The following is a 55,991-nucleotide window of genomic DNA, read 5'->3' as shown; positions in this document are numbered from 1 at the left end:
CGAGAAAAAACAGATTGGAAAGCGGCAATTTGTGTCATCTAACCGATCCCCCTTGCACCTTGCCCCGCGATAGTTATAACCCACGACAATTTGCGATTTCGGGCGACTCCTCTGCTGATGCGGCTCGCCCCAACACCCGAGGTCTGCCATGCCCAAAAGAACCGACATCCAATCTATCATGATTATCGGGGCTGGCCCCATTGTTATTGGTCAGGCCTGCGAGTTCGACTATTCCGGCGCGCAAGCCTGTAAAGCACTTCGCGAAGAAGGCTACCGCGTGGTTTTGGTAAACTCGAACCCGGCAACGATCATGACAGACCCCGGCCTGGCGGACGCAACCTACATCGAACCGATCACTCCTGATGTGGTTGCTAAGATCATCGAGAAAGAACGCCCCGATGCGCTGTTACCAACTATGGGCGGTCAGACGGGATTGAACACGTCGCTCGCACTTGAGGAAATGGGCGTCCTTGAAAAGTTCGGCGTGGAAATGATTGGCGCGGACCGCAAAGCCATTGAGATGGCCGAAGACCGCAAACTGTTCCGCGAAGCCATGGACCGTCTTGGTATCGAAAACCCACGGGCGGCGATTGTGACCGCGCCGAAAAAAGACAACGGCGAAGATGACCTTGAAGAAGGTGTGCGTCTGGCGCTGGAAGAGTTGGAAGACATTGGCCTGCCCGCGATCATCCGCCCAGCGTTCACCATGGGAGGCACCGGGGGCGGTGTCGCCTATAACCGCGAAGATTACATGCACTTCTGCCGCACCGGGATGGATGCCAGTCCTGTGAACCAAATCCTCGTCGATGAAAGCCTGTTGGGCTGGAAAGAATTCGAAATGGAAGTGGTGCGCGACAAAGCGGACAACGCCATTATCGTCTGTTCCATCGAAAACGTTGATCCCATGGGCGTGCACACAGGCGATTCAATCACTGTGGCCCCTGCCCTGACTCTGACCGACAAAGAATACCAGATTATGCGTAACCATTCGATCGCGGTTCTGCGCGAGATTGGCGTGGAAACTGGTGGATCGAACGTGCAGTGGGCTGTGAATCCAGCGGACGGTCGCATGGTGGTGATCGAGATGAACCCACGGGTGTCACGCTCGTCCGCGCTGGCTTCTAAGGCCACAGGGTTCCCTATTGCCAAGATCGCTGCAAAACTGGCCGTGGGCTTTACGCTCGACGAGTTGGATAATGACATCACCAAGGTGACACCGGCATCTTTCGAGCCAACAATCGACTATGTGGTCACCAAAATTCCGAAATTTGCCTTTGAAAAATTCCCTGGATCGGAACCCTATCTGACCACGGCGATGAAATCCGTGGGCGAGGCCATGTCCATTGGTCGGACCATCCATGAGAGCTTGCAAAAAGCGCTGGCATCGATGGAATCAGGCCTGACTGGATTTGACGAGATCGAGATCGAAGGCGCACCAGGCAAAGCCGCCGTGATCAAGGCCATCAGTCAGACAACCCCAGACCGGATGCGCACTATTGCGCAAGCCATGCGTCATGGTCTGACCAATGAAGAAATCCACCACACCACCATGTTTGACCCGTGGTTCCTGGATCGAATCCGCGAGATTGTCGACACAGAAGCTTATGTGCGTGAAAACGGCCTACCATCAGATGAACGTGGTCTTCGCAAGCTGAAGATGATGGGCTTTACCGATGCCCGACTGGCCATTCTGACCGGCTACAGCGAACGTGACATTCGCAACAAGCGCGTGAACGCCGGCGTCACCGCAGTTTTCAAACGCATCGACACCTGTGCGGCCGAGTTCGAAGCGCAAACACCTTACATGTATTCGACCTACGAAGCCCCGATGATGGGCGACGTCGAATGCGAGGCCCGCCCAAGTGACAAGAAAAAGGTCGTTATCTTAGGCGGCGGTCCAAACCGGATTGGTCAGGGGATCGAGTTTGACTATTGCTGCTGCCACGCCTGCTATGCGCTGACGGACGCGGGTTACGAAACCATCATGGTCAACTGTAACCCCGAAACAGTTTCAACAGACTATGACACCTCGGATCGCTTGTATTTTGAACCGCTGACGTTCGAGCACGTGATGGAAATTCTCCGGGTTGAGCAAGAAAACGGTACCCTTCACGGCGTGATCGTACAATTCGGTGGGCAAACCCCGCTGAAGTTGGCTAACTCGCTTGAAGCTGAGGGCATTCCGATCCTTGGCACCACACCGGACGCGATTGATCTGGCCGAAGACCGCGAGCGGTTCCAGGCGCTGGTGAATGAGCTGAACCTGAAACAACCCCTGAACGGCATCGCCTCCACCGACACGCAAGCTCTTGAAATTGCATCTGATATTGGCTTCCCTCTGGTCATCCGCCCGTCCTATGTTCTGGGTGGTCGCGCGATGGAAATCGTGCGCGACATGGCACAGCTGGAACGCTATATCGCCGAGGCCGTGGTGGTCTCTGGTGACAGCCCCGTTCTCTTGGACAGCTACCTGTCCGGCGCGGTTGAGCTGGACGTGGATGCGCTTTGCGATGGCAAGAACGTGCATATCGCGGGCATCATGCAGCATATCGAAGAGGCGGGAGTACACTCGGGCGACAGCGCCTGTTCGTTACCACCCTACTCGCTGAGCGCAGACATGATTGATCGCATCAAGGCGCAGTCAGTCTCATTGGCGCTGGCGCTGAACGTGGTCGGCCTCATGAACGTACAATTCGCGATCAAGGACGACGAGATTTACCTGATTGAGGTGAACCCACGCGCCTCGCGGACCGTGCCATTTGTCGCCAAAGCCACGGACTCGGCCATTGCCGCTATCGCGGCCCGTCTGATGGCCGGTGAGCCATTGACAAACTTCCCCGCGCGCGCGCCCTATGAAGAAGGTGCCGACATTTCAACACCGCAACCAATCGCAGACCAGATGACGCTCGCAGATCCAATTATGCCGTGGTTCTCGGTCAAGGAAGCGGTCATGCCATTCGACCGCTTCCCCGGTGTGGACACCATTCTGGGCCCTGAAATGCGATCGACCGGAGAAGTCATGGGTTGGGACCGCTCGTTCGCGCGCGCCTTCCTCAAGGCACAGTTGGGCGCAGGGATGATCCTGCCCACGACAGGCAAAGCTTTCGTGTCGATCAAGGACGCCGACAAGACTGAACAGATGGTCGAAGCAGCCAATATCCTGATCGAACTGGGCTTTAGCATCGTGGCCACCATGGGCACGGCCACGTGGTTGACCGAAAAAGGTGTCGCCTGCGAGCGTGTGAACAAGGTCTATGAGGGACGCCCGAACATCGTGGACCGTTTGAAAAACGGAGATATCTCTTTGGTGATGAACACCACCGAAGGGGCACAGGCCGTAAACGACAGCCGCGAAATCCGCTCGGTCGCGTTGATGGACAAGATCCCTTATTTCACCACTGCCGCCGCCAGCCATGCCGCCGCTCGTGCGATGAAAGCGCGTGAAGAAGGTGAGATCGAAGTACGGTCGTTGCAGGGATAATTCACTCTGACAGGAAACTAATAAGAGCCCGGCTTTAGTCCGGGCTCTTATCGTGATCTCAGATCAATTCGCTTTCTGGTTCAACGTGAACCGCGACATGGGCTCCCGGCAGCGCTTCGGTGACTGCCTTTTCTATCCGATCACATATATCGTGGGCGGCCCCAACGGCCATATCTTTTGGCACAACCAAGTGCATTTCGACAAACACGACAGAAGCCGAGCGGCGCGCGCGCAGGTCATGCACCTGCAATGCTCCATCAGAAGAAGTGTCAACCGCCGACTGAATGGCCTGCAATTCGTCATCATTCACTGACGCATCCATCAGCCCGTCCACAGACTCAGACAAAACCTTCCACCCTTCCCGAAGAATGTTCAACGCCACCAGAATGGCGAGAATTGGGTCAAGAATGAGCCAGCCGGTCGCAAGGGCTAGAAACAGCCCAATGACAACCCCAGCAGAGGTCAGAACGTCTGTGAAAATATGCCTGGCACTGGCCACAAGTGCGGGAGAACGGTTGGCGCGACCGACGCGCAACAGCATCATCGCCCATGTTCCGTTCACAATGGCGGCGATCAAGTTGACAACGATCCCCAAGGTCGGCGTGTCCAACAGTGTGGGGTTGGGCAAAGCCGAGATCGCTTCGCGCATCACCAGAAAAGCCGCCAGCAGAATCATCGCCCCTTCGGCAACGGCGGAAAGGTATTCAGCTTTGCTGTGCCCAAACGGATGGCGGGCATCGGCGGGCTTGGCAGACAGGCGCACGGCGTAAAAGGCAATAATTGCCGCTACGATGTTCACAATGGATTCCAAAGCGTCCGACAACAGCGCCACGGACCCGGTCCATTGCCACGCCAAAAGTTTGAGAAAGAACACAATAATCGCCACCGGGATCGACCAAAGCGCAAATCTGTGTGGCATGGGGGCTCCGATACTCAAGAATACGTTCCACAGTGATACCCGCAAGCCCCGGTTTCTTCAAATTCCAACGGGGTTGAATGTTGTCTTCACGAAAAAATGCGGGGTTCTTGACCTAAGTCGGGTTTTCCTGCTTTGGGCCATGCTAAACGTGGCCCAAATATCATGGAGACACACATGAAAACCGTTGCGATCACCCTGGTCCTTTGCTTTGTGGCACCGATGGCCTTCGCCAAACCAACCACCTGCCGGTCGTGGCAAGGCATGGAAGTGCCTTATCTGGGGGATGTCACCCTTGAAACGCTCGGCGGAGCGCAACTTGATCGTGCCGGGCGGCCAATCATTCTGTTGAACCCTGACATGCTGAATACGTTTTCTCCACTCGCACGTGAGTTTTGGCTGGCCCATACCTGTGGCCATCATGCGTTAACGCCTCAGTACAATAACGAAGAAGAAGCTGACTGTTTCGCCATGCGCAGTCTGGGCAAAAAAAAGATCCGCGCGGATGAAAAGTGGGAATCTTTGTTCGAGGAATTGCATGCCCTGCCAAACGGATCTTGGCCCGAGCATCAGCCCGATACCGCGCGGATTGAGGCTTTGCGAAACTGCGAAGTCCCTGATTAACAAGGGGGCGGAAACCGCCCCCTTACTACATAAAGTGTTGTTATTATTACACTTTTTGCTGAGTGTACTTCTTCAACTCTTTGCGGGCAACTTGGCGGCGGTGCACGGCATCCGGACCATCAGCAAGACGCAGTGTCCGAACCTGCGTCCATGCAATCGCCAGCGGAGTGTCCTGCGACACTCCAGTTCCGCCGAACATCTGTACCGCCTCGTCAATCACCTCAAGCGCAATATTCGGGGCAATCACTTTGATCTGGCTGATCCACGGCGCCGCAGCGCGAGCATCGCCCTGATCCATAATCCACGCGGTCTTAAGGCACAAAAGCCGCGCTTGTTCGATCTTCATTCGGCAATTGGCAATGATGTCATAGTTCGCACCCAAGTGGGCAATCGGCTTGCCAAAGGCTTCGCGGTTCAGGGCACGTTTACACATTTGCTCAAGCGCGGATTCCGCCTGACCAATGGCGCGCATGCAGTGATGGATGCGACCAGGTCCAAGACGCCCCTGCGCGATCTCAAATCCTCGGCCTTCGCCCAGAAGGATGTTTTCCTTGGGCACGCGCACGCTTGTGAACCGGATATGCATGTGCCCGTGCGGCGCGTCATCGTGACCATAGACTTTCATTGGGCGCAGAATCTCAATCCCGGGTGTATCCGCAGGCACCACAATCATCGATTGGCGATTGTAGGTCGGGGTTTCGTCGCCACCGGTTTTCACCATCACGATGTACACTTTACAGCGCGGATCTCCTGCACCGGACGACCAGTATTTCTCGCCGCTCATGACGTACTCGTCACCGTCCAGCACACAAGGCATTTCAATGTTGGTGGCGTCCGAACTCGCCACGTCCGGTTCGGTCATCAAATAAGCCGAGCGAATATCACCGTTCAACAACGGTTTCAGCCATTTTTCTTTCAACGCGTCCGAGCTATAGCGCTCAAACACTTCCATGTTGCCTGTATCCGGCGCGGCACAGTTAAAGACCTCGGCACCCAGGGGTGTTTTGCCCATCTCTTCCGCGAAATAGGCATATTCCACGGTGGTCAGTCCAAAGCCTTTGTCGCTGTCGGTCAGCCAGAAATTCCACAACCCGCGCTCACGCGCCTTGGCCTTCAGCCCCTCAAGGATTTCGGCCTGACGCTCGGTGTAGGTCCAGCGGTCACCTTTATCGATCTCGTCGTGATACTCGTCTTCCAAAGGCATAATCTCATCATGGATCATCTCTTTGACCCGATCCAAAAGCTCTTCGTTCTCCGGGCGCAGTCCCAGTTCCATAGCTTTTCTCCTCATCCACAGTTTGAAATCAGCATGACCTACTACTCGGTATGTTGTCTATGCCGGGCACAGAAAGTGACGCAGGGTCGCTATCCTTCTGTACGACTTTGCCGCTATCTTTCGGGTTTGGATTTGATTTCAAAAACAGGCAGAAAAACCTGTGAAAAGTGCGATTGGGGTCTTGCGCCCATCTCCAACCCGCATTAATTAGCCCCTCAGAGTTGGGATGTGGCCTAGCGGTAGGGCAACTGTTTTTGGTACAGTAGATCGTAGGTTCGAATCCTACCATCCCAGCCAAATACTCCGTAAAATTGAGACGCTGACCGCCTTGAGGGCTATTGTGTGGCGTTTTCAGGAGGTTAGGTGTGTGTAATTCTCACAGAGACCAGGCCTGCTACGAGATTTAGCCCAAATATGGCCCCAGTCTCAGTTTGGAATTTCCGCGGTGACAGTTTGGAGATTCAGGTGTCTGGCTGACTTACAATTTGGCGAACTGTTCTTGTTGTTCTGCCCAGATGGCTGAAAAGCCCGTTTTGACCAAATAATCGGAAGTAAGCCCCATGGGCTGCTTGCCTATTGCGATGACATCCAGGCTTTCTGGCGCAAGCAAAGCGAGCTCGATGACAGCCTGGATTCGACGCTTTGAAGTGCCATCAGCGTCTGCAATCTCGGTGAAGGTTTTACCTTCTGTGATCATTGCCAACCAACTTTTAGCTTTGACAATGTTCTGGATCAGGGTCTTGTCAATCTCTACGGGCGCCACCCCGAGATGAAGTTTCAGCTCAACACCCCTGCGCCGCATCTGGAACGGCGCCTTGATCGTAAGCGCTTCAAAGACGATCTTATCCGCCGGAATCCCGAGGAGACTGACCAGAGCTTCCGCACCCAGGCGAACGCGCAATGATCCAGGTGCGAGATCAACCCGCTCAATGAGGCCGATGACTTGATGAGGTTTGCAGACTTCCTGAAGCGAACCGTTGACAGCAACAAGCTCTGTAGCTGACAGATCTACTGTCATCAGAGCAGCGGCACCCTTGCGGCCGAGATGCTGGTTAACAACATCAACCAGCAGGCCTTCTAGCTGCTCTGCAGGCAATCGCCAGGCATCGGGGTGCTTCTTACTGCGTTCCACCACTAGGCGGCGGGAGATGTAATAGCGCAGGCGTTTGCCGTTTTTCTGACTATGGCTGGGTGTAAGACGGTCGCCGGTTTCATCATAAAGCTTGCCTGCTAGAGGTGAGCGCGTTGCGCGTTGTTTGGTGCCACGCGTTTTAAGGGCGACATCTTTCAGCATGCCTTGTGTCTGTTCCCAAACCTCAGGGTCAATGATCGCCGGATGCTGGCCTTCGTATACATTCCCCTTATGTCGGATGCGTCCTGCATAGATCGGGTTTGTCAAAATATGATGGATGTGGCCCCGGTCAAACAGGCCACCGCCTGTGACGCGACCATCCGGTCGCTCACGACGTCGGGTCCTGAGTTTAAGTCCTTCGGCCTTTTCCTTTACGATCCGGATGGAGCGGTGCTCGAGATAAAGATCATAAAGCGCGCGAACAGTTTCGGCCTCAGCCTCGTCAATTTGCAGTGTTCTGCCATTTGGCTGGTAGCCAAGCGGGACATGACCGCCCATCCACAGCCCCCTCTTCTTGGAGGCCGCTATCTTGTCCCGAATGCGTTCTGCCGTGACCTCTCGCTCAAACTGGGCGAAGCTCAAAAGCACATTGAGTGTCAGCCTTCCCATACTGGTGGCGGTATTGAACGATTGGGTGACAGAGACAAAGGACGCCTCCGCTGCGTCCAACCGATCAACCAGCTTTGCAAAGTCTGCCAGAGAGCGCGTCAACCTGTCGATCTTGTAGACGACAATCTGGTCAACCTGCTTGGCATCGATATCCTGCATCAGCCTTTGCAGTGCCGGGCGTTCAAGATGGCCGCCCGAGATGCCGCCATCATCATAGCGATCTGGCAGCAACTCCCATCCTTCATGCTTCTGGCTGGCAATATAGGCTTCACAAGCTTCGCGTTGCGCATCCAGCGAGTTGAAGTCCTGTTCCAGCCCGTCCTCGGTGCTCTTGCGAGTGTATATGGCGCAGCGAACCCGGCGCATCAGGTCAGCCCAAAGAAACGCGGGCCTGACCAGTGGGCCCCGGTGATACGTCGGGCAATCGCCGAGAGGGACCGGTAGGTTTTGCCGTCCATGACATAGCCCTTGCCCTTTACCTCAACCTGATAGGTGCGCCCGTTCCATTCCCGGATCAGGTGGGAGCCGGGCTTTGTTGTTCCGGCTGGCGCTTTGCCTGCCGCAATCTGCTTGAGGACCCGATCTGTTTTGACCGGCACCCCTCCAAGCAGGCGACATTGCAGATCCCAGATCAGGATACGCCTCATCAACCGGGGTGACAGGTGTTTAGGTGGTGGCCGTCCGAAGGCTTCCTGCCAGAGTTCTAGATGGCCAGCGCGCTCCAGCCCGTTGATATTTGAGCTACCGGCCGCAAGCGTCTCGGATGCGGGAAACTTCATGTCACAGCCTCCGTCGGCACAATGCGATACACAGGGCCCCTTGGCGTCTCGCTGCGTTCGATGATTTCGCCGAGCTTGCGCAGGCCAGAGATCGCTGCGCGCGCCGTATGGGGCTGCCAACCAAAGGCCCTCTGGATTTGTACGATTGTGGCGCCACTCTTGCGGGTCAGCAGCTTGCGTAACTGAACTGGGCGGGTGGTATTGGCCACCTGAGCCTTCGCGAAGGCAGATGCTGGTGGCTTTAGCCGCTGGGGTGCAGTTTCTTGGGTCATGTCTTTCTCCACTCATATGGCACCGGACTTTCCCGCGCCTTGTACTGAGTGGGGCCCGGAGGTCCGGGCGGAGAAACTCGCGCGCGCCCTTCAGGGGCATCGCAATGACAGTACCGCTCTGTTTGACTGGCTAGTCCAGTGAAATTTGTCAAAGTCACCCTTTAGGTTCAAATCGAGAGCCCGCAACCGCCGTTGTCGAACACAGCTTAGTTGCCGGGTTTGACTGCTAACGGCCCAGACCAGACCTTCGACTCACCCTCATGATGCTGCGACGCAGCCCGTCAGACCGGCCGTTCGCTGCAACTGCAAATTCTGCGAAGGTCGGATTCACACTACGCGGGACTTTCCAGACCTTCTTACAAACCTGCCCAGTTGGCGCTTTCGGCCCAATCCTGCCTTTCACCGGGAACGATGGCGCTGCAATGCAGCTTCACCAAACCAGCCATTCGTGCATCTTGCAGCATCTCCGCGGGGCGGATGACCGCGATGCGGACGAAGCTGCCTGCCGCTGCAATCGAAAACACGTGTGGCGCTTAGTCTGGTAGGCCAGCTTGGCGCAATCCAGACGCGAGGAGCCCCCAGTCTTCGGGATTGCGCCACATCGCTCTGAAACCCCCGGCGAGTTCCGCGATAGTGTTAGCGCCCGCCGCTATGCCACGACTTTCAAGCTCAGCTCTGCGGCGTTGAACAAAGGACACCAATGCAGTTTCAGCCTCACCTTGCCGTTCGGAATGCGCATACGCTGCAACGAGAATCGCACCTGCCAAAGAATTTAAATGCGCCTCACCGATCAGTTTTCCAACAGAATCCTCATACCGGCCAAGGAAAAAATACACCTGCCCAAGAATCCAATCCAGAGACGGGGGATGGAGCGGATCAAGCCGCATTGCTTCGATGACAACTTCATGTGCTTTTTCATGACGAGACAGCAGCAAGAACCCATAACCGCACCACGCCATGGACTCTGCTTCGTTAACGATGCGCGACAAAGTCTTTTCGAACTGCACATTTGCTTCGTCCCACAATTGGGCGCTCAAATAGGCATATCCAAGTTGGTCCTGAATATAGACATCGTTGTTGTCCAGCGCGGCCCCTTTCCGGGCAATGTCCAACGCGAATTTAGGCACTGACACATTAACTCGACGATCAGCTTTGCGACGGATAGTTGTGGTTGAATGATAAAGATATCTTACGCACGCCACCGCTTTCCACCGACAATAATTCAACGGGCCGTCTGGCTCTACTTTCGCTTTCCGCTGAGCTTTCGGGACGTCGAGGAAATGCTGGCAGAACGAGGGATCGATGTCAGCTATGAAACGATCCGCCGATGGATTTTAAAATTCGGTCCGGCGATTTCCGCTAACGTCAGATCCCGCAGAGTTCAACCTTCAGGAACCTGGCATCTTGATGAGGTCTTTGTTCGCATTGGTGGCAAACGAACCTATTTGTGGCGAGCCGTAGACGATGAAGGAGAGGTTCTTGAAGTCCTCGCTCAATCTCGCCGAAACAAGCGTTCAGCCCTTAAACTTATGCGAAAACTCCTGAAAAAGCAGGGGTACATTCCGGATATGATTGTCACCGACAAGTTGGGTTCATATTCTGCGGCACTTCGGGATCTTGGCCTGAAGCATCTTCATGTCACAGGCGGTCGATTGAACAATCGGGCGGAAGTTTCACATCAACCGACGCGTCGACGAGAACGCCGAATGGGCCGGTTCAAGTCACCCGGATCGATGCAACGGTTTCTGTCCGTCCACGACGCAATCTACAACCAATTCACTCTGCAACGCCATCTGATCTCTCGCTCAACTTTCCGTCAAATGCGTGCTAACGCATTTGCTGAATGGCGTGAGATTGTGGCGACCTAATCTCGGATTGCGGCGGCTTATTTGGTTCGTCTGGGTTAACGTGACAAAGCCGCTTCACGAGATCCTCGGATTTCTTCCACACCGGAGATCGAATGGTTAAATCCTTGACCTTCCCAAATACCAAAGGCTTGGCCAGTCGCGAGGTTGATATTTACGCTCCCGACACCTGATCGATCATAGCGGATCATGTCCCAACCATCACCAGCATCCAGAGTGTCATCACCTTGATGAAGGATAAAACGCTCGTCGCGGCTGCTGCCGGTAATTGAGTCATTGATGCGCGTGCCTTCAATCTCAACGCGGGCCGAGGACCCTATCACAGTGATGGTATCCTGCCCACCAAATCCATCGTTCGATACAGTGCCGGTTGAAAGGTCAACGACAGCCCCCAATGTGGCATTTTCAAAGGTGCTTTCAAAGCCATTGTAACGGAAGCTGATGCGTACAATGCCATCACCACCGATATTGAAAGTGTCGTCGCCATGGCCACCAGACACACCAAGCCATGTGCTGTTGCCATTGCTGACGTTTATACATCATCGTGACTGGTTCCGCCGATCCAACCGCCCTGGCCGCCAGTATTCCAGCCAATTGCGTCATGGAAATCAACCAGCGTGTCCGTCCCGTTCAAGCCCTTGTCAACTTCCGCAATACCATACTCTGCATCAAGATTGACGGTAATACCCGCATCCATGTCTTCGTAAATAATGGTATAGAAACTGGACGAGTCGACCTCGGAAAATACCAACAAATCATTGCCAGACGAGCCGTTGATGATGTCTTCCCAATCATTGGTCAGGGGATCATTGATATCGTTTCCATCTGTACCATCAAGCGTGTCATTGTCCGTAGTGCCTTCGATCAGATTATCGTTCTCAACAGTGGCACCCATCAAGCTTGACCAAGCAATGTTCTGACCCGGCGCAAATGGGCCTGTCGAAGGCGCACCAGTAACCGCTGTGATGGACCCGTCACACTGGTCAAATCAGCCAAAGAGTTCACGGCGGGCAGAGGGTCTCCATCAATCGCAATCACGTGCTCGACCGAAGTACCACCTCCAGTGTCGGACCAAATGTTTAGGATGGTGGTCTGGTTTCCCGAGCCCCATGTAAGTTCGCCGATGTAAAACTCCAGGCCAGAACCTGAACTATCGCCACTTACCGCATTCGCAATCAGTCCCAGCACGTTGGCTGTGATATCAACCACACTAAGCCCACCATCCGAGACGCCGGTCAAAGAGTAAGAAAAGAACGTTTCTGAGTCTTCGGTCACAACCCGAAGTGTGACAGGCTGTCCATCGACCTGTTCGTCGTTGCCCCCAATGTCCTCATAAAAAATCGTAAACCCCGAAAGCGTGAAAATGGTCATGACTGATCCCCCAAATATAATCTTTGTTGATAAGAAAATTTTTTGAATATTCGCCACAGCGTCTGAAACCTAAAAATAAATCAAGTAACTTGCATTTATCTTGTCGTGGCTTAGGTCCGGTCTCTTCCGAGCAATGTTTTCTATGAAGGAGATAAGATATTCAGGCGAGTTTCGACGTTATAAAGGGTTCAGAAGCATCAACACGATGATATGGTGCTCCTGGCTCATACCCAAGAACAACACCACCTAAGCTTGCAATGCTAAGCACTGCACGGCAGTTGAATGCGTGCATTCAATGAGAGTGGCCGCCTAAATGAGTTGAAAGACCGGAATGCAAGCGCGGCAAGACCAATAAGCCTGATTGCGATGGCATGCCGAACAGTTCGATGTTGTAATTCCGACGTTTGAGCTGGTCGTCGCCGCATTTTGTGCGGTTGCGCTCATGTCCTCCAGAACGTCAGGCCGATCGGGGATGCTACTGCGTTGGCCAATGCGTGACGACGGACAGCAACTGCAATCGGCCTGCTTTGTCATTCATCTGACGATTTGGGGTCGCGTTGCGGATATGTTTGAACCCCGGCCCGGATAGCAGGTTCCGGACCGGGTATTTTTGTCAGACTTAGTCACCCATCATCAGGGCATCGACTTCTTGCAGAGTGACATATTGCTTTTCCTGCGTGCCGGTTTCGGTGAAGCTCCAGACAACGGCAGGGGCGGAAACGTCACCATTGGCGTCAAACCGCACGTTGCCAGTTGCGCCTTGATACATCACCGATCCACCTGCGGTGAGCGCCTCGCGAGCTGCGGCAAAACCTGCGGCGTCTGCTGAAACTGGGGTTCCAGCTGGGTCAGTCACGCGGCTGACACTTGCGGCAATTTCGGCACCGGTGGCATCTTTGCCAGCGGCTTCCATCGCCAACAAGGCAATCATGGTCGCATCATAGCTGTTGGACAGGCCCGGGCCATTGGGTTCGGACTCAAACCGTTCCTTATAGCTCGCCACAAACGCATCAGCCGAAGCCACGCGCGGTGAGGCCGTGTCAGTGCCAAGTGCGTTGCCCAGATACTGCAGGCCGACATTGTCGCGGAACTCGTCTGATTTCAGCGAATTGGCCATAACCATGTTCTGCGTACCACCCAAGGACAACCATTCGCGAACAACCGATGCGCCTTCATTGGGATACAGCGCCATATAGATGGCTTCGGGCTGGCCACCGAGCGCTTCGGTCACTTCGGCGCGATAGGATGGCTGGCCATCATTTATCGCAACAGAGGCGGTCACTGTGATGCCCATATCGACCAGATCTTCGGCGATCAGTTTGGAAATGTCCTGACCCCAGTCGTCGTTCTTGTAAAGAATCGCGATCGAGCCATAGCCCTGATCTTTGGCAACCTTGGCACCAACGGCGGCCTGAACGCCAGAGGTGGCGAAGGTGCGGAACCACAGACCATTGGTGCCGCCTTCTTCGGCCAACGTTGTGAAGGCCCCGGACGACGAGCAGCACGAGAATTGCGCGACACCCGCAGGCACGGTAACTGATGTCAGGATCGGCATCGATACACCGCTGGACACCGCACCGATCAAAACCTGAACGCCATCCAGATCAACCAGAGCTTTGGCAGCGTCTACACCGACTTTGGGATCAACCTGACTGTCCCGCAGAACCATTTCGATCTCGCAGCCCTGAACGCCACCGGCTTCGTTGACTTGCTCAACTGCAAACCCTGCTGTTTCAGCGATCGGGCGGCCCCAGTCGACAGAGGTCGGCAGGACCGTTCCGATCTTGGTGGTGCAATCGCTGGCCATGGCCGCGCTGCCAAAAGCGCTGACTGTCAGGCCAAGCGCCAGTCCAGTAATATGTTTCGATCCCATTTTCATTTTCAAACTCCCTGTTTTTTTGTTGCACCGGGTTTCCCCGATTGTGAGACGACAAGCCGCTCGGGGAACAGGCCCTGGGGCCTCCAGAGCAACATGCCGACAATGACGGACCCGATCAGGATGTACTGGATCGATCCGGTGTAAAGCTGGGCTTCGATGGGGGCAAATCGGGACAACGACCAGCCGCTGGCAGTCCAGGCGCCCCAAATCAGGAATGCACCCAGCACCGCGCCACGATTATTGCCCGCCCCGCCGACGATCAGCATGGCCCAGATTTGGAACGTCAGCGTGGGCAGCACATCCTGCGGGCTGACGAACGCATAGAATGTGGCATAAAGCCCGCCGGAAAGCCCCATGATCACTGATCCGGTGATGAAGGCTGTAAGTCGCACACGGGAGGGAGCTTTGCCCAGAGACCGGGCCGCGCCTTCGTCCTCGCGGATGGCGCGCAACAGCCGCCCGAACGGCGAGCTGACAAGATGCTGCAAAAACTGATAAACCGCGATCAGGGCAGCAACCACAAAGGCCAAAAAGGCCGCGTTATAGGCCAACCCTCCGCCGAACGCGTCGCGCAGAGGCTGTTCAAAGCCGCGAATACCCTTGGCTCCTCCAGACAACCACTCCGCATTGCGCATGATATTTTCAAAAGTTACGGCAATGCCAAAGGTCGCAATGGCCAGATAATCATGGCGCAATCGCAGGGTCAGTATACCGACCACCCAGGCCAGCAAACCGGCGACCACCATGCCGCCGATGAGGGCCGCCGGGTAGAACAGATTGAACCCACCGAACTGGTCTGGCTGGGCCGCGCTGCCAAGGATCAACGTGCCATAGGCCCCTGCCCCAAAGAACGCGACAACACCGCCATTGAACAGGCCTGTATTGCCCCATTGCAAGTTCAGCCCCAGCACAGCGATGGCCAGAATGGAGGCAACAGTGGTGAAGAACACCGCGTATGAAAGGAGACCGATCATGTTTGCTCTTCTCCGAATAACCCGTTGGGGCGGATCAACAAAACCGCGAGGATAATCAGAAATGGCATCGACGGGCTATAGCCCGACGGCAGGATCGCCAAGGCCAGACTGGCCGAAATTCCGACGATGAACCCGCCTAGGACGGCGCCATAAATGCTGCCGATGCCACCAACGATGGTGGCCGCAAAAATCGGCAAGACCAGATCGCGGCCGATCATTGGGCTGATCTGATTGGACAGCCCATAGAAGATCCCCGCCACAGCAGCCAATCCGCCGCCCACAAGCCAGACCAGCGCGATCATATGGCTTAGCCGGATGCCATTGACCTGTGCCAGCGTCGGGTTTTCGGCGACGGCACGCAGGGAATAGCCCAGCGTTGTCCGCGATAGCACGAAATGCATGATCAGCATGATCAACAGCGCTGCCACCAAAGTGAACACCTGATCGGGTTTGACCAAAAGCAACGGGTCACGGCTTAGGACAACGGCAAAGACAATGTCCTTGGAATAAAGATGTGTTCCCAGCCCAAAGATCAGCCCGACCACGTTACGAATGATCATCGCCACCCCAAATGAGGCAAAGACCATCGACAACTCAGACCCCTTTTCGCGCACTCGCTTGAACACCAACCGATCGATCAACAGTGCCGAAAGCCCCGTGATGACCAGCGAAAAGACAACCGACAGCGCCAGCGCCCATGTCATCGACAACGGACCGATGGCCGCCGTAAGGGGCGGCATCATGGCCGAAAAAAGCGCATCAAACACCAGCGCCGAATAGGCACCGATCGACAGCAACTCAGCATGGCTGAAATTGGCAAAGCGCAACATATGCATGACCATGGTCAACCCGACCGCCCCCAACGACAGGACCGACCCAACAAGCACACCATCAACAAGGTTCTGGATCATGATGCCCTCATCCGTTTGGCACCGAGATAAATCTCGCCCACTATGGGATCGTTCAACATATCTGCTGCCGACCCATCAACCTGATTGCACCCTTCGGCAAGAATGTAGCAATGGTCGGCCATGCGCAGAGCCTGATTGACGTTTTGCTCCACCAGCAGGATCGTCACGCCCTGATCAGTCAGCCCGCGGGCGCATTCCAGAACTTCCTGAGCGGCCTTAGGAGAAAGCCCGGCAGAGGGCTCATCCATCAGGATCAGCTTTGGGGCCGTGGCCAACGCCATGGCGACCGCCAAAAACTGTCGCTGCCCACCGGACAGGGCCCCGGCCTTGTCATTGCGTTTGTCGGCCAACACAGGAAAACGGGCGTAAAGATCGTCCAGTCGCGCAGGCGCATCACGCCCGACTTTGCGCAAGGCCAGATCAAGGTTCTGGCGGATTGTCAGCGTGCGGAAAATGTTATCCATCTGCGGCACATAAGAAATCCCCTGTCCGGTCAACAGATCGGGGCGCATGTGCGTGATGTCTCGATCACCATGGGTGATCGTTCCGGCGCTGACCGGGAGCAGTCCGGCTATGGCCTTAATCAATGTGGATTTTCCGGCTCCATTAGGCCCAATGATCACTGTCACGGCTTCGCGCCGGGCCTGCATGCTCACGTCTTTGAGGATTGGCAAGTCGGGCACATACCCAGCGACTACGTTATTAGCCGTTAGTGCAATATCAACCATGGGCCATCGCCCCCAGATAAGCGTCAAGCAACACCGGATCGGCCTGCGCCTGCGCCGCAGTGCCTTCAAAGACTTTACGCCCTTCAGCCAGAGCAATCACCGGATCGCAGTGTTGCATCACAAAGTCCATGTCGTGTTCGATGATGACAAAAGTCTTTCCCTGCCGGTTCAACTCTTCGATTTTACCGATCAGGATGCCGGTCAGAGTTGGGTTCACACCTGCGGCAGGTTCATCCAGCAGGATCAGCTCAGGATCCCCCATCAGCACCCTTGCCAGTTCCAAAAGCTTCATCTGCCCACCCGAGATTTGCCCGGCGGGGTGGTCCGCCAGCGGGGCCAGCGTGACAAAATCCAGCACCTCAAGCGCACGCGCACGAATACGGGCCTCTTCGTCGTGCACACGGGCTCGGCGCAGAAAAGGCCCGACAATGCGTTCGCCGGTCTGGTTCAGCGGCGCCAGCATGACGTTTTCCAGCACCGACATCCGCGAGAAAGGACGTGGGATTTGGAAGGTTCGGCCCAGACCTGCAGAAAACAACTGATCGGGCCGCTGGCGGGTCACGTCCTGACCGTTCAGCATAATCTGCCCCGCCGTTGGGGCGAGCATGCCTGTCAGCAGGTTGAAACAGGTGGACTTACCCGCACCATTGGGGCCGATTAACCCGGTGATTGAGCCCTTTTGGATCGTCAGAGACAGATCATCGACCGCACGAAACGGACCAAAATCCCGGCTGAGCCCTCGGGTCTGAAGGATCGGCTCAGTCATTCGCGTTGCCAAGAATTTGATCATCGGGACGGGTGTTCAGGTTGTACTTCATGATCCGCCCATGCCGCCCTGTGCGGTCGCGCTCCAAACCATAAACCAGACCGTCTGGCCCATCGGACTGCGCCAGAACCGCGCCGATACGGTCATAATCCTCTCGGTCCAGCGAAACGTTGAACACATCCAGCGTTTTGGGCAGATGACTGGCATAACGCGCGCCAACGATGGCTGCGGCGACTTGCGGCTGATCCAGCACCCAGCGGCTGGCGATGGTTGCGATGGACACACCATGACGATCGCCCACGTCCTTTAGCGCACCAAGCAGCAACTGAAACCTGTCCCACGGGCCAAATTCGTCAATGATCAAACGGTATTTTACCAAAGACCGGTTTTCAAACTCAAACCCCGGATCAGGTTTGCCAAACCAGTTGTCAGTCAGGAACCCCCCCGCGAGCGTGCCATAGCAGACAAGCTGCATATTGTGATCGCTGGCCCATTCGCTCAGCCCGTTGGCCGGGCGACGGTCCAGAACGGAATACTGCACCTGCGTTGAAGCGACATCAAAGCCCGCCTCAACAAAGGGGGCGATTTCTGCCCGATCCCAGTTGTTAACACCTAGGTTGGCAATTTTACCTTTGTCTTGGCAACGCTTCAACACCTCAAGCGATGCCACTGCGTTGCCGATGGACAAATCCCACCAAAAGAACTGCACCAGATCAAGCTGTTCGACCTGAAGCCGCTTGAGTGAGCGGTCGACAATGGCCTCAACCTCATCAGCGCGTAGATCAGGCAGGCGACTCAGATCAGGCACCAGTTTGGTATGCACGCAAACCTTGTTCGCAACCGAAGCCCCCCGGCGGCGGCGAACATCACCGATAAAGTCGCCAATCATTTCCTCGACACCTGTGTAGATATCGGCACAATCATAGGTGGTGATTCCAGCGTCTAGAAACGCTTCCATGTCGCGGATGGCAGCCTCGCGTTCGACTGGGCCATGATCGCCTGCCAGTTGCCAGCAGCCCTTGATCACCCGAGAGATGGTATGTCCGGGGCGAACATCACAAGTTTCAACTTTTGTCATGTATTGTCATCCCGTTGCCAGTAAGGCGTGCCACGATTTTCAGGCAAACCCGTTGTTTCTGCATGGGAAAACCAGCGCCTGTCGGTACGTGTTACCCGAAACCTCCCCCCACAATGGGGATCGGGGCAAGCAACCTCAGCATCGCTGGACATCCAGTCGTACTCGGCCGTTTCGCGTTGTTTGGCGGGCAACAAAGGCAACAATGCAGCAAGCGCGTACATGGAGACTTTGGTGCCTTGCGCAAACACGAGCGCTTCGCCCTCAACCTGAAAGCTTTCCCCTTCGATATGACGGCACACGGGTGCGCGCTCATCCAGCACGGTTTCGACCTTTAGATCGTAGAGCCAGAACCCCTTGTCGTTATCTTGCATAAGTCTCCTCGGCGGGTTGAAGGTCGCCGCACTGTGATCTGTGATATTTTATCGTATGTATGATACATATGCCTTGTCAATCAGACTCCTGCGGCTAATGTCGTGGCAGAAAAATCTGGAATAGAAACCCACATGACCGGCCCGAAAATTGCAAAAATTGAACAATCAAAACTGCGTGAAAACGTCTATTTCGCGTTGCGGGATGCCTTCACACGCGGCGAGTTTGCTCCGGGCGATACGGTGAACCTGCGCGGGCTGGCCGATCAGCTGGGAACTTCAATGACCCCGGTGCGCGAAGCCGTGCGCCGCTTGGTGGCTGAGGGTGCGTTGATCGACACGCCAAGCCGTACCTTGCAAGTGCCACCTTTTGACAAGAACCGGATGCAGGACCTCAAGGCCGCGCGACTTGCGTTGGAAGGGATCATTTTGGATCAGGCGATGCACCGGATGGACGGTGAAACTCTGACACAGATGGAAGATATCCTGAAAAAACCCTCATTGGCAGACAGCCCGCTTCCGGATTTACAGCAGAACTATGACTTTCATTTTACGCTATACCGCAAAAGTGGGTCGGATGTATTGTTGCCATTGGTTGAGGCGCTTTGGCTGCAGTACGGGGCCTATTTGAACCTGATCATCCATCAACAGGAGGCCTCCGAGGTGGAAGAGCACGAACATCACTATCAGCTTATCGAAGCGTTGCGACAGGAAGACCGCGAAGCGGCCTTTGCTGCACTGACTGCTGATATTGAACGGAGTTTCCGCATCATGGTTCCCGGCGCATCCGATGGGGGCGCCGTATGAACGCCCGTCCAGAGCATTACCGGCTTGGCGACAGGCTTGAGATCACCCGGGTAATCACCGGCCTTTGGCAGGTGGCGGACATCGAAAAAAATGGCGACATCATCGATCCGGAAAAGGGCGCGGATGCGTTGCAGGAATACGTCCGTGCCGGGTTCAGCACTTTTGACATGGCCGACCACTACGGCACATCCGAGATCATCACAGGCCAATTGCTGGGGCGCTACGACAACAAGGGCACTCGCCCGATAGCCTTTACAAAATGGTGCCCCGCACCGGGCCCGATGACATCAGAGGTGGTGCGCGCGGGCGTCATGGATCGGCTGGATCGGCTTGGTGTGGCACGGGTGGATTTGCTGCAATTTCATTGGTGGAGCTTTGAACATCCGGCGTGGCTCGACGCGTTGCACGAACTGGAGAAACTGCGCCAGGAGGGGCTGATCGGAGAGATCGGCGTGACCAATTTCGACGCGGCGCATTTACATCTGGCGCTTGCGGATGGCGTACCTTTGCGAACCAATCAGGTACCATTTTCGCTGCTCGATCGACGCGCGGCAGGGCCATTGGCTGAGTTGTGCTCGGCAAGCCCGGTGCGTCTGCTGGGTTATGGCACACTTTGCGGCGGGTTCCTGTCAGAACGCTGGCTGGGACAGCCGGAACCGGACGAAATCAGCGACTGGTCCAAAATGAAGTACAAGCGGTTCATCGACACTGCTGGCGGCTGGGCGCCATATCAGGGCATTCTGACCGCCGCGAACGAGATTGCACGCAAGCACGATATGTCAATTGCCAATGTGGCGACCCGGTGGGTTCTGGAACAGACCGGCGTGGCCGGGGTGATCATTGGCGCACGTCTGGGCGAAAGCGAACATATGGCGGACAATGCGCGACTGTTTTCCTTTGCTCTGGACAATGAGGATCACGAGCGCCTGGACGCTGCCTTTGCCACAACCAATCCGTTGCCCGGTGATTGCGGCGATGAATATCGCAAGCCGCCGTTTCTGACCGCTTCGGGCGACTTGAGCCATCATTTGGATACGATGCCACTGGCCTGTGAAAAGACCGCCGTGCCACATCGGGATGGCGCGACGCGGGTTATGTCGGGATCAGAATGGGAAGACATCGCAGGCTATTGCCGCGCTCAGAAGATCGGAGATCGCATCCTCGTCTCAGGCACAACCGCAACCGCAGGGACAGACCGGGCTGTGGCATCCCAAGATGCCGGTGCCCAGACCACATATATCATCGACAAAATCCTGGCAGCGCTTTCCGCGCTTGGCGCAGATGCCAAAGACGTGGTGCGCACGCGAATTTATTTAACGGACGCAGACGATGTATTGGCAGTTTCCAAAGCGCACGGTCGTATTTTTGGTGCCATCAAACCCGCCAACACGTTGGTTGTGGTCGCGCAATTGATCGGGGATTACAAAGTCGAGATTGAAGCAGAGGCAATTTTGCGCTGACTTTCCAAAAACTGTTGCCCGTGGTCGATCGTGTCGACGAAACTGCGATCATGCGGGCAACAGGTGCTTTCATATCTGATAGTTACCTGGAGTTGCCTCTTTAAGTGCTGTCTGAAGGTTTGCTTGCCCATATTCACATCAGAAACACCATTGAAGCTCACGGGGAAACGCCGGACAGGCCTCCGTTTCACGCTCTCGAATATAGCCATCGCTGACAGTCAGCGACCTGCCTGAGGAAACAGAACCCCTAGTTTTACAAAAAAAGATAGGCATTCAAGATCATTGGCTTTGATCTGTGTCATATCCCCATCCAACAGATTAAGAAGTATGAAAGGCAAACGGGCGACGGGTTTAAGAAAGTGCCGCCCCTGCATGATTTGGCGAGTTGCAAAGCACCGAACCCTGCAAGAAACGGGCTTTAGACGGCAAGCAATTTGAAAAGCAGATCGCGCGGATGATCAGGGTAGAGGGACAACAGCAAGCATGACAGATTCTCTGACCGGCTCTTCGGACAACGCCCCCCTTGCGGCGGAAACTTTCTTGGCAACTCCGATTGCCCGACGCGAGATGAATATTGCGCAACGCATCATGGCTTCTCCGGTCGGTGAAGTCTTGGCCCGCCCATGGTTGGATTGGCTGATCCTCAAAAGCCTCAAGCGATTGTTTTTTCCGTTCTCAAGACTTTGGGCTGCGGCCCGTGCGGCGAATGGCGAAGTCGAGGCTTTCGCCGCAGCAGGCCCGCTGACACGTGACATCAGAAACCACAGCAGACTGCGAAGAGCATTGCGAATTTTTGAACGTGAAAGAGCCAATATCAACAGTGTGGAATTCTTTTGGCGTGAAAACTTTTTTGGCGGAAATGATGTTTCAGAACAGCATCTTACGTCCCTTGAAGAGGCCCGCCTTCATGCCCGAAGCCGGTTCAACTCTACAAGGCGGCACTTTACCTATCTCAGGCATTGGCTTGCGACAACTGTATATCCAAGCTTTGCAACACCGGAGGAGTTTGAGGCAACATATGGTGCCGAAGGGGCTGATTTCGAAAAGCTGTTCGCGCCTCCTCACACCATGCCTCTTGTCGCGCAATCACGCAGTGTGCCGACGTCTTCGGGCAGGGATTACTGGATTCGGTTCAAGTCACCTGCAGCCCATTTGGGAGATGACGTTTTTGCGCGGGTACATGAACCTGTCGGTGTTGAGAATCCTCCAACCCTGATATTTGGCCATGGTATTTGCGTGGAATTCGATCACTGGCGTAATCTTGTTGACCCGATTGCGATGATGCCCCGACGCGGCATTCGCGTGATCCGCCCCGAAGGCCCATGGCACGGTCGCAGAGTTCCGGATGGTTACTATGGAGGCGAGAAATTTCTGTCACGTGCCCCACTGGGTGAGTTCGACTATTTCACCGCACAACATCAGGAATGGGCTGTGCTCATGGACTGGGCACGTAAAACCAGCACAGGGCCTGTGGCCTTTGGAGGCAGCAGCCTTGGCGCGCAGTCTGCTCAGATGGCGTCCATTCGCGCCCACGACTGGCCGGAACAATTGCAACCTGACGCTCTGTTTTTGATGACACACTGCGAACATGTGGGCGACGTTGCCACGGACAGTGATCTTTCAGACATTTGGGGATTGCATGAACCCTTAGCCAAGCTGGGCTGGCGAAAAGAGATGCAAAAAGACTGGCTCGACAAGCTGGACCCACCCGGAATGCCCGTCATGCCACCCGAACGGATCGTGAGCATCCTTGGCCGTCACGACCGCGTAACGCATTACGCATCCGGTCAAAGACTGCAGGACAAGTGGGGATTGCCAGCCGAAAACCGTTTTGACTGGCCTTGCGGCCACTTTACCGTGCCCCTGCGGCTGGGACGAGATGCACGCCCGCTTGATAGATTACGCGCGATTTTCGATGACATTGCTGCTCAGGGCACGCGTAAGTGTTGAACCAGCCGATCACCCTGCCCCTTTGGGCCGCGATCCCTGTTCTTGTCCTGGGCGTGTTAGGAGCGAAGGCATACGTCATTGATCCGCTGGTGCGCAGGGCCTTGTTGCGCCGCGAACGCGATCTAAAGGCACGGCTGCGCACGACCCTCACGCGACCACTGCCAAAGGTCCTGCAGGTTCCTAGACGGGTGTTGATGGAGCGCCTGTTCAACGACACAGAAGTCCAAGCTGCGATTGATACCGCCAGCAGAGACCAAGGACGCGAAGCCGCCGAAAAAGAGACGCTCACCTATATTGACGAGCTGATGCCCTCGTTCTTTGCGTTGTTTTACTTTCACATCGGGTATTGGCTGGCGCGTCGTTGGCTACGGTCGATGTACGATATCCAGATCGTACGACAGCCGCCACCGGAAGCATTCACCGACATTCCCGAAGACGCCAGCATCGTTTTGGTCGGCAACCACCGCTCAAATCTGGACGTCGCGGTTCTGAGCTATCTGGCGGCGCGCACCAGTATGATTTCCTTTGCTGCAGGCGAATGGGCGTCAGTGTGGCCGGTCAACAGGATCATGCAGATGAGCGGTTGCTACATCATCCGTCGGGATTCTCAGGGGCGGTTGTACAAAACCGTTTTGGCCCGCTACGTCCACATGATGATTGGCGCGCACATGCCGCAGGGCATTTTCCTCGAAGGCGGGCTGAGCCGCGATGGTGCGATCCAACCTGTCAAGCTGGGCCTCATGCGCTACATTCTGGCCGGGCTTGGCACTGACAACACAACAGATATCGTCTTCATTCCTGTCGCGTTCAATTATGATCGGGTCCCCGAAGACATGACATTGCTGGCACATCAGGATCAGGGATTTACAAAGAAATCAAGACTTTACACCGTAAAGAGCACGCTGATGCATTCGTTCGGAGTGATCGCCCGCCTGTTAAAAATCAAGCGACAGCGGTTTGGGCAAGCCGCCGTCAGTTTTGGCCCGGCCCTATCGGCCAAAGAGTGGTTGGCACAGCGCGGCGAAACCGTTGAGGGGCTTGATGACATCAGTCGCAAAGCCATGGTGGCCCCCATGGCCGAGACCATCATTCAGGAAATCAGCGATATCATCCCGGTTTTGCCGGTCTCTTTGGTGGCGCAGGTTGTGACCTCATCCGACGCTAAGACATTGACCAGAAAAGACTTTCAGAAGGGCGTATTGGATCTGATCGATGTGCTTGGCACACGCAATGCGCCATTGGCGACGGATGACATGGACGATCGGCAGGTGCACCAACAGGGTCTCGACGTTTTGCTGGCACGCAACGTGCTGCTGAAAGACGGCGACACCTACCGCATCAACCCCGACCAAAGGCCCCTGCTTGAGTATTACGCCCGCACGATTTCGCACCATCTGGATCAGGATGACAGCGCCGAACATTTGCGCAGCATTCTGACCGTTCGCGAGCCCGGCGCGAGCTGAAACTCCGCCCCCTCGTGACCCAAAGCCACAGGCCTGCGCACGCCGCCAAAAGCGGGTTTTAACCGTTTTGTACAAAACTTTTCGGGCAAATATCCATTTTGTACAAACCGAAAGTGAGCCCATGCGATTGCCGATCAGCGCCGCGAGATCCCGTCTTGGACAGCTTTGCACCCGTGTGCAGGACCCGCGCGAGACCATCCTTCTGACCCGTCACGACAAACCCGTCGCGGCCATCGTTTCGATCGCCGAGGTGACCCGGATCTGGGATCTGCAGGAGATCGAGGAACACGGGGTTAAGAACCCGCTAAGCGGGCGTTCGGGACCCTGCCTGTTGCGCGGATTTGTTCCGGGCCTGAACGGCGATCCGGTGACCCCGCGCGAAGCCGCGTTGCAAATGCAAAAGGTGCAAATGACCCGTGCCGCAGAACGCGGGATTTTGGCGACCGGAGGATTGGAGCCGGTGGAAGGTGGTGAGGTTGAGGTGACGGTGCGGAAAGGCTGGCGGCGGTGGTTTTGGTGGCGATCGACGAGATAAGCTCAGCCCCGCGTTTACGAGGTCTTAACCAACATGGGCGCAGATCGGGGGCATGTCCAATTATCGACGCCCCAAGGTGAGCGGTGTCCCGGTGTTCTTTACAGTGACCCTTGCCAACCGACAAAGCGATCTGTTGGTGCGGGAGATCAAAACCCTGCGCGATGCGGTTCGCATCACACGCGCCGAACGCCCGTTTGAGATCAAGGCGTGGGTGGTTTTGCCGGACCATTTGCATTGCATTTGGCGATTGCCAAAGGGTGATCGGGAGTATGGAACGCGGTGGGGTGCAATCAAGGCACGGTTCACACGGGCGGTGCGTGCGCAATACGCAACGACAAATACCAACCGTAGACCGGGCTTCAGCCCGGATCCCCCGCCTTATCCGACAGAGTTTCCCGTCATCACCAAAGGGCGGTTTGCCGGGCTAAAGCCCGGTCTACGGAAAAACAAGCGGGAACAGGCAATCTGGCAACGGCGGTTTTGGGAGTGAGCCCCGGTTCGCGAAGCGGCAAACCATCCGGGGGATGGTTTGAGGGCCGAACGGGCGGAGCCCAACATACGGGGTGAGGCCGATTTCACCGCACATTTGCGATATTGTTGGTTGAACCCGGTCAAGCACGGTTACGTCACGCGCGCCGAGGATTGGCCGTATTCATCGGTGCATTGGGATGAGAGATTCACGCCGGGAATGGATTTGACGTAGGGCGGGGTTTTACCCCGCCGGCGGGGTGGGTGGGAGAATGGTGCGTGTGAGCGCGCACCCTACGGATTGCTACACCTTTGGCGAGTTTCCGGCTAAATCTGCCTCAATTTCTGCCAACAGCATTGAATGTCTGTAGCTTTTGTATGGTGAGAAAAATATCACCCTTCGCTGTTCCCGAAATTCGGTTAGCCTGTTCATTGCAGATGGAACATCTTTTTCTTTCCAGCTAATTATCAATTCGGCCAATGTAACGTTATCATGTTTCTTGCTTCCACCCAAAAGCCGCGCAGCTGACAAATAGCGTTTGGCTTTCTCCAGTTCTCCCTTCAATGCCAAACAACAAGCATAGTTTGTCAGTTCAAAAACCCCACCGCCACTTTTTGCTATCTTTGTTTCAAAAATTTGCGACGCATCATCCAGTTCTCCACTGTGTAACAAACAAAAGCCTGTGTTGTTAGAAGACAACGCAATTGAGCTTCGATTTCGAAACAAAAACATTGCTAGAGCAACTGGCAATAAAAATCCAAAAAGCACAGGCAAAACCTTGGAGATGCCATCCCAAACCGAAGCGTCAGAAGCTTGCCCTGCAAGTTCACCGATGCTTTCATCTGAACTTACATCATATTCTACAAAAACCGCTTCGGAACGGCGCATCTTAACCTGAAACGCTGCCTCTTCTTTTGGACGCATTGACGCAATCGAAAGGCCAATGCTTTTTTTGTCCTCAGACCAACTAATTGTCGGATCGCCTGCGTTGTCATCTGATGGGACTATTTCGACCGTGTCTAGTTCGAACTTGGACTCAATTCTAACATCGACATTGTTTTGTACTTTGTCGGTTCGATTGCTGACGGTTAAGTTATGAAATACATGATCATCACCATCAATCGATGGGGCTATGAATTCAGCACGTGAGTAAATCAAAGCATTTTCGCCTGATATCCACTGTGGGTAGTGATATACTAGGACCCCAGAACTTACTGCAACGATGAGCGGAAAAACTACATAGTAGTAATAGTCGTGCAATCATGTTTCCAATCCCTAGTTCACCTAATTAGCAATTGGGCACTCTACCCAAAATTGAGAAAGGAGGGAGTCATTTCTGCTAATATTTGCAGTCCTCTTGAAATATTTCCAAAATCCAGATGCTTTTTGGTGAAAAGCTCACACATTATCCAACTAGCTGTTTTGGAAACAAAATTATCTAAATTACTCAATGGGTGAGGTTAGCAATTTGCTCTACGCGCTGCGGCGGGGTGAAACCCCGCCCTACGGCAGGATTGAAACTTCAATCATCCATCTTCAACGCAGAGATAAACGCCTCTTGCGGGATATTCACTTGCCCGAACTGGCGCATCTTTTTCTTACCCTTTTTCTGCTTGTCCAGCAGTTTGCGTTTGCGCGAGGCGTCGCCGCCGTAGCATTTGGCGGTCACGTCTTTGCGCATGGCAGACAGGGTTTCGCGGGCGATGACTTTGCCGCCGATGGCCGCTTGGATCGGGATTTTGAACATGTGGCGGGGGATCAGGTCTTTGAGCTTTTCCACCATCGCGCGGCCACGTGCCTCGGCACGGTCGCGGTGCACCATTGTTGACAGCGCATCCACAGGTTCGTCGTTCACAAGGATCGACATTTTCACCAGATTGTCCTGACGGTATCCGGTCATCTGATAGTCGAACGACGCATAGCCTTTGGTCACCGATTTCAGGCGGTCGTAAAAGTCGAACACCACCTCATTGAGCGGCAGGTCATAGACCACCAGCGCGCGGGACCCGGCATAGGTCAGGTCCTCCTGGATGCCGCGGCGGTCCTGACAGAGTTTCAGCACATCGCCGAGGTATTCATCGGGCACAAGGATGGTCGCCTTGATGCGCGGCTCTTGGAGGTGTTCGACATGGGTCATGTCGGGCATGTCGGCAGGGTTGTGCAGTTCCAGCATGGTGCCGTCGCGCAGATGGATTTCGTAGATCACCGAAGGCGCAGTGGTGATCAGTTCGATGTCATATTCCCGCTCAATCCGGTCGCGGATCACCTCAAGGTGCAAAAGCCCGAGGAAGCCACAGCGAAAGCCAAAGCCCAGCGCGGCGGATGTTTCCATTTCAAACGAAAAGGACGCGTCGTTGAGGGCCAGTTTGTCGATGGCCTCGCGCAGGTCTTCGAATTCTGAACTGTCGACGGGGAACAGGCCACAGAACACCACAGGCTGGGCGGGTTTAAAGCCGTCGAGCGCGACCTCGCAGCCATTGCGTTCGTTGGTGATGGTGTCGCCCACACGGGTATCACGCACCTGTTTGATCGAGGCGGTCAAGAAGCCGATCTCGCCGGGGCCAAGTTCGTCGATCATCTCCATCTCGGGACGGAACACACCGATGCGATCCACGTGATGCAGGGTGTTGTTGGACATGAAACGCACCTTCATGCCCTTTTTCAGGGTGCCGTCCATGATGCGGACAAGCACGATCACGCCAAGGTAGGCGTCGTACCATGAATCCACCAGCATGGCTTTCAGCGGCGCATCGACGTCGCCCTTAGGGGCGGGCAATTCTTTGACGATGGATTCCAGCGTTTCGTGGATGCCCTGCCCGGTTTTGGCCGAGACCTGAATGGCGCCGGTGGCATCGATGCCGATGACGTCTTCGATCTGTTCGGCCACACGGTCACAGTCGGACGCGGGCAGGTCGATCTTGTTCAGGACGGGCACGATGTCGTGGTCCGCATCAATCGCCTGATAGACATTGGCCAGCGTCTGCGCCTCGACGCCTTGGGTGCTGTCCACCACCAAGAGCGAGCCTTCAACCGCGCGCATGGAGCGGGAGACTTCATAGGCAAAGTCGACGTGACCGGGGGTGTCGATCAGGTTCAAGACATAGGTCTCGCCATCGTCCGCTTTGTAGTCGATGCGCACGGTGTTGGCCTTGATCGTAATGCCGCGTTCACGCTCGATATCCATGGAGTCGAGCAACTGCTCTTTCATGTCACGATCCTTGACCGTGCCCGTCTCTTGGATGAGGCGGTCAGCAAGGGTGGATTTCCCGTGGTCGATATGTGCGACGATGGAGAAATTGCGGATTTTATTCAGGTCAGTCATGGTAGCGGGATATGGAGTGGAAATTGAGGTTGGTCAAGCAAGATGAACACAAACCAATCAGGTGCAGACCAGTTAATTGACAATGCGCTAAATCTTTCTGTCGAGCAGCTTCGGATTATTGCCAGTCGGGTCTTTATCAGAGCTTTGCCTGCTATTTTTCCATAAAGAAGGACTCGAAGGAATACGATCTAACACGAGATTTTCAACTACTTCGCACAGCACTTTTGATGTGCGTGGCAGCAAGATTTGGTTCATTAGAGACCTCAATTGGCTCTCTGAAGTCACGTCCAAATCCTATGGAACCTCCTGCCTCTGATTTGTTTGTCGCAGCTCGGAATGGCGCACAGGCATCAATTAAAGAAAACAGTGGCTTTCAAAGTGAAGGGGTCAGTCGTTGTCTCGAACTATGCATGGCTGATTCCTGCGATGCAATGACGAAGCTAGACAGAACAGACCTGTTCTTTACCAAACTGGCACCTCAAGCGTTTGGAAGAGACGATGGCGCTTTGGCAGATATTGAAGCAGAGAACGAGTTTTCACTTGACGTACCTTTGTTTCCCAACCTGGTTGAATGGGTCTCTTTTGATCCGAACAATCCGGATATAGTAGGTGGATCAAAAACGGCCAACGAACAGAAGCTTGAATTCACTCAAGACCTGCATCGAAATGAGTTTTTTTCTTTTCCCTTTTGGCGCGACTGGTATCAAGGGATGACGATTGGAAAACCACTCGACTGGGAACTCCAACGCCGGGTTGCCCTGATCCCTGACGAAGACTGGGAGCAAGGCCCCGAGCATATAGCCAAATGCATTGAGGAAATTCGTGCGCAGTTTGAATTGGAAAAGCGCATTGAAGAGCTTGAGGCGGAAAAGCGTGTATGGACAGAACAGCAGCGGACTGAGATTGGCGGGAACAATCCGCCGGAGCCGATTGATACCCCGGAAACCAAAGTTATTCGTGAGATCATTTGGGCACCCGTTGAAGAGCTGAAAGCAGAAACCAAGAAAGATGAACCGGACAAAGGTCGGATAAGAGCGGCGATTGAAAAGCTTTGGAAGGGGATCAAGTGGATTGGTCTCAAAGCAACAGAGGCGGCCATTGCAGCGGCCGTTGGTGCGAGTTTCGCGAACCCAGCCAAGGCTCAGGAACTATTAACTGGAATAGTTGAAGCGGCGCAAAAATGGTTGGCGACTTTGATGTAGGGTGAACGGCGGGGTGGAACCCCACCCTACGTTTGTTTGGATGGTGATGGCAGTCTTTGGAGATGGTGGCGGGGTATTTGACCCGGGACAAGCCGAAGGCGCCGGGTCAGCACCATCCCACGGGCAGGCGCTGTCCCGCCTTCCTTTAATCGCGCAATCTATTCGCCGCCACGGTCGAGGCCCCCGCCATACATGCCGCTGTGAACAGGCAGAGCGGTAGGCCTCCGGCCTGATAAGAGAGCCCAGACAGCAGCGTGCCGATCAGGCGGCCGGCGGCGTTGCTCATGTAGTAGAACCCAACATCCATCGTCACGCGGTCTCCGGTCGTGAAGGCGAGGATCAGGTAGCTGTGCACGGAGGAATTTACCGCAAAGACAAAGCCGAACACCAAGAGGCCCAGAACCACGATGGCGGTGAGATTTGGCAGGTCGGCCCAGACGGCGCCCGCCAGCGCCAGAGGGATCAGCGTGAGGATGCCAACCCAGACAACGGCCTTGTGCACAATCTGGGGCGTGGTGCTGGTTTTGGCTTGCAAGAGTTTCGGGGCCAGCCCCTGTACAAAGCCATAAAGGATGATCCAGAGCGCCATAAAGCTGCCGATCAGGAAAAACGCGGCGCGGTCGCCTTCGTGGCTGCCATCGGACAGAACCGAATAGAAATAGACCGGGATGCCGACCACAAACCACACATCGCGCGCGCCGAACAGGAACATGCGGGCGAGGCTCAGGCGGTTGATGTTGGTGTCCTTGGAAAAGACCTGAGAGAACCTGGCGGATTTCTTGCCCTGTGGCAGGCCCGAAGGCATGAACAGCGCCACGCCGATCAGGATGAAGGTCAGCACGGCGGCCATGACCCAGACCGAGGTTGTAAACCCCAACAGCCCCAAGAGGGCCGCGCCGAGGAGGAAGCCCAGACCTTTGACTGCGTTCTTCGACCCTGTGAGGATCGCCACCCATTTGAACAAGGCCCCCTGCCCTGTGGGTGCGAGCAATTTCACGGCGGATTTGGCGGACATTTTGGCAAGATCCTTGGCCACACCGGACAGGCCTTGCACGCACATCACAAAGAGCACCGAGGCGGTGAGGCTCCAGCTTGGGTCAAGTTGCGCCAAGGCGGCAAGTGCGACGATCTGCAATGTCAGGCCTGCGTAGAGCGTCGAGGTCAGGCCAAAGCGCGCTGCCAACCAGCCTGCGGAAAGGTTGGTGACCACGCCCATCACCTCGTAAAGCACAAACAGATAGGCCAGCTGCACCGGAGAAAACCCCAGCGTGTGAAAGTGCAACAACACCAACATCCTGAGCGCGCCGTCGGTGAGCATAAACGCCCAATAGGCGGCGGTGACGGTGATGTAGGCGGCAAGGCCGCTGGGTTTATCGTCTTGGGCGGTCATCTTGTGGAATTCATCATAAAGCAGCACCCGCCCATGGGTCGGGTCGGGCGCTGCCCGGTCTGTCGACCGGGCGATTTCTTAGAGGCTGGCGACAACCATGCGGGTGACATCGGCCAGACGCCACGCATAGCCCCATTCATTGTCGTACCATGTATAGATTTTGACGTGCCGTTTGTTGACCACGCGGGTGGAAAGCGCATCGACAATCGAAGAACGATCATCGTTGGTGTAATCAGTCGACACCAGCGGGCGGGTTTCATAGCCCAAAATGCCCTCAAGCGGGCCTTCTGCGGCGGCTTTGAACAGGGCGTTGACCTCTTCGACCGATGTGTCACGGCTGACGTCAAATACGATGTCCGTCAACGATGCATTGAGCAGCGGCACCCGGACAGCCATGCCATCAATGTGGCCTTCAAGGTCCGGGAAAATTTGAACAATCGCCTTGGCCGATCCGGTGGTGGTGGGGATCAGAGAGTTCAGCGCAGAACGTGCACGGCGGGGGTCTTTGTGGGCTTTGTCGACGATGACTTGCGTGTTGGTGACATCGTGGATGGTGGTAAAGCTGGCCTGTTCAATGCCAAGGTTGTCGCGAATGACCTGCACCACGGGCGCGATACAGTTGGTTGTGCACGAGGCGGCGGTGATGACGCGGTGCTTGGCGGCATCATACGTGTCGTGATTGACGCCATAGACCAGATTGGGCACGTCGTCTTCTTTGACCGGGGCCGAAACGATCACCTTTTTCACGCCCGCATCAAAGTAGGGTTGCAGTTTGGCGTTGGTTTTAAACGCGCCGGTGCAATCGATCACCACGTCGATGCCCATCTCCGCCAAAGGCAGGTCTTCGATCTTCCAGGCCGCGGTTTTGCGCATTTTCTGGCCATCAACGGTGATGCTGTCGTCATCAAAGGCGAAATCCGCGCGCCAGCGACCGTGGACCGTGTCGAACTCCAGAAGATGTGCGTGCAGTTCGGCATCCCCAACAGGGTCGTTCAGCAACACAACATCGGCGTCGATGCCGACGTCAAACAGGCTGCGCATGATCAGTTTACCGATGCGGCCTATGCCGTTGATGGCGATTTTGGTCATTTTGGAATTCCTTTAAGAAGGGAACCAACCGCGCGTGCGATTGGCAAAAGCAACAAGAGACAACATAACAGGCACTTCGACCAGCACACCCACAACGGTGGCCAGCGCCGCACCAGATCCAAGACCGAACAGCGAGATCGCCACGGCAACCGCCAGTTCGAAAAAGTTCGACGTGCCGATCATCGCGCAGGGGGCTGCAACGTTAAAGGGGACTTTCCAAATCCGCGCCCAGCCATAGGCCACAAAGAAGATACCGTAGGATTGGATCAGCAAGGGAACGGCGATCAGGACAATCACCAGTGGCCGGTCCAGAATGACCTGTCCCTGAAAGCCAAACAGAAGGACGACGGTGACCAGAAGGCCGGTGATGGAAAACGGCGCCACGCGGCCCTTGAAGGCGTCCACTGCGGCCTCGCCACCCTGTTTCACAAGGCGCTTTCGGGTCAGAAGGCCCGCCAGCAGAGGTAACAGCACATAAAGCACCACAGAAAGGATCAGGGTCTCCCACGGTACGACGATATCGGTCACGCCCAAGAGAAAGGCCACGATCGGCGCAAAGGCAAACACCATAATGACGTCATTCACGCTGACCTGCACCAAAGTATAAGTGGGGTCACCGCGGGTAAGGTTCGACCACACGAACACCATCGCTGTACAGGGCGCCGCCCCGAGCAGGATCACGCCGGCCAGATAGGCCTGTGCATCGTCGGGCGGGATCAGGCCTGCAAAGACCACCTCAAAGAACAACACGCCAAGTGCTGCCATGGTGAAGGGTTTGATCAGCCAATTGACCACCAGTGTGATGACAATGCCCTTGGGGCGTTCCCCGATATGGGACAGCGAGGCAAAATCGACTCCGACCATCATCGGATAGACCATCGCCCAGATCAGCACCGCGACGGGGAGGTTCACGGATGCGATTTCCATGGCGGCCAGCGCTCCGAACACGCCCGGCATGAGATTGCCCAGCAAAAGCCCCGCCACAATCGCCAAAGCGACCCAAAGCGACAGCCAGCGTTCAAAGGTGCCGAGACCTGCATCTGCCTGTGAAATTTCGGTCATGTGGCGTCTCCTTCTGGGCGGCAGGTGAGGGTCTCGATCAATGGTTCGCACAGCTCCGGGTGCCCGCCACAGCAATCCTTTAGCAAGAAGCCCAGCAAGCCACGTAACCCGTTGGTGTTGGCAAAATAACGGATCGCCCTGCCCTCGCGCTGGTTTGTCACCAGACCTGCATTCAAAAGTACCGAAAGATTGGCCGACAATGTGTTCTGACGCACATTTAATTGCGTAGCGATTTCTCCGGCCTGCGCCCCAACGTCCCCGGCCTCGATCAAAAGGCGGAACACGTCCAGTCGGATTTCCTGACTGAGGGCTGAAAAAGCGGTGAGGGCATTTATCTTATCCATACTTCATGAAATATTGAAATATCGACCTGCGATCAAGTGTTTTACTGCCCTTTGGGCGTGACGTTTTTGTGACAATGTCCTTGGCGAAGAAGCCGACTTTCGATGCAGTATGTTCTGATGTCAGCTATGCGGTACGAAGTGAGCTTCCGCTGTAGCTGCGCCAATGACTACTGTTCACGAGGTTCCATTCACCTGGAAAATCCAGCTTTGTACAATCGATTGCGCAGTTCGTTCAATTTTTCGGGGTCTTTCAGGGGAACAAGTTCTAGGTCTTGAAGACAAATTTCAGGCAGGATGTTCCGGCAGTCTTTGACAGCCTCAGCAGCTTGCTCATACTGATCAAGTGCCACATGACTGGCCGTCAATACGAAGTGCGCGAAATACCAACGGGGCATGCGGTGTATTGCTCGCTCTGCCCATTCGATTGCGTGCGTGTACCGCCCGGCCATGTAATGAGCCAGGGCGAGGCCCGAAAACCGAAAGAAAATACTCGGGTCCAGTGGGTTGGAACGGATGGCAATTTCCTGGTTCTCAATGGCTTCGTCAGAGCGTCCCAAAATGCCCAGCAAGGTGCCAAGACTACCATATGCCAAAGAACAATTAGGGTTCAGGGAAACGGCGCGCTCCAATGCCGCCAGAGATTCATCGTATTTCAGCAGACCCCAGCAACTGATCCCCAACGCCCAATGGGCATACTCGTTGCGGTCATCCAGTTGTGTGGCACGGCGGGCCAATGCATAGGCTGTGTCCATGGCTGGCCTGCTGTCCTTCGCGAACCCCAGAATGGCGATGTGGTGGTTGATGAGCGAGAGGATCATATTTGCCTCGGCACTTTCAGGGTCCAGGGCCAATGCGCGTTCCAGCAGGGTTTTGGCATAGGCATAGCTTTCTGGAGTGAAATCATAGAGCAGATGCCAGGACCGCATTGTAAGCTCCCAGACCGTTAGATCGGGGCGGGCGCTGCGCTCTACCGGCTCTTCGATGGTGGTGAGATGCACCGTCGTCTGGATCGAGGCCACCACATTGCGTGTGATCTCATCTTGCAGATCGAATACGTCCTCAAGTTGACTGTCATATCGTTCCGACCAGACAAGGCCGCCGGTCAATCCGTCAATCAACTGTGCCGCAACGCGCACACGGTCACCCGACCGGCGAACGCTGCCCTCCAATACAAATCGGACACCCAATTCGGCGGCCACGCGGGGCACGTCGACATTCTTTCCCTTGTAGGTAAATGTCGTGTTGCGCGCGATTAAAAACAGCCAGGGTGAGCGTGACAGGGCGGTGATGATGTCGTCGCTGATCCCATCCGAAAAATACTCCTGCTCGGGATCACCCGACATGTTTTCAAAGGCCAGAACAGCGATGGACGGTTTTTCCGGTCTCGGAGGGAATTCAACGGCCTGATTGGATTGAGCGCTCGCCACTGGGATTAAAGCATCTCGCAACTCCAGCTTTGAGGACACCCCCAGCTTTCGGTAGATGGTCGCCAGATGCGTGCGCACAGTCGACGGAGCAATGGACAATGTGTCGGCTATCTTTTGATAAGTCGCACCACCCGCGTAGGATTGCGCGATCTGCAATTCCCGTGGGCTAAGATCGACCTGATTTGACACGCTTGAGGCTCCGCTAAATATCCTTAGGTTTCAGTGTGGGTACTACATGCGCAACAAGCAATCCTGCAAATGTAGTAGTCTGAATACTGCACGCAGAACGTTATTTTTACTGCATCTGCACGATACCGGGTTTCCGGCGGCTGCCCTAACTTGATTTCCACAACATTATTGGGAGGATATCAAGATGACACAATATGAAACCGCACAAGCCTTTTTCGATGCCTGCGAAACCGGCAAAGGGTGGGATGGCTGCAAATCCTGGTGCCACGAGTTTGCCACCTTTTCCTGTCAGGCTGATGCCCTGACCGAGACAACAACAGTGGCAGCTTATGCCGACTGGATGAAGGGACTTTTGACACCAATCCCGGATGGCCGTTACAAATTGACTGCCTTTGCGGCGGATGAAGCGCGCGGGACTGTTGTTGCGGCGGCCGAATTTCATGGAACGCAAACAGGCGCAGGCGGTCCGGTTGCGCCGACTGCCAAGGCGGTTGTTTCCGATTATGCCTATGTCATGCAGTTCGAAGGTGACAAGATTAGCCACATGACAAAGATCTGGAACGACGTACACGCCCTACGCGGGCTAGGCTGGCTGTGATGCGCTGGCGCATACTTGGCTTGCTGTTTCTGGCCCGCATCGGACTTGGGTTTCAGTTTCAGACCGTGGCTTCTGTGGGCGACGATCTGGTCGTCGCCTTCGGGCTAGACTATGTGGGGATCGGCTTCTTGATTGGCCTGTTCATGGCTCCCGGATTGTTCCTGGCTATGCCGGCAGGGTATTGGGGGCGCTATGTCTCGGATCGCGTTATGGTGGTGTCTGGATTCGGCGCGCTGGCATTGGGCGGATTCCTGTCATCGCTGGCCACGGAATCCTGGGCAGTAGGGCTGGGCCGTGTTGTTGCAGGAGCCGGGTTTCTGTTCACGACTCTTTATCTCACCAAAATGGTCGCAGATTGGTTTGAAGGCCGCGAAATCGCGACTGCCATGAGCGTGCTTGTGATGTCGTGGCCCTTTGGGATCGCCATGGGTCAGGTCGGCCACGCATGGCTTGCTCAAACTTTCGGCTGGCAGGTCCCGTTTCAGGTGGCCTCCGCTTATTGCCTGATCGCGTCACTTGGCGTGTTTGTGTTCTACCGTGCACCGCATGATCTGCCATCTGCAATCGGCGGATCAAAGGCTGTACTGACTGGGCAGGAATGGCGTCTGGTTTTCTGCGCTGCTGCGGCGTGGGGTGTGTTTAATGCTGCCTACGTCACCTATCTTTCATTCGCGCCGAAGGTTCTTGAAGGCCTTGGTCAAACAACGATCGTCGCCGCTGGCATCATCAGCATCGGCAGTTGGATCATGATCGTATCTGGTGCCGTGTGCGGGCAGATTGTGGATCGCTTCGGCAGGCGCAATACTGTGTTGACCGTCTGCATGACGGGGGCAACCGTTTCGCTATTGCTTCTCGGCCTACCCGGTGCCGGATTTGGCGCGAGTTTGCTTTTTGGCTTGATCGGCATGGCACCAGCGGGGGTGATCATGGCGATGGCTGGGCAGGCGATGCGGCCTCAGGTCCGAGCCTTTGGTATGGGGGTATTCTTTACTCTGTACTACGCAATCATGTTGGTCACGCCACCTGTTGCAGGTGCAATTTTCGATGCGACGGGCAACGCTTACGGCACTGTTGCGCTTGCCATCCTCTTGTTCGCTTCTGTGGTTCCGCTTGCGATAGCCTTCCAGCATTTCAAAAACGCGCCCATAGCGGGCCTGCAAAAGAAAGTCTGATCATGAATATTCGAAAAACGGTTTTCACGAGGGAAATCATTGCTACCGATGAAATGGGCAAGCCTTGTGACCCAATCACGCGCGTCGCTGCGATGGCAATCATGAGAAATCCCTTTGCTGGCACCGATCAACAGGATCTTTCGAAGCTTTTCGACGCCGGAGCCAAACTTGGTCAATCTTTGGCGGCAGAGCTTGTGAAAATGCTTGATGGGTCGCCCATATGCTACGGCAAGGCCGCGCTTGTCGGCTCTTCCGGCGCGATGGAACATGGTGCGGCCGTGCTGCACCCTTCACTTGGTAAACCGGTGCGGGCAGCCATCGGCGGCGGCAAGGCGCTGATGCCGTCCAACCACAAGGTCGGGGCGTTGGGAAGCAGCATTGATCTGCCATTGGGCCACAAGGATGAATCCTGGTCGTTTGACCACATCGACACGATAACCTTGTGGGTGCCTGATGCACCCCGAACAGACGAAATCGTGCTTTGTATCGGAATGTCGGATGGGACACGTGCCAATCCAAGGGTTGGGAAAGGCCCAAGTACGTCCTAGGAATTTGGTTTCCAATGAAACAGGCTCCGCTTTGAGGTCATTTGTATTAGGCGCAGCATTTGGCAGAAGGGGCTCAACTGAAGAAATGGCCGATGCAATCCTGTTCCTTGCCTCTGACATGTCGACGTTCATGACCGGCCACGCGCTGGTCATCGATGGTGGGGAATGTATCTGAAATCCAGTCCGAAGACACCCCAATGACCAAGAGTTTGAAATCACCAAATGGCCGGTTGGCCGAAAAAATCGCAGTCATTACTGGCGGTGCCACGGGAATGGGGCGGGCCAACGCGCTGATGTTCGCCGAGGAAGGCGCCAAGGTCAGCATCTTTGATATTCAGGACGAAGAGGGTCAAAAGACAGTCGATATGATCCGCGAAAATGGCGGTGAAGCGGCTTTCTTTCATGCCGATGTGACCAAGGACGCCGAATTCAACGCAGCCTTTGATGCAGCCTTTGAAACATTTGGTCCTTACAATGTGCTGTTCAATCATGCAGGAACCATCATCGTCAAAGCGATGCATGAAACCAGCGCGGAAGAATATGACTGGCTGATGGATGTAAATGTGAAGTCCGCCTTTCTGACTTGTCGCCGTGCGGTTCAGGACATGAGTGCAAATGGTGGTGGATCAATCGTCATCACCTCGTCTATTGCGGCTGAACTGGGCTATGCGCTGGAATCTGTTTACTGCATGTCCAAGGGCGCAGTTCTGCAACTCGCTCGCACGATTTCAACCGAATATCGCGATGCTGGCATCCGCTGTAACGCGATCTGCCCGGGCTTTGTCGAAACTGCCCATGGCCTGAAAGAGATAGCGGAACTGGATGCGGCAGGGCAAGAGTGGGAAGACTCGGGGATGGCCGCGACACAAGGGCGTATCTGCTATCCTGAGGAAGTAGCCGCAGCGGTTGTGTTCCTCGCCTCTGATGAGGCTAGCTTTGTCAATGGCAACGCGACTTACGTCGACAACGGTTGGTGTGCCAAAGGATAAGTCCGACAGTTACTATACTGGCCCCTTTGAATGATGCTGAGATCCGGAAAGGAACGGATCGGCCACATGATTGTTTTCAAATGCGTCGCCGAAAAGCAAAGGTTTGGTTGGTAATTCATGATGGGAGTAGCGCCTATTGATGCTCACCTGCCAATAGGTTCCTCACTTCGCTGAGCATACCAGGCTCGTTTCGGCATAGGATATTTTGATCCGGCATCCTGGACATGAATGGCCGCTCTCCATTGTTTGCAGAATCTCTTTTGCGCACGCAGAGGATGAAGGCGTCTCGCAAAAGTGCCGATTGCCGCGCTGGTCGCTAAGGTCTGCAACGCGGGATAAAACCGGACTTAATCGATTTTCGAAGAATGGCTGCTTTGTCATGCTGCATGTGCAGCGGAATGCAGCAAGCACAGATGCTGTTGAAAAACTCCGAATTTGCACAAATTCGAGTCAAAAGTTACCTGTACAAGCCCGGTAGGATTTTTTGGCTGAGGGGTCGGCCAAAACCTGATGCTTGCCGCCGGAGGGCTTCTCAGCGCTCGTCACCGATGTCGGTGATGGACTTTTCGATTGATCACCCGTTCGCGGAAAACCCGAGCTTCCCGGATTTCCGAGTTTTTCAACAGTATCACAGTTTGCAGACCTTCGCTGCGATTGCAAACCGTTGCTTTGAAAACTCAAGAGCAAGCCCAAAGCCAGCCCACTTTTTCTCTTTCCGCACCAGTAGGTTGCGGTCACTTCACGAGCGATCGAATGCCTCCTGCAGGGAAAAGATCGATGGAAATTAGCGATCCTTCAGTTGCCAAACCGAAACCAGCATACCAGTGTTGGCAGAGACGAGATGTAAACAGTTGGGTCTGATAGGCGGACATGAAACCAGAACTTCTTTTTTCTGAAACAATGGCGCGCGCAATCCGCGCAGTCGGGACCGCTGACTTCATCCAGGAAGTGCTGAACCTGATGCGCACGGCCTGTCTGTTCCAAGGGGCTTTTGTCAGCCGGTTAAGTTTAAACGAGAGACCAGAACACGTTTACGACAACGTTCGTCAAGAGCGCCGGTCGGTCGTGATCGATCGCTGGCTGGACCGGGCATGGTTGCTGGATCCATTTGTCGTGAGCTTTATTGGAGGAAGCAACGAGCCGGTGATGGTCTTGCGGGATGTGGCCCCCGACCGGTTTTCAAACTCGGATTATTTTCGGATCTACTACAAGTCTCTGAGGCTCAAGGATGAGCTGTCTGTTTTTGTAAACCTACCGAACGGAACGCTTTTCTTTTCGCTGGCACCTGCCGACGGGAACAAACGGTTTACCAGAAGAGATGTGGAGAAGCTGATCGAGCTGCATCCAGTTGTCGCCGCACTTTGCGAACAGCACTTTCACCGCAGCCCAAGTGCGGGTCAGAGTGACCGGGGCGGCAACGTCAATTTTGTCTCGCTTATCGAAAAGGTCTGCCCGGATTTGACCCAAAGAGAAGTCGAGGTTGTTCAAAGCCTTTTGCGCGGCCACTCGACCCAGTCGGCGGCGCTCTTGCTGGATGTGTCACCTGCCACCATCAAGGTGCATAGGAAAAATATCTATCGAAAGCTGGGGATCTCGTCTCAGTCAGCCCTGTTTTCGATGTTTTTGCACACGGTGAACGACTAAAGAGCCTACCCCAAAAGAGGTAGAATAACCCCAGCCCTTTGGAGGTATTCACAGGATTGGGGATAGCGCTCTAGTCTGATTCCAATCAACAGCACCCTGGGATGCTAGGTTCAGATTATGATCGACGTAAAACATGTGACAAAGCGCTTTGGTGAAGGCCAGACAGCCGTAACAGCGCTGGGCGACATTTCTCTGGCCATTCCCGAGGGCAGTTTTTTCACGCTTCTGGGGCCGTCGGGATGCGGCAAGACAACCTTGTTGCGCTTGATTGCGGGGTTTGAACTGCCCACTGAAGGTGAGATCGCCTTGGATGGTGACTCGATTGGACATCTCGCGCCGAACAATCGGCCCGTCAACACGGTGTTTCAGAGCTATGCCCTGTTCCCCCATATGAGCGTGGCGCGCAATGTGGGTTTCGGCCTCGAGATGCTGAAGCGGCCCAAGGCAGAAATCGAAGCCACAATTCATGAAATGCTGGAGCTCGTACAGCTGGGGGAGTTCGCGTCGCGCCGGGTCGACCAATTGTCCGGCGGGCAACAGCAAAGGGTCGCATTGGCGCGGGCGCTGGCACCGCGCCCCAAGGTTCTGCTGCTGGACGAGCCGCTTTCGGCGCTTGATCTCAAGCTGCGCAAGGGCATGCAAAGTGAACTGAAGCGGTTGCAGAACGAAACCGGGATCACCTTTGTCTTTGTCACCCACGATCAGGGCGAAGCGCTGGCCATGTCGGACCAGATCGCGGTGATGTCCGCAGGCGCGGTGCGCCAGGTTGGTACGCCAGAAGAGATTTACACCGCACCTCAAAGCCGCTTTGTGGCGGACTTTATTGGCGACACAAACATTGTGAACGCGACGCTGCTGGGATTTGACGGGGACAAAGCCAAAATTCGTTTTGGCGAGGGCACACCACTCACGGTTCAAACTGCCAGTACCTCGCTCACACCCGGCGCGGTGCACGTGGCCCTGCGCCCTGAAACCATTGATGTTGTCGATGAAGGGTCAGACCGTGCCTTGTTACGGGGCGCCGTTGTGGACAGCACTTATTTCGGCGCGGGTTCACAAATGCTGGTGCGTCTGGATGATGGCGTTGACGTACATGTTCAGGTCGCAACCTCACGTGCTATCGGTGCGCGGGTCGGTCTCGAGTGTGACACCTCTATGCTGCATGTGCTGGAAGACTGATGAGCAGCGCCACGCATATTCCCCCTACGGACGCGGCAACCTCTTTGCACGCAGCTCAGGCCGCGCGCGCCCGGCAAGTGCGCAGAACGCGGCTGTTTTTGCTGGCGCCGGCGCTTGGGATCATCGGTATCTTTGGCCTGTTTCCCCTAAGCATCGCGCTGGTTTACTCGCTCTTAGAGCCGGGAACCTATGGTGGGGTCGAATGGGTGTTTTCGTTTGATGCCTATGTCCAGTTCCTGTTCGAACGCGATATTTTTGATGACACGCTGGCATTCAACAGCGCCTATCTGCAAATCTTTGGCCGTTCATTCGGGCTGGCGATCACAACCATGATCGGCACCCTGATGCTGGGCTTTCCGGTGGCCTACTTCATCGCTGCGCGCCCACCAGAGCAACGCAACTTCTGGCTCTTTGCGATCACGTTACCGTTCTGGACCAACCTGTTGATCCGCACCTATTCGATGCTGCTGATCGTACGCGACGAAGGCTTTGTGAACCTGATGCTCATGAAGATTGGCATCATCAGTGAACCGCTTGAGATGCTCTACACCGATGGCGCCGTTCTGGCCGGTCTGATCTATAGCTACCTGCCATTCATGATCCTGCCGATCTATGCCTCGCTTGAAAAATTCGACTTTTCCCTGCTTGAGGCCGGACATGATCTCTATGCCTCGCGCACACAGGTGTTCCGCCACATCATCGTCCCGATTACCCGACCGGGTATCATTGCCGGATGTGTATTGGTGCTGATCCCGGCTTTGGGCGCATACATCACGCCCGAATTGCTGGGTGGCGGCAAGAAGCTGATGATCGGCAACCTGATTGCCTTGCAGTTTGGCTCAGGCCGCAACTGGCCTTTTGGCGCGGCGGCGGCGTTGATTCTGATGGCGGTCGTGTTGATCGCGCTGCTGGTCAGTTTGCGGGCGGGCGCGCCAAAGGAAGGTGGTCATGGCTAAATTTATGTCTCTTTTCCGCCGCTCAACGGGGTCACGCGAACTGCGCCGTCAACCCTTGTTTACGGGCATGTCCTGGCTGGTTCTGGTGTTTCTCTATGCTCCGATCGCTGTGCTGGTCGTGTTCTCGTTCAACGACAACCGGTCTGTTGTGCGCTGGACTGAATTTTCATTGCGCTGGTATGCAGCGGCTTTGGAAAATGATGACATTCGCCGCTCGGCGATGATCTCAATCCAGGTTGCGTTCACGGCCACCGTTTTTTCCACCGTCATTGCGACGATGGCAGCATTGGCCACCACGCGGGGCGGGGTCTACCGTGGGCGTGCGGCGGCCATTGCCCTGATCAACCAACCCCTGATGATCCCCGAGATCGTCACGGCGATTGCCACGCTGGCGTTCTTTTCGATCCTGCGTCAGTTGACCGGCGTGACAGGGATTGGCTGGCTGATCCTGGCCCACACCGTGTTCTGTGTGCCCTTTGCCTATATGCCGATCCGCGCCCGCCTGTCGGATATGTCTGTCACCTATGAGGCTGCGGCGGCCGATCTCTATGCGTCACCCTGGCAGGCATTCCGCCATGTGACTTTGCCGCTCTTGATGCCCGGCGTCATGGCCGGGGCCATGCTGGCCTTTGTGGTTTCGCTGGATGACGTGATCATCACATTGCTGGTTGCGGGGCCGGGTGAAACAACCCTGCCGATATATATTCTCGGTCAGATCCGTCGCGGCGTGACACCCGAAGTCAATGCGGTCTCGACCATACTGATTGGCCTGACCGTCGCCATGGTCACTTTGACCTTCTTTCTTCAACGCAAACAAAAATAACCAGAAGCCCGCATCAGCGCGGGACGCCAAAACACTCAACGGAGGACTAAAATGAAACTGTCTCTACTCAAAAGTGCCGCTGTCTCGGCTCTGGCGCTCAGCGCCGTGGCTGCACATGCAGAAGGCAAACTCAACATCTACAACTGGGGCAACTACACCAACCCCGAGATGATTGAAAAGTTTGAAGCCCAGCATGGCATCGAAGTGACCCTGGATGGCTATGACAGCAATGAAACCATGCTGGCCAAGGTGAAAGAAGGCAACACCGGCTATGATGTCGTTGTGCCCGGTGACTACATGATCGCGATCATGGTCGGCGAAGGCCTTCTGGCCGAGATCAACGCCCATGAAATGGACAATTTCAAGAATATGGACCCCAACTGGGTCGATGTTTACTGGGATCCGGGCCGCAAGTATTCGGTGCCTTACCAGTGGGGCACCACCAGCTTTACCGTCGACAGCGATATCTACAGCGGTGACGTCAACACGCTCGGCCTGATCTTTGATGCACCAGAAGAGCTCAAAGGCCGCATCAACATGCTCAATGACATGAATGATGTGATCAACGCCGGCCTGCGGTATCTCGGGTATCCGCGCTGCAACTCGAACCCAGACCAGATGAAAGAGTTGCTGGCGCTTTTGACCGACGCCAAGGCTGATTGGCGCACGATGGATTATGCGGTCATCGAAAAGCTGACATCCAAGGATGTAGACCTGTCGCAAAGCTGGAATGGTGCCGCAATGCGTGCGCGCACTGACCGTCCGTCTCTGAAATACGCCTATCCGAAAGAAGGCTTCACCGGCTGGATGGACAATGTCGCTGTTTTGGCCGATGCGCCAAACATGGAGAACGCCAAACTGTTCGTGAACTTCATGATGGATCCGGAAAACGCGGCGATGACATCCAACTTTGCGCGTTACGCAAACGGTATTCTTGGGTCCGACGCATTCATGGATGCAGAAATGCTGAGTGCGCCTGAGATCGTGATGCCAGCAGATGCCCCGGTTCCGGATTTTGTCAAACCATGCGATCAGGACGTTGTTGATCTGTACAACAAGGTTTGGACTCGCCTGAAGCAATAAGGCCAGCCCGCCTCTTGTGACGGTCCATTACCGGACCGTCACTTTCCCTGAATTCTCCACCCTGACCGCGCCTTGTTTTGAGGCGCCCTGCGGGAGCATGCAAGATGCACAAAAACAAACCCGGCACCTGGCCCAAGACGGCGCGTGAGATCGGCATTATGCAGGGTTTCCCGCCCCCTCCGGAAAAACGCCCATCGCTCGACAACTGGGATCTGGCGCCGTTTAACCGCTGGTCATTTCAGAACATGCGCAGCCTGTTTCCAACTGTGGATGTGGCTGCGGGCAACAGCGTCCGGGAATTGCCGAACGCCCCCGAAAACCTGTCCGATATTTCGTTCACCTCTTTTGACAACCGCCACCTGTCGATTTCAGACTGGCTGGCCGAAAGTTATACCGACGGTTTTCTGGTGCTCAAGGCGGGGCAGATTGTTGCTGAAACCTATGCCAATGACTTCACACCCTCTGCCGCGCATCTTGGGCAATCTGTGTCGAAATCGCTCGTCGGAACACTTGCCGGGATTCTGCACGGCGAAGGCTTGCTTGATCTCGCTGCACCGCTTTCTGACATTGTTCCAGAGCTGTCGGCCTGTGGTTATGCGGCGTGCACGGTGGATCAGGCGCTTGATATGCAATCCGGTGTACGCTTTACCGAAGACTATGGTCTGCCGGGCAGTGATATGACACGGGTTGATGTCGCCTCGGGCTGGCGCCCGCTGCGCAAGGGCGAGATTAAGCCGACAATCCGCGACGTTATCCTGACGCTGCCCCAAGAGTGGCCGCATGGACAGAAATTCTCCTACCGCTCAATCGAAACCGATGTCATCGCCTGGGTGCTGGAACGCGTAAGTGGTCAGGACCTGGCCACGCTTTTGTCCAGTCGGATCTGGCAAAAGATTGGCGCGCAACACTCCGGATTCTTTACCGTCGATGATGCGGGCACCGCGCTGGCGGACGGCGGGTACAACGCCACGCTGCGGGATTATGGCCGCTTTGCGCTGATGGTCGCAAACGGCGGGCGCGTCGGCGATGAACAGGTTGTTCCGCAAGCCTGGATTGACGGAATTTGCGGCGGAGCAGATCCGTCAAAACATGGCGATCCCTATGATCTGTTGTCGCCAAGTGGCGCCTATCGCAGATTCTGGTGGGTGCATGCGCCGGACAAAGGCGTGTTCATGGCGCGCGGCGTGTTTGGACAATTGACCTTCATTGATATGAGTGCAGATGTGGTGGTGGTGAAAGTGTCGAGCTGGCCTGACTACTTGATCCAATCCTATAGCCACGACGCCGTACGTGCCTGCGAGGCAATCATCCGCGCTATCCGGTAACGCCACATCGCCCACCTAAGGTTGGTAATTCAGGCCAACGCGCTTATGGGTCGTTGCTTAGCAGGTGGTGTGAGAGTCCTTTGCCGGAAATTACTCGTTGTGTATCTCTATCCGCCACCACTCCGGAGGACTGTCACGAAAGGAATGCGCTACTGGGATGAGTGCCTTGTCGTCTGCATTGTCAAAGCCGCCTAACAACAATGCGACAACTGGCCCATCGTCTATTGCACCCACTGTGCTGCCGCAATTCGCGCAGAATGCCCGGCTGGAAATCTCTGACGACCGATAAGTCGCGGGTTTACCATTAGGTCCGGTCCAGACCACTGCTTCCTTGGAAAACTCGATCCAAACTGTTGTTAGCGCACCGCTATGACGCTGGCACATTTTGCAAGAGCAAGAATGAGGATTGAGTGCAGGGGCCTTTGCTTCAAACCGGATAGCACCACAGAGGCAGCCACCTTCGTAAACCGTTTTGCTCGGCATTCAGTTAATCCTCGTACCACGAATACGTAATCGATTATAAAAACTGGGTTAGAGGTTGTCACCATTTGTCCAGGATTAGGCAAGTGACGTGAACAAGCAAAACTCGACACCGAAGGAAGACTGGGATGCAGAAATTGATCAATACATCTGCCCCGGGGGTCACGAGCTCAAACAGTTCCGCCGGAAGTACTCCGATTCGAACCGGGGCCCGACCGGCAAGGGCACAGCCCGCTGTTGCGCCTTGAAGGACGTCTGCCAAGCCTGTCCGTCCAAGCGGAAATGCTGCCCCAACGCTGATGCGCACAAGATTACCCGCGAAGAGCGCGAAGATGCGCGACAGGTCGCCAGGGATCTGGTCAAAACCTCCGCAAACTGACCAAGGTATTCCTTGCACCGCAGCAAACGCACAATGCCTGACAAGAAAGGCGCTTGTGCTCAATTTGGAACGCTACTTTCTGCGCGAGCAACAGGCTGTTTTTCCACAGAAGCGGCGGGTAGCGGTCGTTCGCTGCACAGCTACACCAAAGTCTGCTTTGTAGAATCCTAAGAAGGCGTCGGGGCTATTGTCCTAATCAAACACATCCAAGGGGCGGTCTTCGAGCATCGTCTCCATTGAAAAGAACCCGGTCACAGTCTCCAACTCAATCCCGGTTGTCAGGCGTTTATAGACCTTGTCATAGCCGGACATGCCGCGCGTCACGACCTTGAGCATGTAATCCCAGTCGCCGCCAATCCGGTGCATTTCGATCACTTGGGGGATGTTGCGGACATGAGAGCGAAAGGCCTCGATCCATTCGTCGGAATGACTGCGTGTGCGCACCATCACAAAGACCGTCAGATCCAAGCCAAGTTTTGACGCGCTGACCCGGCGGTGCGAGCCCAGCATGACACCGTCTTCTTCCAACCGTTTCAGACGTCGCCAGAGGGCGTTTTGCGACAGGCCCACCTGTTCGGCCAGCTCGCGTTGAGACAGGGACCCGTCCCGTTGTGCGACATCCAGAATGCGACGGTCAATTTGATCTATTTTTTCAATCATATTCGATCACATGACACAAAATTTGTGAATTCTCAATCAAATTAGGCCAAGGAATCCCAGTAATACCAGCATATCTTAATCAAACTACCACTCATGCGAACAGGTGTCCTATGTCGATCTCTCTTTCTCCTCTGGCCCGCTTTGAACAAGACTTGCGCGCCCTGCCCGATCCGGTGCAGGCGTTGAAGGATGGGCAGATCGGCAAGGACACCACCTTTGCCACGCCGTTTGGCACACAAAAGCTGATCTATGCGGACTACATCGCCTCGGGTCGGCCATTGCGGCAGGTCGAAGAGTTCGTGATGACCGAGGTGCTGCCGTTTTATGCCAACAGCCACACGGTCGACAGCTTTTGCGGGGCGGCCATGACCGGCATGCGCGCAGAAGCACGTGACGTGATTGCCCGCAAATGCGGTGGTAATACGGACGACCATGCAGTGATTTTTTCGGGCTCTGGGGCCACGTCTGCGCTGAACCAACTGGTACACCTTTTGGGATTGCGCGATGCGATTGAACGCGGCGAGAAGGCCTTTGTCATCATGGGCCCTTACGAGCACCACTCCAACATCCTGCCGTGGCGCGAAAGCGGTGCGGAAGTGATTGAGATTGACGAGGCCCCTAAAGGTGGACCCGATCTGGAACAATTGGATGCAGAACTTGCACGTTGCGCGGCGCAAGGGCTGACGATTGCAGCATTTTCTGCTGCATCCAACGTCACAGGTATTTGCACAGACGTCGCCACGGTGACCCGTCTGGCAAAGGCGCGCGGCGCGGCCATAGTTTGGGATTACGCAGGCGGTGGCCCCTATCTGCCGATCGACATGACCCTGCCCTGTGGCGCGGCGATCGATGCCGTGGCCCTGTCGCCTCATAAATTCATTGGCGGCCCCGGTGGCAGCGGTGTTCTGTTGGTGCGCCGCGATGCAGTGCGGGTCAAAACGCCAAGCCGCCCCGGTGGCGGCACGGTCGCCTTCGTGAATGGCAAGCGCCATGACTATGTCGACTGCATCGAACAACGAGAAGAGGGCGGAACGCCCAACGTAATTGGCGATATCCGCGCGGCACTGGCGCTGATCGTCAAAGATGTGCTCGGGCAAGAGTTTATCTCTGCCCGCAATGCCGGGAACGCAAGGGTTGCGTTCAACGTTTGGGGAGACGTTCCCGGTATTGAAATTCTGGCCGCCGACAAACAGGACCGCCTGCCGTTCCTGTCGTTTGTGCCACGTGACAGTGACGGCAACCGGATCGATTACCGTGTTTTCACCCAAGCCCTGTCAGATCGCTATGGCATTCAGGCGCGGGGGGGATGCTCCTGTGCGGGACCATATGTGCATCGCCTTATGGATATTGACGACGCCTGGTCCGAGGAAATCCGCGCCGATATCCTGTCGGGAAGCACCAAAAGCAAACCGGGTTTTGTACGGCTGAACCTGAGTTACCTGATGGATGACGCGACAATTGCGTTCATTCTGGATGCTGTAACCGAACTGGTCTCAACTGAGACCGCCAAGGCGGCGTAAACGGCACAATAGGAATCGGTGCGTTCCACTCTCAAGGCTGGTAAGATGCCTCTATATCTCATTTCGCAACGTGAGATGCGCAAATCTGGGGGTTTTGAGGCCATGAAGCAAGTACCAAAAGAGACAACCGACGAAGACCTGATCAAACAGTTTCTGGACAATGGTGGCAGCGTCAAAGTTGGCAAGACCAAACCGATGCCGCACGCCTTGGGGATCAGCAAAAACCAATGGAACGCCAAGCTGACCAAGGAAGAAAAAGACGCCATAAACGGCAAGTAAATCGCACCGCTTTTAGAGCGTGGTTTTGCGATACTTAAAGGCGCCTGAACCGCGGGCCACGACCTCGCCGGTTTCATCGACAATTGTGGCCTCGCCAAAGAAGCTCGAAGCGCCGCCGCCGACTTTGCGCCCCTCGGCGATCAAAAGGTGACCCTTGGGACGGCTGAGGAAATTGGTGGTGAGTGACAGGGTCAGCGCCAGACGCTTGTGATCCGGATCGCCTGTGTAGCTGCCTGCATATCCCATCACTGTATCCAGCAACGTGGCATAGACCCCGCCGTGCGGCAGGCCAGCGCGATTGGTCAGGTAATGTTCAATCGGCAATTCCAGACGCGCATGATCCCGCCCCCAGTGGGTCAGGTGAAACCCAAGGTGTTTTTGCAAAGCATAGGGGCTTTCATCGAGGCGGGGATCAAGTGGGGTCATTTCCATAAGGTGTTTGTAGCGACCTCAGATGGCGAAGGGAAACCCCATTATCGCCGTAATGCGGTCTTGAGGGTCTCGCTGAGGATCGTGTGGATTTGGACGCAAACGGGAATTGCTATACACTGATGTCCAGTAAAAGCGCGCAACAGACAAGGTGAGACATGACACGTTATAGCAAGGCCCTGCCGCAGCTGGGGGGCGATCTATTTCTGGTCTATCTGGGAATGGAAACCGATCTGATTTTCTCGCAGGGCGTCGATCTGCCGGGGTTCGCGTCTTATCCGCTACTGGAAACCAAAGAAGGACGGGCCCATCTGCGCAGATACTTTCACGACATGATTGATCTGGGGCGGGCCAAAGGCGCCGGTGTTATTCTGGAAAGCCCGACATGGGTGGCCAATCGAGATCGGGCGGCGGGCATTGGGTATGCACCAGAGACTCTGCGGGCACGCAATATTGAGGCGATTGAGTTGATGGCGTCAGTGCGTGAAGAATGCCCCGACTTGCCAACGGTCCTAAGCGCCAGCATCGGGCCACGGACAGACGCCTATGCGCCATCAGACATCATGGCCGCTGATGAGGCAGAACGCTATCATTCCGAACAGATTGAGGTCCTTGCCAGCACCAGCACAGATATGATTGGGGCCTACACACTGGCCTATCCCGAGGAAGCCATTGGCATGGTGCGCGCGGCGCAGACGTTTGATCTGCCGATTGCGGTTTCTTTTACGGTTGAAACTGACGGGTGCTTGCCAACCGGAGCCAGCCTGAGGGATGCGATCGAGGCCACGGATCAGGCCACAGACGGGTATGCGTCCTATTTCCTGGTGAATTGCGCCCATCCCGACCATTTTACGGGCATTCTAACTCAGGAAAGCTGGATGCGTCGCCTGAAGGGGGTCGTGGCCAATGCGTCACGTTGCAGTCACGCAGAACTGGACGAGGCCGAAGAGCTGGATGCAGGCAACCCACTGGAGCTTGGTCGTCAACTTGCGGAAATTTACACCCACCATCCGAACATCACTATTCTTGGCGGGTGTTGTGGCACCGACATGCGCCACATGCGCGCGATCGCTCAGGCGGTGCGCACCCCCTAAATCGCGGTCAGCCCGCCGTCCAGCGCGATCGCCTGACCAGTCATAAAGGAGTTCTCCGGCGCACAGGCCCAGAGCATCGCCTGCACGATCTCTTCGGGTTGGGCGACGCGACCCATAGGAATGCGCGAGGCGATGTGGCCAAGCGCCTGTTCACGGCTTAGCCCCGCACGTGTGGAGACCTGTTCGGCCATCTCTTCGACCATCGGCGTCACGGTAAAGGCCGGGCAGATTGCGTTCACCCGGATGTTTTTGCGGGCGTATTCATCCGCTGCGGCCTTGGTCAGGCCAACCACCGCGTGTTTGGCCGCCGCATAAGCCGACAGTTGCGACGCCCCGGTCAAACCCGCAGCAGAAGACACATTCAGAATGACGCCCTGGCCTGCTTTGAGCATATGCGGCAGTTGTTGCTGCATGCACAGGAACACGCCGCGCGCATTTACGGCATAGTTCTGGTCAAACTGTTCGACCGGCAAAAGATGCAAGGGCGCCAGATCATGGCCTATTCCGGCATTGTTGACACCGACATTGATGGTGCCAAAGGCAGAGACCGCATTGGCGACATGAGCAGCAACCTGCGCCTCTTGTGAGACATCCACCACGTCCGCCACAACCTCGGTTCCGGATGCGCGCAAAGCGTCGGCGACCGCGCGTAGCGCATCGCCGGAAACGTCTGACAACGCGAGCTTGGCGCCTTCATCGCGAAAGCGTTCCGCCGCCATCTTGCCAAACCCGGATGCGGCCCCGGTGATCATAACCACCTGATCCTGATAGCGTTTATCCATGTTTTGAGGCCTCCAGGCCGGCATTTGCAAACAGCGGTACATAGGTGCCCATCTTGGCCGCGCGTTCGGGATCAGACGCATTGCCATCCAGCCCGCGTTTTTTCACGCCTTGGATGATTGCCGCCATGCGGAAGAAACAAAAGGCGAGGTAAAAGCCAAACTTGTCGATCCCCGGCAGGCCCATACGTTCACAATATTTGCCGATAAATTCCTGATCCGACGGGATGCCAAGGCTGGCGCGATCCACGCCTTTCAGGCCCCGCCCAGAACCGCCGGGCGGCATTTGCCACTGCATTATGACCCCCGCAAGATCGGCATAAGGGTGGCCGATGGTCGACAGCTCCCAGTCCAGTACGGCCACGCAATCGGTCCCGTCTGCCGCAAACAACAGATTGTCCAACCGATAGTCGCCATGCACCAAGGTGCGCTTGCCATCGTCGGCAGGCATGTTGGCCGCCAGCCAGTCGATGAGCGCATCCATGGCAGGCACGGTTTCAGTCTCGGAGGCGCGATATTGTTTGGTCCAGCGCCCGACCTGACGTTCAAAATAGTTGCCCTCGGGCCCATAGTCGGACAAGCCCACCGTAGCAATGTCGACCGAATGGATCGCCGCGAGCACCTTGTTCATCTGGTTAAACACGGCTGCGCGGTCGTGCTTTGACAAACCGTCAAGCCGCGGGTCATCAAAGTTGCGCCCATCCACACGTTGCATGACGTAAAACATTGATCCGATCACATCATCGTCGTCGCACAGCACATGCATCCGGGCGACAGGCACATCCGTGTCGGCCAATGCCTTTTGTACACGAAACTCGCGGTCGACGGCATGGGCGGATTTCAACAACACCCCCGGCGGTTTGCGGCGCAACACATATCGCCCCGATGGCGAGGTCAGCGCAAAGGTCGGGTTCGACTGACCACCTGCAAATTTCTCGGCCTCAAGGGGCCCTTCAAAACCCGGCATATTGCGGGCCAGCCAGGCGGCGACCGCCTCTGTATCAAGTTTGGAAGCGTCCATTCTGTCCTCCCCAAAAACACGCAGTTTTCACTATTTCCAAAATACTCCCGCCGGAGGCATCCGACCGCGCCAATCACACATGCGCTTCAGGAGTAGGTTAGCATTTCTTGTTCGTTTTCGGCCGTGATATGCGGCGTCTCATTAAATCCGTTCAGCCACGTGCCATTTCGCGAGATCACCAACCGCGCCACGGCACAGTTTTTGACCTGCAATTGCAGTGCGATCATCTGATCCGCAGGCCCCCCAGTAATCTCGGCCACGGTCCGGCCAATGGCGCCTCCGGACGACACCGCCAATGCGGTACTCACACCGCTGGCCGCAATTTGGTCGCGGGCATCGCGCACGCGCGCGGAAAAGTCGGCAAACTGTTCTGGTGGGGTATCAATCTCGTCACGTTGCCACATCAGCATCGTATCACGCAGGGTGCGAAAATGCGCGCGGCGGTCGTCGTGCATGCCTTTCGGTGCCCCGCCATCCGCAAAGCGGGCGTTCAGCAAGCCGGTGAAATCAAACTCATTCAGCCCCGGCAGGATTTCAGGCTCGGCGTCCGGCCCCATACCAGCGGCCATGCCTTCCCACGTCTGACGATGGCGTTTCATTGCTCCGATGAACACCTTGTCGGGCCGCACGCCCTGACGCTTCAATGCCACGCCCAGCGCGATTGACTGGCGATGGCCAAGATCGGACAGGTTGTCATAATCCGCGGCGCCAAATGACGCCTGGGCATGACGCACCAGATGCATCATCTGGCTCATGTCATGCGGTCTTTCAAACGCGCAAAGGCCGCGTGGTATTCACGTTCAATACGCGACACCACCTCTGCGGCAGGGACCACGTCTTTGACAGCGCCGATCCCCTGCCCCGATCCCCAGATGGTTTTCCAAGCCTTTGGTTTTTCGCGTTTGTCACCAAAGCTCATGGTCGACACGTCGCCCTCGGGCAGGTTGTCGGGGTCCATACCTGCGTTCTCAACCGACCCTTTGAGGTAGTTCCCGGATACACCAGTAAACAACGAAGAATAGACGATATCTTCGGCCCCGGAGGACACGATCATGTCCTTGTATCCCTGATCGGCATTGGCCTCTTCAGTGGCAATGAAGGGCGAGCCGATATAACCAAGGTCGGCCCCCATCGCCAAAGCTGCCAACAGAGAATTCCCAGTGGCAATTGACCCCGAGAGTAACAATGGCCCGTCAAACCATTCGCGAATTTCAGAGATCAGCGCCAAGGGCGATTGCGGGCCCGCGTGCCCTCCGGCCCCGGCGGCCACGGCGATCAGACCATCTGCGCCTTTTTCAATCGCCTTTTTCGCAAAGCGATTGTTGATGATGTCGTGCAGCGCGATGCCACCACAGCTGTGTGCGGCGTCATTCACCTCGACCCGCGCCCCCAATGAGGTGATCCAGATCGGCACCTCATGTTTGGCACAAATCTCAAGATCGCGATCCAGCCGTGTGTTAGAACGATGCACGATCTGGTTAACCGCATAGGGGGCTGCCGGGGAGTCCGGGTTGGCCTGATTGTGGCGATCCAGTTCCTCTGTGATTTCCTTGAGCCATGCCTCAAGCAGCGGTGCTTCACCTTCGCTTTCACGTGCGTTCAACGCCGGAAAGCTACCAATCACCCCGGCCTTGCATTGCGCAATGACCAGCGCAGGCACCGAAATGATGAACAAAGGCGAGGCAACTGCGGGGATTCGAAGCCCTTGAAGGGCTTTGGGCAAATGGCTGTCACCGGGCATGCGTGTCTCCTGTTACGATACATACCCGACGGTATGTATTTATGCGCACAAGGCAAGAGGGGATGCAAAGGACATTGCGTCACTTGGCGTGTCTTTGTAGGCCCGGAGAAGTGTTTCGGCTCAACGTCTGCTTTGCGGACTTTCCCGACTTTCGCCGCAAGAGCTCAATCGGCGCTGCATCAGCGAAGGTGACCTGAAAGAAGGGCGGAGAGCGGACTTTCTCCGCGGGCGCGAGAGGGACATGACAGCCTTTCACATCGCCAAAGCGGTGTTTTGGCCGGCCCCTGGCCAAAAATCTCGGCGCCCCTCAACGGGCAAATTTTTCACTGGTTTTCTGCAAAAGCAGAGTTTTTCAACACAACGGGCGGAAAGTCGACTTTCGCCGCGCGAGGTACCAATATTCGTTAAGCAGATAAAGCAATCAGTTACTCAAAACCGATAGGTTGCCCCAATCATTGGCCCAGACTGATCAAGCTTAAAAGCAGAGCCACCTATATCGTGATCAACAGAGATATGCCGGTATCCGAAACGCAAGGACCAGCGTTCGCTAATATTGTAGTCGGCGGTCAAAAGAACCTGCCAAGTTTCGCTGTCACTGCTGAACCCACCGTAATCGGCAAAAACAGTCCCAGACCATTTATCAGAAATTTCAAATTGCGCGCGCACACCAACCACAGGGTCTACCCAGCTATCGTTCGCACTGGAAGTTCTTCCAGGTAAAAGACCGGATACTAAATCTAGTTCAGAACTTGTGTCGAACCATCGAAGACCTGCAGCAACATCAAGTTTAACGGTTGGAGCTTGGTAGGCGCTGTATAGAACATAGCCATTGAAAAACTGCGTCTTCATTGTTGTGTTCAGGCCAGAGTATGCGAGACCGGGCGTATTGTTTGAAAACTCAAGGTCAGTCAGCATAAAATCTCCCAAAAGCCCCCAACGTCCGTTGTTTGCCTCAAAGGCCCCCATAAAGGCCATATCCAAATTTTCAAGAGCGTCGCTGAAACTCAATGTGGCTTCTATCCCACCAGATGCGATGTTAGTTTCAGGCATGAATAGATACATAGTTGCCGCAAAATTCCAATTACTCTCTTGTGCCACCACAGAGGATGCTGAAACAGCCAATGCCGCCGAAAATGTGAGGTGTTTCAAAAAGAGCTTCATGGATGTCTCCAATGGAAAGTTAGTAGGTGTTAGCTCAATGCTAAAATGATCCGCTAATCCAGAAAAGGGGGTTGTTGTGCTTTGTTGATTTTAGCGCGGGATTGTGGTTTCCGCCAGACAACTCACCGACTTAGAAAAAATGCCAACTTTAGTCCTTTTATCGACGCTACGATTACGAGTTAGAATCGAACCAGATGTTCGCCGAGATTGCCGTCAATGTCGGCTAAGAGCCGACCTTACTCGCGCGAATTTGCTGCGGTTGCGAAATGCCGCAACTGCTCGCTCGGCAAAATGGGCTGATTTTGTTGAAAAACTCTTTCTTTCTCGCACTTTGACGTGTGCAATCGCTTTGATTTATTGGGCTGTCCGAGGTTGGGTTAGCCTCTTATCCAA

Annotated in this window: 56 protein-coding genes, 1 tRNA gene and 1 pseudogene; 26 read left to right on the top strand and 32 right to left on the bottom strand. The window is 55.4% G+C overall.

From position 1 onward, the window contains the following. Positions 1-148 precede the first annotated feature (148 nt). Positions 149-3,481 carry a carbamoyl-phosphate synthase large subunit gene (gene carB / locus BUC32_RS15840; RefSeq protein WP_073255077.1) on the top strand — a complete coding sequence of 1,111 codons (3,333 nt, stop codon included), beginning with the start codon at positions 149-151 and terminating at the stop codon, positions 3,479-3,481. A gap of 58 nt (positions 3,482-3,539) precedes the next feature. Here the strand turns inward: carB and BUC32_RS15835 are convergent, their stop codons facing one another. Further along, positions 3,540-4,400, bottom strand: coding sequence for a cation diffusion facilitator family transporter (locus BUC32_RS15835; RefSeq protein WP_073255074.1), 861 nt, complete (start codon positions 4,398-4,400; stop codon positions 3,540-3,542). Positions 4,401-4,574: 174 nt separating this feature from the next. Here BUC32_RS15835 and BUC32_RS15830 point away from each other — a divergent pair, with 174 nt between their 5' ends. Further along, entirely contained in the window at positions 4,575-5,021 is a 447-nt protein-coding gene (locus BUC32_RS15830; protein WP_139280754.1) for a hypothetical protein, read from the top strand. Positions 5,022-5,067: 46 nt separating this feature from the next. Here the strand turns inward: BUC32_RS15830 and BUC32_RS15825 are convergent, their stop codons facing one another. Continuing rightward, positions 5,068-6,297, bottom strand: a complete 1,230-nt coding sequence (locus BUC32_RS15825) for an acyl-CoA dehydrogenase family protein (protein WP_073255068.1) — start codon at positions 6,295-6,297, stop codon at positions 5,068-5,070. Positions 6,298-6,519: 222 nt separating this feature from the next. Here BUC32_RS15825 and BUC32_RS15820 point away from each other — a divergent pair. After that, positions 6,520-6,594: transfer RNA gene (locus BUC32_RS15820), tRNA-Gln, on the top strand. A gap of 181 nt (positions 6,595-6,775) precedes the next feature. Here BUC32_RS15820 and BUC32_RS15815 read toward each other — a convergent pair. The 5 genes from BUC32_RS15815 to BUC32_RS15800 form a co-directional block, all read right to left on the bottom strand. Beyond that, complete coding sequence (locus tag BUC32_RS15815) at positions 6,776-8,404, bottom strand: recombinase family protein (RefSeq protein ID WP_073255065.1); 1,629 nt, start codon at positions 8,402-8,404, stop codon at positions 6,776-6,778. Beyond that, positions 8,404-8,817 (bottom strand): DUF2924 domain-containing protein, encoded by a 414-nt coding sequence (locus BUC32_RS15810; protein ID WP_073255061.1) that lies wholly within the window; start codon positions 8,815-8,817, stop codon positions 8,404-8,406. Before BUC32_RS15810 ends, BUC32_RS15815 begins: the two co-directional genes overlap by 1 nt. Then, positions 8,814-9,089 carry a DUF3489 domain-containing protein gene (locus BUC32_RS15805; protein ID WP_073255058.1) on the bottom strand — a complete coding sequence of 92 codons (276 nt, stop codon included), beginning with the start codon at positions 9,087-9,089 and terminating at the stop codon, positions 8,814-8,816. Before BUC32_RS15805 ends, BUC32_RS15810 begins: the two co-directional genes overlap by 4 nt. Positions 9,090-9,445: 356 nt before the next feature. Next, positions 9,446-9,613: a hypothetical protein gene (locus BUC32_RS20690; RefSeq protein ID WP_175556953.1), complete on the bottom strand. Its 168-nt coding sequence runs from the start codon at positions 9,611-9,613 to the stop codon at positions 9,446-9,448. A 9-nt stretch (positions 9,614-9,622) separates the two neighbouring features. Next, on the bottom strand, positions 9,623-10,222 hold the full coding sequence (locus tag BUC32_RS15800) for a tetratricopeptide repeat protein (RefSeq protein ID WP_139280753.1): 600 nt from the start codon (positions 10,220-10,222) through the stop codon (positions 9,623-9,625). A 42-nt stretch (positions 10,223-10,264) separates the two neighbouring features. On the opposite strand from BUC32_RS15800, the gene BUC32_RS15795 reads away from it, so the two are divergent. Continuing rightward, the gene (locus BUC32_RS15795) at positions 10,265-10,957 is read left to right on the top strand and encodes an IS6 family transposase (RefSeq protein ID WP_073255052.1); all 693 of its coding nucleotides are present in this window, start codon (positions 10,265-10,267) and stop codon (positions 10,955-10,957) included. Positions 10,958-10,992: 35 nt separating this feature from the next. Here BUC32_RS15795 and BUC32_RS15790 read toward each other — a convergent pair whose 3' ends face one another. The 10 genes from BUC32_RS15790 to BUC32_RS15740 all read right to left on the bottom strand — a co-directional run bounded on the left by BUC32_RS15790 (position 10,993) and on the right by BUC32_RS15740 (position 19,032). Next, the gene (locus BUC32_RS15790; protein WP_073255049.1) at positions 10,993-11,454 is read right to left on the bottom strand and encodes a hypothetical protein; all 462 of its coding nucleotides are present in this window, start codon (positions 11,452-11,454) and stop codon (positions 10,993-10,995) included. Positions 11,455-11,486: 32 nt separating this feature from the next. Next, on the bottom strand, positions 11,487-11,849 hold the full coding sequence (locus tag BUC32_RS15785; RefSeq protein WP_073255046.1) for a hypothetical protein: 363 nt from the start codon (positions 11,847-11,849) through the stop codon (positions 11,487-11,489). Then, positions 11,849-12,325 (bottom strand): hypothetical protein, encoded by a 477-nt coding sequence (locus tag BUC32_RS15780; protein ID WP_073255043.1) that lies wholly within the window; start codon positions 12,323-12,325, stop codon positions 11,849-11,851. The genes BUC32_RS15785 and BUC32_RS15780 overlap by 1 nt, the downstream gene beginning before the upstream one ends. A gap of 619 nt (positions 12,326-12,944) precedes the next feature. Then, complete coding sequence (locus BUC32_RS15770; protein ID WP_073255037.1) at positions 12,945-14,204, bottom strand: ABC transporter substrate-binding protein; 1,260 nt, start codon at positions 14,202-14,204, stop codon at positions 12,945-12,947. A gap of 2 nt (positions 14,205-14,206) precedes the next feature. Beyond that, a complete protein-coding gene (locus BUC32_RS15765) occupies positions 14,207-15,178 on the bottom strand; it encodes a branched-chain amino acid ABC transporter permease (protein WP_073255035.1) in 972 nt (323 codons plus the stop codon). Further along, positions 15,175-16,089 (bottom strand): branched-chain amino acid ABC transporter permease, encoded by a 915-nt coding sequence (locus BUC32_RS15760; protein ID WP_073255032.1) that lies wholly within the window; start codon positions 16,087-16,089, stop codon positions 15,175-15,177. The genes BUC32_RS15765 and BUC32_RS15760 overlap by 4 nt, the downstream gene beginning before the upstream one ends. Then, positions 16,086-16,817, bottom strand: a complete 732-nt coding sequence (locus BUC32_RS15755; protein WP_073255030.1) for an ABC transporter ATP-binding protein — start codon at positions 16,815-16,817, stop codon at positions 16,086-16,088. Before BUC32_RS15755 ends, BUC32_RS15760 begins: the two co-directional genes overlap by 4 nt. Continuing rightward, positions 16,810-17,583 (bottom strand): ABC transporter ATP-binding protein, encoded by a 774-nt coding sequence (locus tag BUC32_RS15750; RefSeq protein WP_073255028.1) that lies wholly within the window; start codon positions 17,581-17,583, stop codon positions 16,810-16,812. The genes BUC32_RS15755 and BUC32_RS15750 overlap by 8 nt, the downstream gene beginning before the upstream one ends. Further along, positions 17,576-18,661: an aldo/keto reductase gene (locus BUC32_RS15745; RefSeq protein ID WP_073255025.1), complete on the bottom strand. Its 1,086-nt coding sequence runs from the start codon at positions 18,659-18,661 to the stop codon at positions 17,576-17,578. Before BUC32_RS15745 ends, BUC32_RS15750 begins: the two co-directional genes overlap by 8 nt. Further along, positions 18,658-19,032, bottom strand: coding sequence for a TIGR04076 family protein (locus tag BUC32_RS15740; protein WP_073255022.1), 375 nt, complete (start codon positions 19,030-19,032; stop codon positions 18,658-18,660). The genes BUC32_RS15745 and BUC32_RS15740 overlap by 4 nt, the downstream gene beginning before the upstream one ends. Positions 19,033-19,164: 132 nt before the next feature. Between BUC32_RS15740 and BUC32_RS15735 the strand changes: the two genes are divergently transcribed. From BUC32_RS15735 to BUC32_RS15710, 6 genes are all read left to right on the top strand, one after another. Then, positions 19,165-19,836, top strand: coding sequence for a GntR family transcriptional regulator (locus BUC32_RS15735; protein WP_073255019.1), 672 nt, complete (start codon positions 19,165-19,167; stop codon positions 19,834-19,836). Then, entirely contained in the window at positions 19,833-21,296 is a 1,464-nt protein-coding gene (locus tag BUC32_RS15730; protein ID WP_073255016.1) for an aldo/keto reductase, read from the top strand. The genes BUC32_RS15735 and BUC32_RS15730 overlap by 4 nt, the downstream gene beginning before the upstream one ends. 483 nt (positions 21,297-21,779) lie before the next feature. Beyond that, positions 21,780-23,246: an alpha/beta fold hydrolase gene (locus tag BUC32_RS15725; protein WP_073255013.1), complete on the top strand. Its 1,467-nt coding sequence runs from the start codon at positions 21,780-21,782 to the stop codon at positions 23,244-23,246. Then, positions 23,240-24,709 carry a 1-acyl-sn-glycerol-3-phosphate acyltransferase gene (locus BUC32_RS15720; protein ID WP_073255010.1) on the top strand — a complete coding sequence of 490 codons (1,470 nt, stop codon included), beginning with the start codon at positions 23,240-23,242 and terminating at the stop codon, positions 24,707-24,709. The genes BUC32_RS15725 and BUC32_RS15720 overlap by 7 nt, the downstream gene beginning before the upstream one ends. 121 nt (positions 24,710-24,830) lie before the next feature. Then, positions 24,831-25,244, top strand: coding sequence for a type II toxin-antitoxin system Phd/YefM family antitoxin (locus tag BUC32_RS15715; protein ID WP_073255007.1), 414 nt, complete (start codon positions 24,831-24,833; stop codon positions 25,242-25,244). Between the two features lie 52 nt (positions 25,245-25,296). Then, complete coding sequence (locus tag BUC32_RS15710) at positions 25,297-25,734, top strand: REP-associated tyrosine transposase (RefSeq protein WP_073255003.1); 438 nt, start codon at positions 25,297-25,299, stop codon at positions 25,732-25,734. 282 nt (positions 25,735-26,016) lie between these two features. On the opposite strand, the gene BUC32_RS15705 is transcribed toward BUC32_RS15710, so the two are convergent. Together BUC32_RS15705 and lepA are read right to left on the bottom strand one after the other, a co-directional pair. Then, positions 26,017-26,973, bottom strand: coding sequence for a tetratricopeptide repeat protein (locus BUC32_RS15705; protein WP_139280752.1), 957 nt, complete (start codon positions 26,971-26,973; stop codon positions 26,017-26,019). 262 nt (positions 26,974-27,235) lie between these two features. After that, the gene (gene lepA, locus BUC32_RS15700) at positions 27,236-29,035 is read right to left on the bottom strand and encodes a translation elongation factor 4 (RefSeq protein WP_073254997.1); all 1,800 of its coding nucleotides are present in this window, start codon (positions 29,033-29,035) and stop codon (positions 27,236-27,238) included. A gap of 296 nt (positions 29,036-29,331) precedes the next feature. Between lepA and BUC32_RS15695 the strand changes: the two genes are divergently transcribed. After that, positions 29,332-30,237 (top strand): hypothetical protein, encoded by a 906-nt coding sequence (locus BUC32_RS15695; RefSeq protein WP_073254994.1) that lies wholly within the window; start codon positions 29,332-29,334, stop codon positions 30,235-30,237. Between the two features lie 145 nt (positions 30,238-30,382). Here BUC32_RS15695 and arsJ read toward each other — a convergent pair whose 3' ends face one another. The 5 genes from arsJ to BUC32_RS15670 all read right to left on the bottom strand — a co-directional run bounded on the left by arsJ (position 30,383) and on the right by BUC32_RS15670 (position 35,738). Continuing rightward, entirely contained in the window at positions 30,383-31,627 is a 1,245-nt protein-coding gene (arsJ, locus tag BUC32_RS15690; protein ID WP_073254991.1) for an organoarsenical effux MFS transporter ArsJ, read from the bottom strand. Positions 31,628-31,705: 78 nt separating this feature from the next. Beyond that, complete coding sequence (locus tag BUC32_RS15685) at positions 31,706-32,716, bottom strand: ArsJ-associated glyceraldehyde-3-phosphate dehydrogenase (RefSeq protein ID WP_073254988.1); 1,011 nt, start codon at positions 32,714-32,716, stop codon at positions 31,706-31,708. Between the two features lie 12 nt (positions 32,717-32,728). Then, positions 32,729-33,778 (bottom strand): ACR3 family arsenite efflux transporter, encoded by a 1,050-nt coding sequence (gene arsB, locus BUC32_RS15680; protein WP_073254985.1) that lies wholly within the window; start codon positions 33,776-33,778, stop codon positions 32,729-32,731. Continuing rightward, entirely contained in the window at positions 33,775-34,122 is a 348-nt protein-coding gene (locus BUC32_RS15675) for an ArsR/SmtB family transcription factor (RefSeq protein WP_073254982.1), read from the bottom strand. Before BUC32_RS15675 ends, arsB begins: the two co-directional genes overlap by 4 nt. Before the next feature lie 188 nt (positions 34,123-34,310). Next, a complete protein-coding gene (locus BUC32_RS15670; protein WP_073254978.1) occupies positions 34,311-35,738 on the bottom strand; it encodes a LuxR C-terminal-related transcriptional regulator in 1,428 nt (475 codons plus the stop codon). Between the two features lie 184 nt (positions 35,739-35,922). On the opposite strand from BUC32_RS15670, the gene BUC32_RS15665 reads away from it, so the two are divergent. From BUC32_RS15665 to BUC32_RS15615, 11 genes are all read left to right on the top strand, one after another. Continuing rightward, positions 35,923-36,336 carry a nuclear transport factor 2 family protein gene (locus BUC32_RS15665; protein ID WP_073254975.1) on the top strand — a complete coding sequence of 138 codons (414 nt, stop codon included), beginning with the start codon at positions 35,923-35,925 and terminating at the stop codon, positions 36,334-36,336. Further along, positions 36,336-37,508: an MFS transporter gene (locus tag BUC32_RS15660; protein WP_073255154.1), complete on the top strand. Its 1,173-nt coding sequence runs from the start codon at positions 36,336-36,338 to the stop codon at positions 37,506-37,508. The genes BUC32_RS15665 and BUC32_RS15660 overlap by 1 nt, the downstream gene beginning before the upstream one ends. A 2-nt stretch (positions 37,509-37,510) precedes the next feature. Continuing rightward, positions 37,511-38,056 carry an amino acid synthesis family protein gene (locus BUC32_RS15655; RefSeq protein ID WP_073254972.1) on the top strand — a complete coding sequence of 182 codons (546 nt, stop codon included), beginning with the start codon at positions 37,511-37,513 and terminating at the stop codon, positions 38,054-38,056. Next, positions 37,962-38,231 (top strand): SDR family oxidoreductase, encoded by a 270-nt coding sequence (locus BUC32_RS21145; protein ID WP_083599355.1) that lies wholly within the window; start codon positions 37,962-37,964, stop codon positions 38,229-38,231. The genes BUC32_RS15655 and BUC32_RS21145 overlap by 95 nt, the downstream gene beginning before the upstream one ends. Positions 38,232-38,253: 22 nt before the next feature. Continuing rightward, complete coding sequence (locus tag BUC32_RS15645; RefSeq protein WP_073254969.1) at positions 38,254-39,045, top strand: SDR family NAD(P)-dependent oxidoreductase; 792 nt, start codon at positions 38,254-38,256, stop codon at positions 39,043-39,045. Positions 39,046-39,915: 870 nt separating this feature from the next. After that, on the top strand, positions 39,916-40,689 hold the full coding sequence (locus BUC32_RS15640; protein WP_073254966.1) for a helix-turn-helix transcriptional regulator: 774 nt from the start codon (positions 39,916-39,918) through the stop codon (positions 40,687-40,689). A gap of 117 nt (positions 40,690-40,806) precedes the next feature. Beyond that, on the top strand, positions 40,807-41,868 hold the full coding sequence (locus BUC32_RS15635) for an ABC transporter ATP-binding protein (protein WP_073254964.1): 1,062 nt from the start codon (positions 40,807-40,809) through the stop codon (positions 41,866-41,868). Continuing rightward, positions 41,868-42,824: an ABC transporter permease gene (locus BUC32_RS15630; RefSeq protein WP_073254962.1), complete on the top strand. Its 957-nt coding sequence runs from the start codon at positions 41,868-41,870 to the stop codon at positions 42,822-42,824. The genes BUC32_RS15635 and BUC32_RS15630 overlap by 1 nt, the downstream gene beginning before the upstream one ends. Continuing rightward, the gene (locus BUC32_RS15625; RefSeq protein ID WP_083599354.1) at positions 42,817-43,647 is read left to right on the top strand and encodes an ABC transporter permease; all 831 of its coding nucleotides are present in this window, start codon (positions 42,817-42,819) and stop codon (positions 43,645-43,647) included. Before BUC32_RS15630 ends, BUC32_RS15625 begins: the two co-directional genes overlap by 8 nt. Before the next feature lie 51 nt (positions 43,648-43,698). After that, positions 43,699-44,730: an extracellular solute-binding protein gene (locus BUC32_RS15620; protein WP_073254959.1), complete on the top strand. Its 1,032-nt coding sequence runs from the start codon at positions 43,699-43,701 to the stop codon at positions 44,728-44,730. 104 nt (positions 44,731-44,834) lie between these two features. Beyond that, positions 44,835-46,055, top strand: a complete 1,221-nt coding sequence (locus BUC32_RS15615; protein WP_083599353.1) for a serine hydrolase domain-containing protein — start codon at positions 44,835-44,837, stop codon at positions 46,053-46,055. A gap of 90 nt (positions 46,056-46,145) precedes the next feature. Here the strand turns inward: BUC32_RS15615 and BUC32_RS21235 are convergent, their stop codons facing one another. Then, entirely contained in the window at positions 46,146-46,538 is a 393-nt protein-coding gene (locus tag BUC32_RS21235; protein WP_073254956.1) for a GFA family protein, read from the bottom strand. Positions 46,539-46,656: 118 nt separating this feature from the next. Here BUC32_RS21235 and BUC32_RS15605 point away from each other — a divergent pair. Further along, positions 46,657-46,902, top strand: a pseudogene (locus tag BUC32_RS15605) (IS5/IS1182 family transposase); the annotation flags it as partial. A 204-nt stretch (positions 46,903-47,106) separates the two neighbouring features. Here BUC32_RS15605 and BUC32_RS15600 read toward each other — a convergent pair. Further along, complete coding sequence (locus BUC32_RS15600) at positions 47,107-47,574, bottom strand: Lrp/AsnC family transcriptional regulator (protein ID WP_073254953.1); 468 nt, start codon at positions 47,572-47,574, stop codon at positions 47,107-47,109. Positions 47,575-47,684: 110 nt separating this feature from the next. Between BUC32_RS15600 and BUC32_RS15595 the strand changes: the two genes are divergently transcribed. Both BUC32_RS15595 and BUC32_RS20685 read left to right on the top strand, forming a co-directional pair. Further along, on the top strand, positions 47,685-49,094 hold the full coding sequence (locus BUC32_RS15595; protein WP_073254950.1) for an aminotransferase class V-fold PLP-dependent enzyme: 1,410 nt from the start codon (positions 47,685-47,687) through the stop codon (positions 49,092-49,094). Positions 49,095-49,196: 102 nt separating this feature from the next. Continuing rightward, positions 49,197-49,373: a hypothetical protein gene (locus BUC32_RS20685; RefSeq protein ID WP_175556952.1), complete on the top strand. Its 177-nt coding sequence runs from the start codon at positions 49,197-49,199 to the stop codon at positions 49,371-49,373. A gap of 12 nt (positions 49,374-49,385) precedes the next feature. On the opposite strand, the gene BUC32_RS15585 is transcribed toward BUC32_RS20685, so the two are convergent. Beyond that, positions 49,386-49,805 carry a PaaI family thioesterase gene (locus BUC32_RS15585; protein WP_322788022.1) on the bottom strand — a complete coding sequence of 140 codons (420 nt, stop codon included), beginning with the start codon at positions 49,803-49,805 and terminating at the stop codon, positions 49,386-49,388. 155 nt (positions 49,806-49,960) lie between these two features. On the opposite strand from BUC32_RS15585, the gene BUC32_RS15580 reads away from it, so the two are divergent. Continuing rightward, positions 49,961-50,896 (top strand): homocysteine S-methyltransferase family protein, encoded by a 936-nt coding sequence (locus tag BUC32_RS15580; RefSeq protein ID WP_073254945.1) that lies wholly within the window; start codon positions 49,961-49,963, stop codon positions 50,894-50,896. On the opposite strand, the gene BUC32_RS15575 is transcribed toward BUC32_RS15580, so the two are convergent. The 5 genes from BUC32_RS15575 to BUC32_RS15555 form a co-directional block, all read right to left on the bottom strand. Next, entirely contained in the window at positions 50,893-51,678 is a 786-nt protein-coding gene (locus BUC32_RS15575; protein WP_073254942.1) for an SDR family NAD(P)-dependent oxidoreductase, read from the bottom strand. The genes BUC32_RS15580 and BUC32_RS15575 overlap by 4 nt on opposite strands. After that, complete coding sequence (locus BUC32_RS15570) at positions 51,671-52,696, bottom strand: phosphotransferase family protein (RefSeq protein ID WP_073254939.1); 1,026 nt, start codon at positions 52,694-52,696, stop codon at positions 51,671-51,673. Before BUC32_RS15570 ends, BUC32_RS15575 begins: the two co-directional genes overlap by 8 nt. An 86-nt stretch (positions 52,697-52,782) precedes the next feature. After that, positions 52,783-53,451, bottom strand: coding sequence for a histidine phosphatase family protein (locus tag BUC32_RS15565; protein WP_073254936.1), 669 nt, complete (start codon positions 53,449-53,451; stop codon positions 52,783-52,785). Further along, positions 53,448-54,437 carry an NAD(P)H-dependent flavin oxidoreductase gene (locus BUC32_RS15560; RefSeq protein WP_073254933.1) on the bottom strand — a complete coding sequence of 330 codons (990 nt, stop codon included), beginning with the start codon at positions 54,435-54,437 and terminating at the stop codon, positions 53,448-53,450. Before BUC32_RS15560 ends, BUC32_RS15565 begins: the two co-directional genes overlap by 4 nt. Before the next feature lie 429 nt (positions 54,438-54,866). Beyond that, a complete protein-coding gene (locus tag BUC32_RS15555; protein ID WP_073254930.1) occupies positions 54,867-55,598 on the bottom strand; it encodes a hypothetical protein in 732 nt (243 codons plus the stop codon). Between the last annotated feature and the right edge of the window lie 393 nt (positions 55,599-55,991).

This window comes from Shimia gijangensis, from assembly GCF_900142085.1.
In the GTDB taxonomy this organism is placed as follows: Bacteria; Pseudomonadota; Alphaproteobacteria; order Rhodobacterales; family Rhodobacteraceae; genus Shimia; species Shimia gijangensis.
The sequence above is the reverse complement of the archived record's forward strand: the minus strand, read 5'-3'. Positions and strand labels throughout refer to the sequence as shown.

What these genes read in the sequence shown, in the direction of transcription:
- carB (WP_073255077.1), top strand. Translation starts at nt 149, where the DNA reads ATGCCCAAAAGAACCGACATCCAATCTATCATGATTATCGGGGCTGGC.
- BUC32_RS15835 (WP_073255074.1), bottom strand. Translation starts at nt 4,400, where the DNA reads ATGCCACACAGATTTGCGCTTTGGTCGATCCCGGTGGCGATTATTGTG.
- BUC32_RS15830 (WP_139280754.1), top strand. Translation starts at nt 4,575, where the DNA reads ATGAAAACCGTTGCGATCACCCTGGTCCTTTGCTTTGTGGCACCGATG.
- BUC32_RS15825 (WP_073255068.1), bottom strand. Translation starts at nt 6,297, where the DNA reads ATGGAACTGGGACTGCGCCCGGAGAACGAAGAGCTTTTGGATCGGGTC.
- BUC32_RS15815 (WP_073255065.1), bottom strand. Translation starts at nt 8,404, where the DNA reads ATGCGCCGGGTTCGCTGCGCCATATACACTCGCAAGAGCACCGAGGAC.
- BUC32_RS15810 (WP_073255061.1), bottom strand. Translation starts at nt 8,817, where the DNA reads ATGAAGTTTCCCGCATCCGAGACGCTTGCGGCCGGTAGCTCAAATATC.
- BUC32_RS15805 (WP_073255058.1), bottom strand. Translation starts at nt 9,089, where the DNA reads ATGACCCAAGAAACTGCACCCCAGCGGCTAAAGCCACCAGCATCTGCC.
- BUC32_RS15795 (WP_073255052.1), top strand. Translation starts at nt 10,265, where the DNA reads ATGATAAAGATATCTTACGCACGCCACCGCTTTCCACCGACAATAATT.
- BUC32_RS15785 (WP_073255046.1), bottom strand. Translation starts at nt 11,849, where the DNA reads ATGGGTGCCACTGTTGAGAACGATAATCTGATCGAAGGCACTACGGAC.
- BUC32_RS15780 (WP_073255043.1), bottom strand. Translation starts at nt 12,325, where the DNA reads ATGACCATTTTCACGCTTTCGGGGTTTACGATTTTTTATGAGGACATT.
- BUC32_RS15770 (WP_073255037.1), bottom strand. Translation starts at nt 14,204, where the DNA reads ATGAAAATGGGATCGAAACATATTACTGGACTGGCGCTTGGCCTGACA.
- BUC32_RS15765 (WP_073255035.1), bottom strand. Translation starts at nt 15,178, where the DNA reads ATGATCGGTCTCCTTTCATACGCGGTGTTCTTCACCACTGTTGCCTCC.
- BUC32_RS15760 (WP_073255032.1), bottom strand. Translation starts at nt 16,089, where the DNA reads ATGATCCAGAACCTTGTTGATGGTGTGCTTGTTGGGTCGGTCCTGTCG.
- BUC32_RS15755 (WP_073255030.1), bottom strand. Translation starts at nt 16,817, where the DNA reads ATGGTTGATATTGCACTAACGGCTAATAACGTAGTCGCTGGGTATGTG.
- BUC32_RS15750 (WP_073255028.1), bottom strand. Translation starts at nt 17,583, where the DNA reads ATGACTGAGCCGATCCTTCAGACCCGAGGGCTCAGCCGGGATTTTGGT.
- BUC32_RS15745 (WP_073255025.1), bottom strand. Translation starts at nt 18,661, where the DNA reads ATGACAAAAGTTGAAACTTGTGATGTTCGCCCCGGACATACCATCTCT.
- BUC32_RS15740 (WP_073255022.1), bottom strand. Translation starts at nt 19,032, where the DNA reads ATGCAAGATAACGACAAGGGGTTCTGGCTCTACGATCTAAAGGTCGAA.
- BUC32_RS15735 (WP_073255019.1), top strand. Translation starts at nt 19,165, where the DNA reads ATGACCGGCCCGAAAATTGCAAAAATTGAACAATCAAAACTGCGTGAA.
- BUC32_RS15730 (WP_073255016.1), top strand. Translation starts at nt 19,833, where the DNA reads ATGAACGCCCGTCCAGAGCATTACCGGCTTGGCGACAGGCTTGAGATC.
- BUC32_RS15725 (WP_073255013.1), top strand. Translation starts at nt 21,780, where the DNA reads ATGACAGATTCTCTGACCGGCTCTTCGGACAACGCCCCCCTTGCGGCG.
- BUC32_RS15715 (WP_073255007.1), top strand. Translation starts at nt 24,831, where the DNA reads ATGCGATTGCCGATCAGCGCCGCGAGATCCCGTCTTGGACAGCTTTGC.
- BUC32_RS15710 (WP_073255003.1), top strand. Translation starts at nt 25,297, where the DNA reads ATGTCCAATTATCGACGCCCCAAGGTGAGCGGTGTCCCGGTGTTCTTT.
- lepA (WP_073254997.1), bottom strand. Translation starts at nt 29,035, where the DNA reads ATGACTGACCTGAATAAAATCCGCAATTTCTCCATCGTCGCACATATC.
- BUC32_RS15695 (WP_073254994.1), top strand. Translation starts at nt 29,332, where the DNA reads ATGGAACCTCCTGCCTCTGATTTGTTTGTCGCAGCTCGGAATGGCGCA.
- arsJ (WP_073254991.1), bottom strand. Translation starts at nt 31,627, where the DNA reads ATGACCGCCCAAGACGATAAACCCAGCGGCCTTGCCGCCTACATCACC.
- BUC32_RS15685 (WP_073254988.1), bottom strand. Translation starts at nt 32,716, where the DNA reads ATGACCAAAATCGCCATCAACGGCATAGGCCGCATCGGTAAACTGATC.
- arsB (WP_073254985.1), bottom strand. Translation starts at nt 33,778, where the DNA reads ATGACCGAAATTTCACAGGCAGATGCAGGTCTCGGCACCTTTGAACGC.
- BUC32_RS15675 (WP_073254982.1), bottom strand. Translation starts at nt 34,122, where the DNA reads ATGGATAAGATAAATGCCCTCACCGCTTTTTCAGCCCTCAGTCAGGAA.
- BUC32_RS15665 (WP_073254975.1), top strand. Translation starts at nt 35,923, where the DNA reads ATGACACAATATGAAACCGCACAAGCCTTTTTCGATGCCTGCGAAACC.
- BUC32_RS15660 (WP_073255154.1), top strand. Translation starts at nt 36,336, where the DNA reads ATGCGCTGGCGCATACTTGGCTTGCTGTTTCTGGCCCGCATCGGACTT.
- BUC32_RS15655 (WP_073254972.1), top strand. Translation starts at nt 37,511, where the DNA reads ATGAATATTCGAAAAACGGTTTTCACGAGGGAAATCATTGCTACCGAT.
- BUC32_RS21145 (WP_083599355.1), top strand. Translation starts at nt 37,962, where the DNA reads ATGCACCCCGAACAGACGAAATCGTGCTTTGTATCGGAATGTCGGATG.
- BUC32_RS15645 (WP_073254969.1), top strand. Translation starts at nt 38,254, where the DNA reads ATGACCAAGAGTTTGAAATCACCAAATGGCCGGTTGGCCGAAAAAATC.
- BUC32_RS15640 (WP_073254966.1), top strand. Translation starts at nt 39,916, where the DNA reads ATGAAACCAGAACTTCTTTTTTCTGAAACAATGGCGCGCGCAATCCGC.
- BUC32_RS15635 (WP_073254964.1), top strand. Translation starts at nt 40,807, where the DNA reads ATGATCGACGTAAAACATGTGACAAAGCGCTTTGGTGAAGGCCAGACA.
- BUC32_RS15630 (WP_073254962.1), top strand. Translation starts at nt 41,868, where the DNA reads ATGAGCAGCGCCACGCATATTCCCCCTACGGACGCGGCAACCTCTTTG.
- BUC32_RS15625 (WP_083599354.1), top strand. Translation starts at nt 42,817, where the DNA reads ATGGCTAAATTTATGTCTCTTTTCCGCCGCTCAACGGGGTCACGCGAA.
- BUC32_RS15620 (WP_073254959.1), top strand. Translation starts at nt 43,699, where the DNA reads ATGAAACTGTCTCTACTCAAAAGTGCCGCTGTCTCGGCTCTGGCGCTC.
- BUC32_RS15615 (WP_083599353.1), top strand. Translation starts at nt 44,835, where the DNA reads ATGCACAAAAACAAACCCGGCACCTGGCCCAAGACGGCGCGTGAGATC.
- BUC32_RS21235 (WP_073254956.1), bottom strand. Translation starts at nt 46,538, where the DNA reads ATGCCGAGCAAAACGGTTTACGAAGGTGGCTGCCTCTGTGGTGCTATC.
- BUC32_RS15600 (WP_073254953.1), bottom strand. Translation starts at nt 47,574, where the DNA reads ATGATTGAAAAAATAGATCAAATTGACCGTCGCATTCTGGATGTCGCA.
- BUC32_RS15595 (WP_073254950.1), top strand. Translation starts at nt 47,685, where the DNA reads ATGTCGATCTCTCTTTCTCCTCTGGCCCGCTTTGAACAAGACTTGCGC.
- BUC32_RS20685 (WP_175556952.1), top strand. Translation starts at nt 49,197, where the DNA reads ATGAAGCAAGTACCAAAAGAGACAACCGACGAAGACCTGATCAAACAG.
- BUC32_RS15585 (WP_322788022.1), bottom strand. Translation starts at nt 49,805, where the DNA reads ATGGAAATGACCCCACTTGATCCCCGCCTCGATGAAAGCCCCTATGCT.
- BUC32_RS15580 (WP_073254945.1), top strand. Translation starts at nt 49,961, where the DNA reads ATGACACGTTATAGCAAGGCCCTGCCGCAGCTGGGGGGCGATCTATTT.
- BUC32_RS15575 (WP_073254942.1), bottom strand. Translation starts at nt 51,678, where the DNA reads ATGGATAAACGCTATCAGGATCAGGTGGTTATGATCACCGGGGCCGCA.
- BUC32_RS15570 (WP_073254939.1), bottom strand. Translation starts at nt 52,696, where the DNA reads ATGGACGCTTCCAAACTTGATACAGAGGCGGTCGCCGCCTGGCTGGCC.
- BUC32_RS15565 (WP_073254936.1), bottom strand. Translation starts at nt 53,451, where the DNA reads ATGAGCCAGATGATGCATCTGGTGCGTCATGCCCAGGCGTCATTTGGC.
- BUC32_RS15560 (WP_073254933.1), bottom strand. Translation starts at nt 54,437, where the DNA reads ATGCCCGGTGACAGCCATTTGCCCAAAGCCCTTCAAGGGCTTCGAATC.
- BUC32_RS15555 (WP_073254930.1), bottom strand. Translation starts at nt 55,598, where the DNA reads ATGAAGCTCTTTTTGAAACACCTCACATTTTCGGCGGCATTGGCTGTT.